The organism is Nocardioides caeni, assembly GCF_004912195.1.
In the GTDB taxonomy this organism is placed as follows: Bacteria; Actinomycetota; Actinomycetes; order Propionibacteriales; family Nocardioidaceae; genus Nocardioides; species Nocardioides caeni.
Genome location: NZ_STGW01000004.1, coordinates 249,972 through 305,300 on the forward strand (window position 1 = coordinate 249,972; position 55,329 = coordinate 305,300).

Annotated in this window: 53 protein-coding genes, 1 tRNA gene and 1 pseudogene (1 of these 55 cut by a window edge); 23 read left to right on the top strand and 32 right to left on the bottom strand. The window is 70.7% G+C overall.

The features are described 5' to 3' along the window. Positions 1–187: 187 nt before the first annotated feature. From E9934_RS08880 to E9934_RS08895, 4 genes are read left to right on the top strand one after another with little or no spacing between them, the layout of a single operon-like run. Positions 188–499, top strand: a complete 312-nt coding sequence (locus E9934_RS08880; protein WP_193556888.1) for a metal-sensitive transcriptional regulator — start codon at positions 188–190, stop codon at positions 497–499. 42 nt (positions 500–541) lie between these two features. Further along, positions 542–748 carry a heavy-metal-associated domain-containing protein gene (locus tag E9934_RS08885; RefSeq protein WP_136562515.1) on the top strand — a complete coding sequence of 69 codons (207 nt, stop codon included), beginning with the start codon at positions 542–544 and terminating at the stop codon, positions 746–748. Further along, the gene (locus E9934_RS08890) at positions 745–1,752 is read left to right on the top strand and encodes a hypothetical protein (RefSeq protein WP_136562516.1); all 1,008 of its coding nucleotides are present in this window, start codon (positions 745–747) and stop codon (positions 1,750–1,752) included. The genes E9934_RS08885 and E9934_RS08890 overlap by 4 nt, the downstream gene beginning before the upstream one ends. A gap of 27 nt (positions 1,753–1,779) precedes the next feature. Then, a complete protein-coding gene (locus E9934_RS08895) occupies positions 1,780–4,110 on the top strand; it encodes a heavy metal translocating P-type ATPase (RefSeq protein ID WP_136562517.1) in 2,331 nt (776 codons plus the stop codon). Positions 4,111–4,661: 551 nt separating this feature from the next. Here E9934_RS08895 and E9934_RS08900 read toward each other — a convergent pair. The 16 genes from E9934_RS08900 to E9934_RS08975 all read right to left on the bottom strand — a co-directional run bounded on the left by E9934_RS08900 (position 4,662) and on the right by E9934_RS08975 (position 21,375). After that, positions 4,662–5,468: an enoyl-CoA hydratase/isomerase family protein gene (locus tag E9934_RS08900; protein WP_136562518.1), complete on the bottom strand. Its 807-nt coding sequence runs from the start codon at positions 5,466–5,468 to the stop codon at positions 4,662–4,664. A 2-nt stretch (positions 5,469–5,470) separates the two neighbouring features. Further along, positions 5,471–6,718, bottom strand: coding sequence for an MFS transporter (locus tag E9934_RS08905; RefSeq protein ID WP_136562519.1), 1,248 nt, complete (start codon positions 6,716–6,718; stop codon positions 5,471–5,473). An 80-nt stretch (positions 6,719–6,798) separates the two neighbouring features. Next, a complete protein-coding gene (locus tag E9934_RS08910) occupies positions 6,799–7,980 on the bottom strand; it encodes a thiolase family protein (protein ID WP_136562520.1) in 1,182 nt (393 codons plus the stop codon). A gap of 18 nt (positions 7,981–7,998) precedes the next feature. After that, on the bottom strand, positions 7,999–8,769 hold the full coding sequence (locus E9934_RS08915; protein WP_136562521.1) for an SDR family NAD(P)-dependent oxidoreductase: 771 nt from the start codon (positions 8,767–8,769) through the stop codon (positions 7,999–8,001). Beyond that, on the bottom strand, positions 8,766–10,256 hold the full coding sequence (locus tag E9934_RS08920) for an aldehyde dehydrogenase family protein (protein WP_136562522.1): 1,491 nt from the start codon (positions 10,254–10,256) through the stop codon (positions 8,766–8,768). The genes E9934_RS08915 and E9934_RS08920 overlap by 4 nt, the downstream gene beginning before the upstream one ends. A gap of 34 nt (positions 10,257–10,290) precedes the next feature. Next, entirely contained in the window at positions 10,291–11,370 is a 1,080-nt protein-coding gene (locus E9934_RS08925) for an acyl-CoA dehydrogenase family protein (RefSeq protein WP_136562523.1), read from the bottom strand. Further along, on the bottom strand, positions 11,367–12,869 hold the full coding sequence (locus E9934_RS08930; protein ID WP_136562524.1) for a class I adenylate-forming enzyme family protein: 1,503 nt from the start codon (positions 12,867–12,869) through the stop codon (positions 11,367–11,369). The genes E9934_RS08925 and E9934_RS08930 overlap by 4 nt, the downstream gene beginning before the upstream one ends. 6 nt (positions 12,870–12,875) lie before the next feature. Beyond that, positions 12,876–13,169 (bottom strand): hypothetical protein, encoded by a 294-nt coding sequence (locus E9934_RS08935; RefSeq protein ID WP_136562525.1) that lies wholly within the window; start codon positions 13,167–13,169, stop codon positions 12,876–12,878. Then, the gene (locus E9934_RS08940; protein WP_136562526.1) at positions 13,166–14,260 is read right to left on the bottom strand and encodes a phosphotransferase family protein; all 1,095 of its coding nucleotides are present in this window, start codon (positions 14,258–14,260) and stop codon (positions 13,166–13,168) included. Before E9934_RS08940 ends, E9934_RS08935 begins: the two co-directional genes overlap by 4 nt. Then, positions 14,257–15,564 (bottom strand): acyl-CoA dehydrogenase family protein, encoded by a 1,308-nt coding sequence (locus E9934_RS08945; RefSeq protein WP_136562527.1) that lies wholly within the window; start codon positions 15,562–15,564, stop codon positions 14,257–14,259. Before E9934_RS08945 ends, E9934_RS08940 begins: the two co-directional genes overlap by 4 nt. Before the next feature lie 73 nt (positions 15,565–15,637). Continuing rightward, positions 15,638–16,786 carry a thiolase family protein gene (locus tag E9934_RS08950; RefSeq protein WP_136562528.1) on the bottom strand — a complete coding sequence of 383 codons (1,149 nt, stop codon included), beginning with the start codon at positions 16,784–16,786 and terminating at the stop codon, positions 15,638–15,640. Continuing rightward, positions 16,783–17,232: a Zn-ribbon domain-containing OB-fold protein gene (locus E9934_RS08955; protein WP_136562529.1), complete on the bottom strand. Its 450-nt coding sequence runs from the start codon at positions 17,230–17,232 to the stop codon at positions 16,783–16,785. Before E9934_RS08955 ends, E9934_RS08950 begins: the two co-directional genes overlap by 4 nt. Before the next feature lies 1 nt (position 17,233). Next, on the bottom strand, positions 17,234–17,668 hold the full coding sequence (locus tag E9934_RS08960; protein WP_136562530.1) for a Zn-ribbon domain-containing OB-fold protein: 435 nt from the start codon (positions 17,666–17,668) through the stop codon (positions 17,234–17,236). Next, on the bottom strand, positions 17,665–18,864 hold the full coding sequence (locus E9934_RS08965; protein WP_136562531.1) for a thiolase C-terminal domain-containing protein: 1,200 nt from the start codon (positions 18,862–18,864) through the stop codon (positions 17,665–17,667). Before E9934_RS08965 ends, E9934_RS08960 begins: the two co-directional genes overlap by 4 nt. Further along, a complete protein-coding gene (locus E9934_RS08970; RefSeq protein WP_193556884.1) occupies positions 18,857–20,056 on the bottom strand; it encodes a CaiB/BaiF CoA transferase family protein in 1,200 nt (399 codons plus the stop codon). The genes E9934_RS08965 and E9934_RS08970 overlap by 8 nt, the downstream gene beginning before the upstream one ends. After that, on the bottom strand, positions 20,056–21,375 hold the full coding sequence (locus E9934_RS08975) for a CaiB/BaiF CoA transferase family protein (protein WP_202977248.1): 1,320 nt from the start codon (positions 21,373–21,375) through the stop codon (positions 20,056–20,058). Before E9934_RS08975 ends, E9934_RS08970 begins: the two co-directional genes overlap by 1 nt. A 224-nt stretch (positions 21,376–21,599) precedes the next feature. Between E9934_RS08975 and E9934_RS08980 the strand changes: the two genes are divergently transcribed. Further along, positions 21,600–22,442 carry a FadR/GntR family transcriptional regulator gene (locus E9934_RS08980; protein ID WP_136562532.1) on the top strand — a complete coding sequence of 281 codons (843 nt, stop codon included), beginning with the start codon at positions 21,600–21,602 and terminating at the stop codon, positions 22,440–22,442. Between the two features lie 28 nt (positions 22,443–22,470). Here E9934_RS08980 and lhgO read toward each other — a convergent pair whose 3' ends face one another. Continuing rightward, entirely contained in the window at positions 22,471–23,673 is a 1,203-nt protein-coding gene (gene lhgO / locus E9934_RS08985) for an L-2-hydroxyglutarate oxidase (RefSeq protein ID WP_136562533.1), read from the bottom strand. A gap of 90 nt (positions 23,674–23,763) precedes the next feature. Between lhgO and E9934_RS08990 the strand changes: the two genes are divergently transcribed. From E9934_RS08990 to E9934_RS09010, 5 genes are all read left to right on the top strand, one after another. Then, positions 23,764–24,939: an iron-containing alcohol dehydrogenase family protein gene (locus E9934_RS08990; RefSeq protein ID WP_158294969.1), complete on the top strand. Its 1,176-nt coding sequence runs from the start codon at positions 23,764–23,766 to the stop codon at positions 24,937–24,939. Further along, positions 24,936–26,402: an aldehyde dehydrogenase family protein gene (locus E9934_RS08995; RefSeq protein WP_202977249.1), complete on the top strand. Its 1,467-nt coding sequence runs from the start codon at positions 24,936–24,938 to the stop codon at positions 26,400–26,402. Before E9934_RS08990 ends, E9934_RS08995 begins: the two co-directional genes overlap by 4 nt. Before the next feature lie 266 nt (positions 26,403–26,668). Continuing rightward, positions 26,669–27,802 carry a sugar ABC transporter substrate-binding protein gene (locus E9934_RS09000; RefSeq protein WP_136562535.1) on the top strand — a complete coding sequence of 378 codons (1,134 nt, stop codon included), beginning with the start codon at positions 26,669–26,671 and terminating at the stop codon, positions 27,800–27,802. 2 nt (positions 27,803–27,804) lie between these two features. Next, entirely contained in the window at positions 27,805–29,313 is a 1,509-nt protein-coding gene (locus E9934_RS09005; RefSeq protein ID WP_136562536.1) for a sugar ABC transporter ATP-binding protein, read from the top strand. Next, on the top strand, positions 29,310–30,389 hold the full coding sequence (locus tag E9934_RS09010) for an ABC transporter permease (RefSeq protein WP_136562537.1): 1,080 nt from the start codon (positions 29,310–29,312) through the stop codon (positions 30,387–30,389). Before E9934_RS09005 ends, E9934_RS09010 begins: the two co-directional genes overlap by 4 nt. A 95-nt stretch (positions 30,390–30,484) precedes the next feature. Here the strand turns inward: E9934_RS09010 and E9934_RS09015 are convergent, their stop codons facing one another. From E9934_RS09015 to E9934_RS09035, 5 genes are read right to left on the bottom strand one after another with little or no spacing between them, the layout of a single operon-like run. Further along, positions 30,485–31,267 carry an SDR family NAD(P)-dependent oxidoreductase gene (locus E9934_RS09015; RefSeq protein ID WP_136562538.1) on the bottom strand — a complete coding sequence of 261 codons (783 nt, stop codon included), beginning with the start codon at positions 31,265–31,267 and terminating at the stop codon, positions 30,485–30,487. 54 nt (positions 31,268–31,321) lie between these two features. Beyond that, on the bottom strand, positions 31,322–32,581 hold the full coding sequence (locus E9934_RS09020; RefSeq protein WP_136562539.1) for an acyl-CoA dehydrogenase family protein: 1,260 nt from the start codon (positions 32,579–32,581) through the stop codon (positions 31,322–31,324). Continuing rightward, a complete protein-coding gene (locus tag E9934_RS09025; RefSeq protein ID WP_338036701.1) occupies positions 32,582–33,715 on the bottom strand; it encodes an NADP-dependent oxidoreductase in 1,134 nt (377 codons plus the stop codon). Further along, complete coding sequence (locus E9934_RS09030; RefSeq protein WP_136562540.1) at positions 33,604–34,836, bottom strand: cytochrome P450; 1,233 nt, start codon at positions 34,834–34,836, stop codon at positions 33,604–33,606. The genes E9934_RS09025 and E9934_RS09030 overlap by 112 nt, the downstream gene beginning before the upstream one ends. After that, complete coding sequence (locus tag E9934_RS09035) at positions 34,829–35,323, bottom strand: nuclear transport factor 2 family protein (RefSeq protein ID WP_136562541.1); 495 nt, start codon at positions 35,321–35,323, stop codon at positions 34,829–34,831. Before E9934_RS09035 ends, E9934_RS09030 begins: the two co-directional genes overlap by 8 nt. Before the next feature lie 237 nt (positions 35,324–35,560). Here E9934_RS09035 and E9934_RS09040 point away from each other — a divergent pair, with 237 nt between their 5' ends. Then, on the top strand, positions 35,561–37,213 hold the full coding sequence (locus E9934_RS09040; RefSeq protein WP_136562542.1) for a diflavin oxidoreductase: 1,653 nt from the start codon (positions 35,561–35,563) through the stop codon (positions 37,211–37,213). Here the strand turns inward: E9934_RS09040 and E9934_RS09045 are convergent. Both E9934_RS09045 and E9934_RS09050 read right to left on the bottom strand, forming a co-directional pair. Next, the gene (locus tag E9934_RS09045; RefSeq protein WP_158294970.1) at positions 37,207–38,541 is read right to left on the bottom strand and encodes an amidohydrolase family protein; all 1,335 of its coding nucleotides are present in this window, start codon (positions 38,539–38,541) and stop codon (positions 37,207–37,209) included. The two genes, E9934_RS09040 and E9934_RS09045, sit on opposite strands and share 7 nt — an antisense overlap. Further along, a complete protein-coding gene (locus E9934_RS09050) occupies positions 38,531–39,559 on the bottom strand; it encodes an enoyl-CoA hydratase/isomerase family protein (RefSeq protein ID WP_136562544.1) in 1,029 nt (342 codons plus the stop codon). The genes E9934_RS09045 and E9934_RS09050 overlap by 11 nt, the downstream gene beginning before the upstream one ends. A gap of 10 nt (positions 39,560–39,569) precedes the next feature. Here E9934_RS09050 and E9934_RS09055 point away from each other — a divergent pair, with 10 nt between their 5' ends. From E9934_RS09055 to E9934_RS09080, 6 genes are all read left to right on the top strand, one after another. Further along, complete coding sequence (locus E9934_RS09055) at positions 39,570–40,880, top strand: CoA transferase (RefSeq protein ID WP_158294971.1); 1,311 nt, start codon at positions 39,570–39,572, stop codon at positions 40,878–40,880. A gap of 138 nt (positions 40,881–41,018) precedes the next feature. Then, positions 41,019–41,468 (top strand): acyl-CoA thioesterase, encoded by a 450-nt coding sequence (locus tag E9934_RS09060; protein WP_136562546.1) that lies wholly within the window; start codon positions 41,019–41,021, stop codon positions 41,466–41,468. After that, complete coding sequence (locus E9934_RS09065) at positions 41,461–42,549, top strand: zinc-dependent alcohol dehydrogenase (RefSeq protein WP_136562547.1); 1,089 nt, start codon at positions 41,461–41,463, stop codon at positions 42,547–42,549. Before E9934_RS09060 ends, E9934_RS09065 begins: the two co-directional genes overlap by 8 nt. Beyond that, positions 42,546–43,298 carry an SDR family NAD(P)-dependent oxidoreductase gene (locus tag E9934_RS09070; RefSeq protein WP_136562548.1) on the top strand — a complete coding sequence of 251 codons (753 nt, stop codon included), beginning with the start codon at positions 42,546–42,548 and terminating at the stop codon, positions 43,296–43,298. Before E9934_RS09065 ends, E9934_RS09070 begins: the two co-directional genes overlap by 4 nt. A 2-nt stretch (positions 43,299–43,300) precedes the next feature. Beyond that, positions 43,301–43,909, top strand: a complete 609-nt coding sequence (locus tag E9934_RS09075; RefSeq protein ID WP_136562549.1) for a creatininase family protein — start codon at positions 43,301–43,303, stop codon at positions 43,907–43,909. 577 nt (positions 43,910–44,486) lie between these two features. Then, complete coding sequence (locus E9934_RS09080) at positions 44,487–44,813, top strand: helix-turn-helix transcriptional regulator (protein WP_136562550.1); 327 nt, start codon at positions 44,487–44,489, stop codon at positions 44,811–44,813. A 371-nt stretch (positions 44,814–45,184) separates the two neighbouring features. On the opposite strand, the gene E9934_RS09085 is transcribed toward E9934_RS09080, so the two are convergent. Both E9934_RS09085 and E9934_RS09090 read right to left on the bottom strand, forming a co-directional pair. Then, complete coding sequence (locus E9934_RS09085) at positions 45,185–45,622, bottom strand: hypothetical protein (RefSeq protein WP_136562551.1); 438 nt, start codon at positions 45,620–45,622, stop codon at positions 45,185–45,187. Further along, positions 45,619–45,876, bottom strand: coding sequence for a hypothetical protein (locus E9934_RS09090; protein WP_136562552.1), 258 nt, complete (start codon positions 45,874–45,876; stop codon positions 45,619–45,621). The genes E9934_RS09085 and E9934_RS09090 overlap by 4 nt, the downstream gene beginning before the upstream one ends. A gap of 506 nt (positions 45,877–46,382) precedes the next feature. On the opposite strand from E9934_RS09090, the gene E9934_RS09095 reads away from it, so the two are divergent. The 3 genes from E9934_RS09095 (at position 46,383) to E9934_RS09105 (ending at position 48,707) form a co-directional block, all read left to right on the top strand. Then, positions 46,383–47,234 (top strand): GIY-YIG nuclease family protein, encoded by an 852-nt coding sequence (locus E9934_RS09095; protein ID WP_136562553.1) that lies wholly within the window; start codon positions 46,383–46,385, stop codon positions 47,232–47,234. Between the two features lie 170 nt (positions 47,235–47,404). Next, positions 47,405–47,956, top strand: coding sequence for a hypothetical protein (locus E9934_RS09100; protein ID WP_136562554.1), 552 nt, complete (start codon positions 47,405–47,407; stop codon positions 47,954–47,956). Between the two features lie 190 nt (positions 47,957–48,146). Then, positions 48,147–48,707 (top strand): hypothetical protein, encoded by a 561-nt coding sequence (locus E9934_RS09105; RefSeq protein WP_136562555.1) that lies wholly within the window; start codon positions 48,147–48,149, stop codon positions 48,705–48,707. Positions 48,708–48,719: 12 nt separating this feature from the next. On the opposite strand, the gene E9934_RS09110 is transcribed toward E9934_RS09105, so the two are convergent. Then, complete coding sequence (locus E9934_RS09110) at positions 48,720–51,131, bottom strand: SIR2 family protein (RefSeq protein WP_136562556.1); 2,412 nt, start codon at positions 51,129–51,131, stop codon at positions 48,720–48,722. 417 nt (positions 51,132–51,548) lie between these two features. Here E9934_RS09110 and E9934_RS09115 point away from each other — a divergent pair, with 417 nt between their 5' ends. The 3 genes and pseudogenes from E9934_RS09115 (at position 51,549) to E9934_RS09120 (ending at position 53,060) form a co-directional block, all read left to right on the top strand. Next, a complete protein-coding gene (locus tag E9934_RS09115; RefSeq protein WP_136562557.1) occupies positions 51,549–51,728 on the top strand; it encodes a helix-turn-helix transcriptional regulator in 180 nt (59 codons plus the stop codon). Between the two features lie 30 nt (positions 51,729–51,758). Continuing rightward, positions 51,759–51,875: pseudogene (locus E9934_RS20615) on the top strand (tyrosine-type recombinase/integrase); the annotation flags it as partial. A gap of 21 nt (positions 51,876–51,896) precedes the next feature. Then, entirely contained in the window at positions 51,897–53,060 is a 1,164-nt protein-coding gene (locus tag E9934_RS09120) for a tyrosine-type recombinase/integrase (RefSeq protein WP_238694853.1), read from the top strand. An 85-nt stretch (positions 53,061–53,145) separates the two neighbouring features. Here the strand turns inward: E9934_RS09120 and E9934_RS09125 are convergent. From E9934_RS09125 to E9934_RS09145, 5 genes are all read right to left on the bottom strand, one after another. Next, positions 53,146–53,221 (bottom strand) — tRNA-Ala (locus E9934_RS09125). A gap of 58 nt (positions 53,222–53,279) precedes the next feature. After that, positions 53,280–53,531, bottom strand: coding sequence for a hypothetical protein (locus E9934_RS09130; protein ID WP_136562559.1), 252 nt, complete (start codon positions 53,529–53,531; stop codon positions 53,280–53,282). Positions 53,532–53,567: 36 nt separating this feature from the next. Continuing rightward, on the bottom strand, positions 53,568–54,467 hold the full coding sequence (sepX, locus tag E9934_RS09135) for a divisome protein SepX/GlpR (RefSeq protein ID WP_136562560.1): 900 nt from the start codon (positions 54,465–54,467) through the stop codon (positions 53,568–53,570). Between the two features lie 81 nt (positions 54,468–54,548). Next, positions 54,549–55,190 (bottom strand): GNAT family N-acetyltransferase, encoded by a 642-nt coding sequence (locus E9934_RS09140; RefSeq protein ID WP_238694854.1) that lies wholly within the window; start codon positions 55,188–55,190, stop codon positions 54,549–54,551. Next, positions 55,187–55,329, bottom strand: the final stretch of a protein-coding gene (locus E9934_RS09145; protein ID WP_136562561.1) for a MogA/MoaB family molybdenum cofactor biosynthesis protein. The gene runs 352 nt beyond the window's last position; the window shows 143 of its 495 coding nt (coding positions 353–495); the start codon falls outside the window, past its right edge; its stop codon occupies positions 55,187–55,189. The genes E9934_RS09140 and E9934_RS09145 overlap by 4 nt, the downstream gene beginning before the upstream one ends.

The following is a 55,329-nucleotide window of genomic DNA, read 5'->3' on the forward strand; positions in this document are numbered from 1 at the left end:
TTGATACCCCCCCACCGTATAGCGCTGGGAAGCGAGGAGGCAAGCCGAGGAACATCCCGCCGAACTTCGTGGTTGCGCCGCATATACCCTAGGGGGGTACTGTATTTCGCAGCGGCAGACGCCGCCATGAGATACCGGAGGGGGGTACCATCGGATGACCGACACATTCACCGCGAAGGACAGCCCGATGGCCGAGACACACCAGGCGCACCAGCACAGCTACATCGCCAACAACAACAAGGACGCCTACCTGAAGAGGCTGCGGCGCATCGAAGGCCAGGCCCGCGGACTCCAGCGGATGGTCGAGGAGGAGCAGTACTGCATCGACATCCTCACCCAGATCTCGGCCATGACGAAGGCCCTCGAGGCCGTCGCGCTCGGGCTGCTCGACGAGCACCTGGCCCACTGCGTCGTCGACGCCGTCAAGGCCGGCGGTGAGGAGAAGCAGATCAAGCTCAAGGAAGCCTCCGACGCCATCGCCCGCCTCGTCCGCTCCTGAACGCCCATCGATCCACCACCTGAAATCCGGAAGGAACCAACCATGAGCCAGACCAGCACCTACACCGTCACCGGTATGACCTGCGGCCACTGCGTCGCCTCGGTCACCGAAGAGGTCCAGGAGATCCCCGGCGTCGAGGACGTCGCGGTCGACCTGCCCACCGGTGCCGTGACCATCACCAGCACCGAGCCCCTCGATGACGCCTCCGTGAAGGCCGCCGTCGAGGAAGCCGGCTACCAGCTCGCATGAGTGCCCCGGTCAAGCTCGGCGGGTTCCTGGCCGCGATCGCCGCGATCTTCGGCCTCGCACTCGTCGTCGGCCGAGTCGTCGGCCCTGTGGACGACGAGCCGGCCGCGGGGCACGACACCGCGCACGACGGGGACCGACGCGCGGCAGAAGAAGGCGAGCACGCCGGCGGCCACGACGACGCGCCGGGCACACCCACCGCACAAGAGATCCCGGGAGGACTCATGGTCTCCCAGAACGGCTACACCCTGACCCTCGCCGAAACCCGCACCCGGGCCGGGCAGGACCGACCGGTGGCGTTCACGATCACCGGCCCCGACGGCGCCCCGGTCACCGCCTACGACGTCGAGCACGAGAGGGACCTCCACCTGATCGCCGTACGCCGCGACTTCACCGGCTTCCAGCACGTCCACCCCGTCCTCGACGAGGACAGCGGGGCCTGGTCGATCGACCTCGACCTCACCCCGGGCACGTGGCGGATCTTCGTCGACTTCAAGGCCACCGGTGCCGACGCGCTCACCCTGGGTGCCGACCTGGCGGTCGCAGGCGACGACCGGCCCGCCGTACCGACCGGTGAGAACCGCACCGCGACCGTCGGCGACTACCAGGTCACCCTCGACGGCGACCTCGCCGCCGGCAAGGACGCGAAGCTCACCGTGAGCGTCACCAGGGCAGGCAAGCCGGTCACCGACCTGCAGCCCTACCTCGGGGCGTACGGCCATCTCGTCGCGCTCCGCGGCGGAGACCTGGCGTACCTCCACGTCCACCCCGACGGGGAACCCGGCGACGGCACCACGCAGCCCGGGCCCGACGTCGTCTTCCACGCCGCCGTCCCCAGCGCCGGGACCTACCACCTCTACCTGGACTTCCAGCACGACGGGGTCGTTCGAACCGCGGCCTTCACCGTGACCGCCGGCGCACCTGCCACCCCGAGCGACGCCCCGAGCGATGCCGGCTCGTCCGACACCAGCACCCCCGCCGAGCACGGCGGCCACTCCGGCCACTGACCGGCCACTTCCACCAGGAGACCACCCATGACAACGCAGCGTCAGTCAGGCCCCCCAGCCGCCGGTTCGATCGAGCTGGCGATCACCGGGATGACCTGCGCCTCCTGCGCCAACCGGATCGAGCGCAAGCTCAACAAGCTCGACGGCGTCAGCGCCACGGTCAACTACGCCACGGAGAAGGCGAAGGTCACCTTCGAGCCCGACGTGGCGCCCGAGGCCCTCGTCGCAGCCGTCGAGCAGGCCGGGTACGGCGCCTCCCTGCCGCGACCGCCGAGGACTGACGCCGCGGGCGCCGACGCCAGCAACGGCGAGGCGGAGGAGTCCGACCCGGTCCGCACCCTGCGGCAGCGGCTCCTGGTCTCCGCGGTTCTCACCGTCCCGGTGATCGCCATGGCCATGATCCCCGCGTGGCAGTTCACCAACTGGCAGTGGCTCTCCCTGACGCTCGCGGCACCCGTCGTGGCCTGGGGCGCCTGGCCCTTCCACACAGCGGCCTGGACCAACCTGCGTCACGGCACCTCGACGATGGACACACTGATCTCGCTCGGCACCCTGGCCGCACTGGGCTGGTCGCTCTACGCCCTGTTCTGGGGCACCGCGGGCACTCCCGGGATGACGCACCCGTTCGAGCTCACCATCCAGCGCAGCGACGGCAGCGGCAACATCTACCTCGAAGCCGCGGCTGGTGTCACGACGTTCATCCTCGCGGGCCGCTACTTCGAGCAGCGCTCCAAGCGCCGCGCCGGTGCAGCTCTGCGGGCTCTGCTCGAGCTCGGCGCGAAGGAGGTCGCCGTCCTCGGACCCGACGGCGTCACCGAAACCAAGATCTCGGTCGAGCAGCTCGCGGTCGGCGACCTGTTCGTCGTACGCCCGGGCGAGAAGATCGCCACCGACGGCGTCATCGAGCGCGGAACGTCGGCCGTGGACGCCTCGATGCTGACCGGTGAATCCGTACCGGTCGAGGTCGGCGAGGGCGACGCCGTCATCGGTGCCACCGTCAACGCCGGCGGGCGCCTCGTGGTCCGCGCGACGAGGGTCGGCGGCGACACCCAGCTCGCGCAGATGGCGCGTTTGGTCGAGGACGCCCAGAATGGCAAGGCGCAGGTCCAGCGACTGGCCGACCGGATCTCCGGCATCTTCGTCCCGATCGTCATCCTCCTCGCCGCGGGCACCCTCGGCTTCTGGCTCGGCACCGGCAACGGTCTCGCGGCCGCCTTCACCGCCGCGGTCGCCGTCTTGATCATCGCCTGCCCGTGCGCCCTCGGGCTGGCCACGCCGACCGCGCTCATGGTCGGCACCGGCCGCGGCGCCCAGCTCGGCATCCTGATCAAGGGTCCCGAGGTCCTGGAGTCGACCAGGAGCGTCGACACCGTCGTCCTGGACAAGACCGGCACCGTCACCACCGGCAAGATGACCCTGCGCGACGTCATCGCCGCCGTCGGCGAGGACGTCGCCGTGGTCCTGCGCTACGCCGGTGCCCTGGAGAACGCCTCCGAGCACCCCATCGCCCGCGCGATCGCCGACGCAGCCCGGGACCAGCAGGGCCCCCTCCCCGAGGTCGAGGATTTCGCCAACATCGAAGGTCTCGGCATCCAGGGAGTCCTCGCCGACGGGGATGCCAGCCACGCCGTGCTCGTGGGCCGTCCCCAACTGCTGGCCGAGTGGTCCCAGCGCCTGACCCCCGAGCTGCAGCGGGCGCTGGAGGACGCCCAGTCGACGGGCGGCACCGCTGTCGCGGTCGGCTGGGACGGCAAGGCACGCGGCGTCGTGGTCGTCGCGGACGCGATCAAGCCGACCTCCGCCACCGCGATCCGCGAGCTGCGCGAACTCGGCCTGCGACCCGTGCTCCTCACCGGCGACAACGCGATCGTCGCCCAGGAGGTCGCCGCCGAGGTGGGCATCAGCAAGGCCGACGTCATCGCCGACGTACTCCCCGCCGACAAGGTCGACGTCATCAAGCGGCTCCAAGCCGAGGGAAAGGTCGTCGCCATGGTCGGCGACGGCGTCAACGACGCCGCCGCGCTGGCGCAGGCCGACCTGGGGCTGGCGATGGGCACCGGTACCGACGTGGCGATCGAGGCCAGCGACCTCACCCTCGTCCGCGGCGACCTGCGCGTGGCGGTCGATGCCATCCGGCTGTCCCGCCGCACCCTGGCCACGATCAAGGGCAACCTGTTCTGGGCCTTCGCCTACAACGTCGCCGCATTGCCCCTGGCCGCCGCCGGCCTGCTCAACCCGATGCTCGCCGGTGCCGCCATGGCGTTCTCCTCGGTGTTCGTGGTCTCCAACAGCCTGCGCCTGCGCGGGTTCAAGGCCCGCTCCGGCGCCGCGGCCGAGGCACCGGGGGCCGCGTCATGAGTGCGCCCAAGGCTCGCCTTGCGGCCAACCCCCTTCAGCGAAGCGCTCGAAGCAAGCCGCTGACGCGCCCTCCTCGCCGACAACGCAGAACCGCCGGGCCCTCACGGGCCCGGCGGTTCGCTTGATGCCTCGGGTTGCAACAACCAACCTCTGGTGGAGCTGAGGGTGGAGCTGAGGGGATTCGAACCCCTGACCTTCTCATTGCGAATGGCTTTCGAAGCCTTAGGGGGCTGGATTCACGCCTGCGCAGGCGTGGAATCAACGCATGAAACCGCACGGATTGCACCCCGGGGGTACGCCGGGGGTAAGCGCGACCGACAAGACCCGGCCGGTCAGAGTTCAAGGCAGGCCACGTCGGTCCTCTCGGTCGCAGACGGAGGGCGCTGACGTCCGGTGATGGTAGACCTGTCCCACCTAGGGACCGTCGCATGAGCAACTGCTGCCAGAAGAATCCAAGAGCTCGGTCTCGGGCGATGCTGCCGCGCAGCGTCCGTCGAGGACGCAGAAAAGCCTTTCCATGGACCGGGACCGCACCATCTTGTGAGCGAGAATCAGACACCGCGGAAGCGCGGCGGCCGTCCCTCGAGATGAGACCGCACTCCCTCGCGATGATCCTCCGTCTCCCAGAGGACATCGGTGAGGGCGTCGGAGTACTCGTCGAGGGTCCGCCAGTCCACCTCGAGGCCCTTGCGGACGATGCGCTTGATGGCGCGCTGGGCCAGCGGCGGACCGCTCGCCAGCCGCAGCAGCAGGTCGTCCGCCCGCGCCATCAGGTCTCCGTCCGGCACCACGCTCGAGACGAGGTTGAGGTCGGCCGCCCTGCCGGCATCGACCAGGTCGCCCGTCAGCAGCAACTCCATGGCGGCCGAGAGCCCGATGATCCTCGGCAGCAGGTACGTCCCGCCCACCGTCCCGACGATCCCACGTCGGACGAAGAAGGAGCCGAAGGTCGCCCCCTGGGCCGCGATCCTGATGTCGCACAGCAGCGCGAGGTCCAGGCCCATCCCGACCGCTGCTCCGTTGACGGCCGCGACCGTGGGGACCTCGATGGCCATGAACGACTCGACCACGGCGTTCAGGCCGTCGTTCCGCAGCCGGTCGATGCGCCTGCGGCGCTGCCACTCCTCGGTCGAGTCGGACCCGAAGATGTCGGAGAAGTCGTCACCCGCGCAGAACCCCTTTCCCGCTCCGGTGACCAGCAGGGCACGAACGGCGTGGTCGCCGGCGACGGTGTGCAGAGCATCGACGAGCTCGTCGTACGTCTGCCAGCGCAGCGCGTTGCGGACTGCCGGCCGCTGCAGCACGAGGCGGGCGACTCCTCGCTCGTCCACGGTCAGCTCGATGTCGTCGTAGGACATGGTCAGCTCCTTGTGCTCGGTCCCAACCGTTCGGCGGGCCGCGCGTGCGCCCGGTCGGGCAGGGCACGCCGGTGGCGGAACATCTGGAGGAGACCGAGCAGCCACAGCGGGTATTGCACCGCCATGGCCAGGTCGTAGGACGCGGCGCCACCCTTCGCCGTCACGTCGAGCACGACCCCCACGAGGACGATGGCACCGAGGCTGGCGATGAACCCACCTTGGTTGACCAGCGCGTTGGCGATGCCCAGCCGCTCGGCCGGCATCCCGATGCGACCGAACTCGAACCCGATCAGCGCCGCTGGTCCGGCCACGCCCACCACGACCATCAGCAGGGCCAGCAGCCACACCGGTGCGTCACCGGGCCAGACCAGCACGATCGACCAGCCGGTCGCCACGGCGACAGTGCAGGCCACCACGTGCTGGAGGGCGAGGTGCGGGCGGCGCGCGATCCACCAGCCCGTCATCGGTCCCGCGACGACAATGCTGAGCAGCATCACCGTGAGCAGGGCGCCGGCCTGCGCCTCCGTGGTGCCGTGGCCCACGACGAAGAACGGGAATCCCCACAACAACCCGACCATCGAGGCACTGAAGTGATGGGTGAAGTGCACCCAGAAGCCCAGCCGCACCGACGGCCTCGCCCACGCGATCGCGACGCCTCGTCGGGCGCCGGCCCAGGAGAGGGACGCGCCGCGGCTCGAGCGCAGACCTGGCGCGTCGCCGACGGCAATGAGGAGCGCGAGGATGACGACCACGCCGAAAGCAGCGGAGGCGAGGTAGAACCACGCCCAACCGAGGAGGTCCAGTGCCCACACGGCCGGGCCCGCCGCCAGGAGGGCGCCGACCTGGCCCACCGGCCCCGTCAGCTGGGTCATCAAGGGAATCCGGCGCAGTGGGAACCAGGCGACGATCAGCCGCAGGACGCACACGAAGACCACCCCGTCGCCCAGACCGACCAGGGCGCGTGCCACGAGGGCCGTCACGTAGCCGTCGGCGATGGCGAACGCCACCTGGCCAAGGCTCATCGAGACCGTTCCGAGAAGCAGGACCTGCCGGGCGCCATACCGGTCGACCAGCAGCCCCACGGGGACCTGGATGACGGCGTAGACCAGGAGCTGGAGCACGACGAAGGACGAGAGCCGGGCTGCGTCGAGGTCGAAGCGGTCGGCGGCCTCGAGCCCGGCCACCGCCAGCGAGGACCGGTGGAAGACGCCGACGGCGTAGGCCAGCAGGGCCACTCCCCACACCAGCATCGCCGGTCGGTTCGTGTGGCGGTACGGCGCCGTGCCCCCGACCACGCTGGAGGATCGGTCGTCCGCCGCTGGCAACGACGTCAGTCCAGCCGGCGGAACAACGCGGCGAGGGCCTGACCACCGCCGATGCACATCGTGACGATCCCCAGCTCGCCGCCGGTACGCCGCAGGTGCTTCACCACGCGCAGCGTCAGGATCGCCCCGGTGGCACCGACCGGGTGGCCGAGGGCGATCGCTCCGCCGAGGGGGTTGACCCGTTCAGGGTCGAGCTTGGCGTCCCGCACGCAGGCCACCGCCTGGGAGGCGAAGGCCTCGTTGAGCTCGACGACGTCGATGTCCGACGGTGTCAGGCCGGTGCGGTCGAAGAGCTTCTCCAGCGCCAGGACCGGGGCGTAGCCCATCAGCCCCGGCTCCATCGCCGCGGTGGCGACGGCGTCGAGCGCGACCAGACCGCGGTGTCCCCGGTCGCGGGCCACGTCCTCGGTCGCCAGGACGACCGCAGCCGCACCGTCGTTGATGCCGGAGGCGTTGCCGGCAGTCACCGTGCCCCCGGACGAGAACACCGGGCTCAGGGACGCGAGGCCGGCCAGCGTCGTGTCGGGCCGCGGGTGCTCGTCGTCGACGACGACGGTCGTGCCCCTCCGGCCCGCGACGGCCACCGGGGTGATCTCCTCCGCGAAGGCCGCGCGGGCGGCGGCCGAGGCGGCCCGCTGCTGCGAGCGGAGGGCGAACTCGTCCTGCTCCTCGCGGGACACGACGTACCTCTTGGCGACGGCGTCCGCGGTCACGCCCATGTGCGTGCCACCGAAGGGGTCGGTCAGCATCGCCACGGTGCCGTCCACCAGGGTCCGGTCACCGAGCCGGTTCCCCGACCGGGCCGAGAAGTCGTAGAAGGGCATGCGGCTCATCGACTCGTCGCCCCCGGCGACGGTGATGTCGAGGTCGTTGGCGCGCATCTCCTGGGCGGCCGACCAGACGGCCTGCAGACCGCTGCCGCAGAGGCGGTTGACGGTGAAGGCGGGGACCGCGTCCGGGATCCCCGCACCGATCGCGACCCGGCGGGCGTTGTAGGCGTCGGCGCCGACCTGGCCGATGCAGCCCATCACCACCTCGCCGGGCTCGGCGAGGCCGACGCCCGAGCGCGTCAGCGCCGCAGCCACGGCCGTCGCGCCGAGCTCGTGGGCCGGCACGTCCTTGAACTGCCCGCCGAAGCTGCCGATCGGCGTCCTCGCGCCGTCGATCACCACGATCCGTTGCGTCATCGTGCTCTCCCGGCGCCGTCAGTAGACCGCGAGGCGGCCGCCGTCGACGGGGATGATCGCACCCGTCGTGTAGCTGCTCGCGTCGCTGGCGAGGTGGACGACCATCCCGACCAGCTCCTCGGGACGCCCCAGGCGATCGGCCGGAAGGCCGCCGACGACCTTTCCGACGAACTCCTCGTCCCAACCCTCGGCCATGTCGGTGGCGAAGGCCCCCGGCATGACGCAGTTGACCCGGACCGCGGGCGCGTACTCCTGGGCGAACGCCTGGGTCAGGGCGTTGAGGCCGGCCTTCGCCGCCGAGTACGTCGCCTCCGCCGCGCTCGGGCGGACCGCGCCGATGCTGGAGATGTTGACGATCGAGCCCCTCCCGTGGGCGGCCATCCGCGATCCCGCGACCGCCATCAGGCGGAACGGGCCCTTGAGGTTGACCTCGAGCGTCTTGTCGAAGAGTGCCTCCGACTGCTCCTCCAGCGAGGGACCGAGCGGCGCGATCCCCGCGTTGTTGACGAGGATGCCGAGCGGACCGAGCTCCTGCTCGATGATGGCGACGGCCGGGCCGATCGCGTCCCACTGGCCCACGTGGAGCGGGAGGGCGAGGGTGCGGGCGCCGGTGCTGTCGGCGATCTCGCGAGCGACCTGCTCGCAAGCGTCGGCCTTGCGACTCGAGACGGCCACACTGGCACCCGCCTCGGCCAGCCCCTGGGCGATGGCGCGCCCGAGGCCACGGGTCGCGCCCGTGACGAGCGCGACCTTCCCGAGCAACGGCTCGGCGAGCGACGGGGCGCTCATGCGCTGATCCAGACGGACTTGACGTGGGTGAGCTCGTGGATCATCTCCTCGCCGAGGGTCCGGCCGTAGCCGGACTGCTTGACGCCGCCGTAGGAGACCGTGGGGTAGCCCGCCTGGTAGGTGTTCACCCACACCGTGCCGACGTCCAGCCCGTCGATCATCCGCTGGCTGCGCCGCAGGTCGTTGGTGAACACGCCTGCGGCGAGGCCGAACTCGACGTCGTTGCCGATGCGCAGCGCGTCGGCCTCGTCGTCGAACGGGATCACGGACATCACGGGCCCGAAGATCTCCTCCTGCGCGATCCGCATGTCGTTGCGGACGCCGGTGAAGATGACCGGCTCGTGGAAGAAGCCACCATCGCCGGCCAGCCCGCCGTCGAGCGCCACGTCGACGCCCTCGGCCTTGCCGATCTCGACGTACGACGCCACGCGGTCCAGCTGCGCCCGGGACACCAGCGGTCCCAGCGTCGAGGCGGGGTCGAAGGCGTTGCCGAGCCGCACCGACCGGCTGGCCTCGACCATCGAGGCCACGAACTCGTCGTGGATCGAGCGCTGGACGAGGACCCGCGAGCCGGCGGTGCAGACCTGCCCCTGGCCGCTCCAGACGGAGGCCGTCGCGGCCGCGGCCGTCGCAGCGATGTCGACGTCGTCGAAGACGATGAAGGGGCTCTTGCCACCGAGCTCGAGGGACACCGGCGTGAGGGTGGTCGCGGCGGCGCGCTGGATGGCGCGACCGGTCGCGGCGGACCCGGTGAACATCACGAAGTCCGTCCCGGGGTGGGTCACCAGGGCCTCGCCGACCTCGGCGCCGGTGCCCTGCAGGACGTTGAAGACACCCGGCGGGATGCCGGCCTCGACAGCGAGCTCGGCCATGAGCACCGCACTCATCGGGGTGTTCTCGGCCGCCTTGAGGACCAGGGAGTTGCCGGCCGCCATGATCGCTGCGGCGAAGGCGACGACCGCGGTCGGTCCGTTCCACGGCACGACCAGCGCGACCACGCCGCGCGGGACCCGCCGGTGCTGGGCGGTGAGCCCGGCCGGCACGGGCGGGATGGTGCCGAGGATCTTCGAGGGCCAGCCGGCGAAGTAGGCCGTCGCGTTGACGCCGAAGTCCTCCAGGAACCGCGTGTAGGACCGCAGCAGTCCCGCGTCGACGGCGTCGAGGTCACCGAACACGGTGCGGTGCTCGTCGATCAACCGGGAGAACCGGTGGAGCCGCTGCTCCTTCTCGAGCGGGCCCAGGTTGCGCCACCGACCGTCGTCGAAGGCGGCGCGCGCGCTGCCGACCACCCGGTCGACGTCGGCCTGCGCACCCCGGGCGGCGGTTGCCACCTCGAGACCGGTGGACGGGTCGATCACCGGCATCGTGCGTCCGTCGACGGACTCGACGACCGCGCCGTCCACGACGTGGCCGAAGAGCTTGCCGCTGAGGTAGCCCGTGGTCTCGGGCGCGAGGTAGCTCAGCGTGGATGGGGCTTCGATGGTCATCGGGATCCTTCTCGTGGTGGATGGGTCGTCGTGGTCAGAGGCCGCGGGCGACGAGGAGTGCCTCGCGGGCGGCGCGGACGTCGTGGAAGGCGCCCCGGTCGGTGAGCGCCCGGCGCACGTAGCGGTGGGCGTCGTGCTCCCAGGTGAAGCCGATGCCCCCGTGCAGGTGCACCATCTCCTCGGCGCACGTGACGAAGCCGTCGGAGCCCGCGACCGTGGCGATCGCGGCGGCGGACGGTACGTCGGCGGGTGACTCGTCCAGTGCCCACACCAGGTGGGCGAGGGCCGAGCGGATGTCGTCGACGACGAGCGCGAGGTCGGCGCACTGGTGCTTGAGCGCCTGGAAGGAGCCCAGCACGCGTCCGAACTGCACCCGCGTCCGCAGGTAGTCGAGGGTCGTGTCGAGGCAGGCCTCGGCGCCACCGAGCTGGTCGCTGACCAGCGCCAGGGCCCGCCAGTGGGCGAGGTCCTCGAGGACCTCCCGGGGGCGGACGCCGAGGAGCCGCGCCGGCGCCCGCTCGAGGTCGACGCGCGCGAAGGTCCGGGTCAGGTCGACGGCACGCTGCTCCTGCCAGGACTGGGCGTCGGAAGCGGCGAGGGCGAAGAGACCCACACCGTCGACGACGGGAGCCAGCACGAGCGTGAGGTCGGCGAGTCCGCCGTCGATCACCCGCGACAGGCTGCCGTCGAGCAGCCAACCGCGGCCCTCCTCCTCGGCGGCCGTGACAGCGCTCAGCGAGACCTCCCAGGGGGCCAGGGTCGCGACCACCTGCCCCGTCACCAGCCCTTCCAGCAGCTCGAGCCGCGCACCGTGGTCGGCGACCAGCCGCAGCGCGGTCTGGGCGAGCACGGCCGAGCTCATCAGGGGCAGCGGGCTCAGGGATCGGCCGGCCTCGACCAGGACTGCGGCGAGCATCGCCGCACCGCCCTCGAGACCGCCGTCGTCCTCGGGCTCGAGGATCGCCGCGACACCGAGGTCGTTGCAGGCCCGACGCCACTGGTCCCGCTCGTAGCGGGGGGAGCCGTCGTCGTCGAGCGAGATCCGGTGCCGGGCGAAGAAGTCCGCGGCGACGGCGCGCACGTCGGCGATCTCGGGAGCCTCCGTGGCGATCATGACGGCACCCCGACACGCGACAGCTCCTCGCGCACGACGCGACGGAGCAGCTTGCCGGTCTCGTTGAAGGGGAGTTCGTCGCGCAGGTGGACCGCGGACGGCACGCGGGTGGAGCGCAGCCGTTCACGCACCCATCCGGTGAGTTCGGCGGACGGGTCGGCGGCACCGCGCTCGAGCACGATGACCGCCTCGACGCGCTCGCCCCACTCCTCGTCGGGGACCCCGACGACGGCTGCGGCGGCGACGGCCGGGTGGCTCACGAGCACGTCCTCCACCTCCTCGGGCGAGATGTTCTCCCCGCCCCTCACGATGATGTCGTCGGCGCGCCCGCGCAGGAAGAGGAAGCCGTCGGTGTCGACGTGCCCCTGGTCGCGGGTGGCGTACCAACCGTCGTCGGCGACGGCCGTGTGGGAGGTGTACTCCCCGGCGACCTGCTCGCCGCGGACGAAGACCTCGCCGATCTCCCCCGGCCCGAGCACACGGCCGTCGTGGTCACGGATCTCGAGCTCGATGCTGGGGACGGGCCGGCCGACCGATCCGAGCCGCGCCCGGACCACCGGGTCGCTGCTGGCGATGGCGTCGCGGTGGTCCTGCGGGCCGAGGATGGTGACCGTCGAGCTGGTCTCGGTGAGGCCGTAGGCGTTGACGAGGTCGACGTGCGGCAGCATCCCGACCGCTCGCTCCACCACGGGCACCGGCATCCGCCCGCCGCCGTACGACAGGTGGCGCAGGGCGGGGAGGGTCTCCCCGCGCTCCTCGAGGACGTCGAGGATCCGCGCCAGCATCGTCGGCACCACCATGGCGTGGGTGACCTGCTCGCGGGCCGCGGTGTCGACCCAGGCCTCGGGGCTGAAGCTCGGGAGCTGCACGATGCGCCGCCCGGCGAAGACGGATCCGAGCACCGAGCTGATGCCGGCGATGTGGTAGTTCGGCACCGAGACCATGATGGCCTCCTCCGGCCCGGCGTGGCCGAACTCCACCGTCGAGGTGACGTAGGAGAAGAGGTGCCGGTGGCGGAGGATCGCGATCTTGGGCGTCCCGGTGGTGCCGCTCGTGAACAGCAGCACGGCGGGCGACTCCGGGTCAGCGAGGTCGTCCGGCAGCTCCGTGCCGGCGGGCGGGGCGCCGAGCAGGGCGGTCGTCGGCAGCAGGGCGTCCGCCGCACCGACGGCGACGCGGCTCGAGACCCCCGGTCCCTGGTAGACCGCGACGGGGCTGAGCCGGCCGACGGCCTCGGTCAGCCGCTCGTCGGCGAGCCGGTAGTTCAGGGGCGCCAGCGGGACACCCGCGGCAGCAGCACCGAAGAGCGCGACCGGGAACGCGGCCGTGTTGAGGTCGAGCAGCGCAGCGTTGTCGGCGCCCTGCTCCCGCAGCTGCGCGCCGAGCGCGCGGGAGCGGTCGAGGAGCTCGCCGTAGGTCAGCTGCTCGTCGCCCGCCGTGACCGCGACCCGGTCGGCGCCCAGCTCGACGGCCATCGTCAGCAGCATCAGGATGCTCATGGCGCGTCAGTCCGAGGCGGGCAGGGACTTGGCGGCCTTGACCTCCAGCACGACGCCGTCGACCGACAGCGACCCGGCGCCTGCCTGGACGCACATCACCTCGAGGCCCGAGGCCTCGTGGAGGTAGCGCTTGCCCAGCAGCGTGCCGCCGTCGAGGCCCGGCGCGACGTCGCCGCTCGGCTCGCCGGCGAGGTCCTCCACCACCGGCGCGCCGCCGCAGCTGAGCGCGACGTCGGCGGCACGGACCACGACGACGTTCGTGGAGCACACGGTGCTCTTGAGTCGCTTCCCGACCTTCATGAATCCAACCTTTCGTGGGGCTGGGCCGCGCCCAGCAGTTCGAGTGCGCGAGTGGCGAGGGGGACGACGGGTCCTCCCCGCTCCCCCATCCGGGGGTCGGTCGACTCGCCGCGGACCCAGCGCATGTAGAGCTGCTGCATGATCACGGCGGTCTTCCAGCAGCCGAGGGCCTCGTACCAGAGGAGGTCGGCGCGGGTCAGGTCGAGGCCGCGCCGCTCGGCGTACCGGGCGACGACCTCGTCCTTGGTGGGCAGACCGAGCCGGTCCAGCCCCGGGATCGCGATGGCGGCCGCGGCGTCCGTGTCGGGCCAGTAGTTCAGCAGCGTCCCGAGGTCGGCCAGCGGATCACCGAGGGTGGCCATGTCCCAGTCGAAGACCGACACCACCCGGGCCGGGTCGTCCGGCAGGAACTGGCAGTTGTCGATCTTGAAGTCGTTGTGGATGATCGAGCCCGATCCGCGCTGCGGCAGCTGGGCCATCAGCTCCTCGCCGACGCGGGCCACGACCTCCTTGCCCGGCTCGGCCACGGCCTCCCAGCGGCTCGTCCAGCCGCGCACCTGGCGCTCGAGGTAGCCGTCGGGACGACCGAGGTCGGCGAGACCGACCGCGGCCGGGTCGACGTCGTGCAGGTCCGCAAGGGCGTCGGTGACGGCGAGGCCGATGGCCCGGCCGGCGTCAGCGCGGTGCGCCATCGTGGAGGGGATCTCGCCCCAGACCACGACACCCGAGCGGTACTCGGTCACCAGGAACGGCGCTCCGATGACCGACACGTCCTCGCAGAACGCGAGCGCGCGGGGCGCCCGGTCGAAGGCCGCGTTGAGCCGGGACAGGACGCGGTACTCACGTGACATGTCGTGGGCACCGGGTGCGACCTTGCCCAGCGGCGGCCGTCGTACGACGAGACGGGTCTCGCCGATCGTGACCTGGTAGGTGAGGTTCGCCGAGCCCCGCGGGAACTGCAGGACGGAGAACTCGCCCTCCAGGCCGGGGACGTTCGCCCGGAGGTAGGCCTCGAGCGCCGCCCAGTCCAGCTCCTCGCCCGCGCGGACCGGTGCGGTCTCAGTGGTGGGCTCGGCGCCGGTGGCGGTCACTCGGCACCCACCAGGTCGTCGGCCGACGCGAGGCGGTCGGCGAGGTGACGCTCCGCGGCCTCGCGCAGGGCGATCTTGTGCCGGGTCGGGAACAGGCCCGGGGCCGGCTCGGCGTTCTTGAGCAGCTGCTTGGCGACCTGCATCTGGTGCAGCTCGGTCGCGCCGTCGGCCAGCGCCATGTGGTGCGCCTCCGAGGACCAGGTGCCGAGCGGGAGCTCCTTGGAGATGCCGAGCGAGCCGTGGAGCTGGATCGCGCGGGCCGTGACGTTGCTGAGGACCTTCGGCATCGCGGCCTTGACGGCGGAGATGTCGGCGATGACCGACTTGTAGTCCTGGTACTTGTCGATCTTCCACGCCGTCTGGAGCACGAGCAGGCGGAACTGCTGGTACTCGATCCACGAGTCGGCGATCATCGCCTGCACGAGCTGGCGGTCGGCGAGGGTGCCGGTGCCGCTCTTCCGGGACTTCGCCCGCTCGAGCATCATGTCGATGGACTCGCGAACCAGGCCGACGGTGCGCATGGCGTGGTGGATCCGGCCGCCGCCGAGGCGGGTCTGGGCGACGGCGAAGCCCTCGCCGCGTGCACCCAGGATGTGGTCCTTGGGGATCCGGACGTCGTGGTAGCGGACGTAGGCGTGGGTGCCCTCGTCCTCCTCGTGGCCGTGGACGCCCACGTTGCGGACGATCTCGATGCCCGGGGTGTCGGCCGGGACCACGAACATCGAGGCCCGCTTGTGCCGCGGCGCGTCGGGGTCGGTGACGGCCATGACGATGAAGAACGCCGAGAAGCGCGCGTGCGACGAGAACCACTTCTCGCCCGAGATCACCCAGCTGTCGCCGTCGTCGACGGCGCGGGTGACGAAGGCGGTCGGGTCGGACCCACCCTGCGGCTCGGTCATCGAGTAGCAGGAGGCGATCTCGTTCTCGATGAGCGGCTGGAGGTAGCGCTCCTTCAGCTCAGGCGTTCCGTAGTGGGCGAGGATCTCGCCGTTGCCGGAGTCGGGCGCCTGGTTGCCGAAGACGACCGGACCCGAGTGGGTGTGGCCGAGGACCTCGTTGAGCAGGGCCAGCTTGAGCTGGCCGTAGCCGGGGCCACCGAGCTCGGGGCCGAGGTGGCAGGCCCAGAGACGGCGCTCACGCACCTTCGCCTGCAGCGGCCGGATGAGGGCATTGCGCACCGGGTCGGTGACGTCCCACGCGTGCTCGATGACCTGGTCGACCGGCTCGATCTCGGTGCGGACGAGCTCGTCGGCCCACTCGAGGTCCTCTTGGTAGGCGGCGTCGGTCTCGAAACCCCAGGTCATGTCGTGTCTCCTTCGGTGGTGCCGGCCGGGCCGGCGTCGGGTGCCGTGGCTACGGCGGTGGATCGTGGCGTGCTCAGCGGGCGAGCACGGTGCAGGCGCTGATGCCCGGTGCGCCGTAGACGTGGGTGAACCCGGTGCGCGGGTCGCCGGGCACCTGGCGCTCGCCCGCGTCGCCCCGGAGCTGCAGGACGGTCTCGTAGACCTGGCGCAGGCCGGTCGCCCCGATCGGCTCGCCGTTGGCGATCACGCCGCCGTCGGTGTTGATCGGCAGCCGACCGTCAGGTCGGGTCTGGCCCTCGAGGATGAGCTTCTCCTGCTCGCCGTGGGCGCACAGGCCGGTCTCCGCCATGTGCATCACCTCGGCGCCGGACTCGGTGTCCTGGATCTGCGCGACGTCGATGTCCTCGGGGCCGATCCCGGCGGACTCGAAGGCCGCCGCGGCGGCGTCGGCGGTCGGCCCCGAGAGGGTCTCCGGGGTCGTCCACGGGCTGAAGACCTCGAAGGAGCCGAAGCGCCGCGAGCGGAACTCCGCCGCCCGGAGGTAGACCGGCGTCGAGTTGTAGCGGTGGGCGACCTCGGCCCGCGCGAGCACCAGCGCGATCCCCCCCTCGCCGGGCGAGCAGAACATGTACTGCGTCAGCGGGTGGTTGACCATCGGCGCGTCGAGGATCTCCTGCACGCTGAGCGGCTTGCGGCGCCACGCGTTGGGGTTGAGCGCCCCGAGGGCGAAGGACTTCTCGGCAACGGCGGCCAGGGTCTCCTGCCCGATCCCGTGCTCGGCCATGTAGCGCACGATCTTCTGCGCGAAGAACTGCGTCGTCACCATCATCCCGGTCTCGCCGTACCAGTCGCCGATGCCGAGGCTGGCCGGATCGGTGTTGAAGGCGCCGCGCGGGTGCTTGTCGAAGCCGACCACCATGCCGACGTCGTACTGCCCGGACATGAGGGCGCTGCGCGCAGAGATCAGCGCGGACCCGCCGGTGCCGCAACCGTTGTGGACGTTGATGAACGGCGCCCCGGTCAGGCCCAGGTCGGAGACCAGGGAGTCGGCGTCGCCCGCGGAGTGGCTGCCGCCATAGGCGAACTGGATGTCGGACCACTCGATGCCGGCGTCGGCCAGGGCCTGCCGGGCGGCGAAGGCGCCCTGCGCGCGGCCGCTGACACCCTCGGTCCGGCCGAAGGGGTGGATGCCGATGCCGACGATCGCCACGTCGTTGCTCATGCGCTGACCTCCCGAGGGGTGAAGGCGAAGGTGTCGACCCGCACGTCGCCGTCGGCGAAGACCGGGAGGCCGACGAGCTCCATCGGCATGCCCAGGGCGAGCGCGTCGGGGTCGTTGACCGTCAGTCGTGCCTCGACACAGACGTCGCCCAGGTCGACGTACCCGACGCCGTAGGGCTCGAACGGCTCGAAGGACCGGAAGGGCGTCTTGGGCTGGAAGTACTGCACGGTGAAGGACCACAGCGTGCCGGTGGTGGGGAGCGCGATGCGCTCCATCTCGGCGCCACCGCACCGCGGGCAGCCGCCCTGGTGGGGGAAGGTCGTCGTCGCGCAGCGCGGGCACCGGGCCCCGGCCAGCACGGGCGAGCTGGTCTCGGTCGGGTCGACGAACAGCGCGTCGTCGACCCAGCGGCGCCCGATCGAGTCAGCCGTCGGTTCGGCAGTCATGTCAGGCACGGTCACTTTCCTCCTCGGGCCGCCACTGCGGCAGGCGGACGCCCTCGACGTCCTCGAACTCGACGACCATCGGCTGTCCGACGGTCAGGGGCGGGCGGCCGGGCAGGTGGCCCAGCAACCGCACGGTGGGCGCGTCGTCCAGCTCGACCAGGACGACGGTGTACGGCGTCGGGTGCGCCGGGTGGACCTGGTGCTCCACCACGGTCCAGCTGTAGAGGGTCGCGCGCGGCTCGACGGTGCGCCACGTGCGGCTCAGCTCGCCGCAGTGCGGGCAGCACTCCCGGGGCAGGTGGAGGTCGGTGCCGCACCCCCCGCAGTGCCGGACGGCCAGCTCGCCACGGGCGGCAGCCTCGAAGAAGCCACCGGTGTCGACGTCGTCGACCACGGGCACCACCGGGCGCACGGCCACGTCCTCTGCCCCGATCATCGGTCCACCCCCAGGATCAGTGCGCTCGCGCCGGGAGGCGGCGCGGACGTCACCAGGCACAGCTCGGCGCCGGTCACCTGGTTCGTGGACGTCCCACGCATCTGGCGCACTCCCTCGACCACGTGGTTCATGCCGTGGATGTAGGCCTCCGAGAGGTGGCCACCGCTGGTGTTGATCGGGAGACGACCGCCGAGGGTGAGGTCGGCCTCGCCCAGGTGGGCGGCCTGGCCACGGGGCACGAACCCGTAGTCCTCGAGCTGGATCAGCGTGGTGATGGTGAAGCAGTCGTAGACCTGGGCGACGTCGATGTCGGCGGCGCTCACCCCGGCCCGGCCGAAGAGCGTCGGTGCGGTCGCCGCGGACGGCCACGAGGGGGTCGAGGGACGCAGCAGCGCGGGGAACATCAGCCCGGGCTGGACGCCCGGACCGGTGCCCTGGGCGGCCGAGACGATCGGCACGGCGCCGCCCGCGAGGTCGCGGGCCCGCTCCGTCGAGGTGACCACGACCGCGCAGGCGCCGTCGGTCTCCAGGCAGTAGTCGAAGAGCCGCAACGGGTCGGACAGCATGCGCGAGGCGAAGTAGTCCTCACGGGTCATGGTGCGGTCGTGGAACTGGGCCGCCGGGTTGTTGTTGGCGTGAGCACGTCCCGCGAGGGCGATGGAGGCCAGGCCCTCGGAGAGCTTGTCCACCGACATGCCGTGCTCGTGGGCGTAGCGGCGGGCGACGACGGCGAAGAACTGGCCGGCGGTCTGCATGCCGAAGGGCAGGAAGAACTCGTCGTAGCTGCCGTCGCCGCCGACTGCGCCGCGCTCACCGACGAGGCCGTAGCGGTTGCCCGACCGGCCGTTGAGCGCTCGGAAGACCACCACGGTCGACGCGAGGCCCGCGCTCACGGCAGCCGCCGCCTGGGCGACCATCGCGGCCGGCCCCGATCCCCCGGGGCCGGCCTCCCCCCAGTACGTGAGGTCCCGCGCACCGAGGGAGTCGGCGAGGGCGGGGCCGGACACCAGGTCCATGTCGCAGCGCACGATGCCGTCCACGTCGCGCGGGTCGACGCCGGCGTCGGCCAGGGCCGCGCGGGTCGCCTGCACGGCGAGCGTGAGCGGCGAGCGGCCCGAGCTGCGGGAGAAGTCCGTCGCGCCGACGCCCACGATCGACGTCGCGCCGGGTGTCCAGCGGGAGGTGTCCTCAGGCATGGGACTCCCCCGACTCCGTCTCGTGCTCGCCCAGGCGCGGCGGCGCGCCCGGCACCGTCTCGAAGGCGGTGAAGCGGTAGGGCAGGCCCGGGTACGGGTGGAGCGACCCGTCGGGTGCGGGCATGTCGAGGAAGAACCCGCGCTCCTGGAGGTGCTCGTCGTGCACCAGGTCCTCGAAGGCGTTGAGGCGCCCGATGGGCAGGCCCCGCCGCTGGCCCTCGTGGTAGACGGTCTCGGAGTCCTGGATGAGGAAGAAGACCTCGATCAGCTCCTGGACATGGCCGAAGGCGCGCTGCCGGTGGGCGACCTCCTGGTAGGCGGGGTCGACGAGGTCGGCGGCCATGCCGAGGTCGTCCATCCAGGTCAGGAGCGAGTTCCAGGCCTTCTGCTCCGACAGGATCAGCGCGAAGTAGACGTGCTTGCCGTCCGCGCACTCGAACAGGGCCGGCTGGGTCGGCTCCGGCTGGGCGTGGCGGCAGGTCTGCCTCTTCACCAGCGCCTTCGGGTAGAACCAGTACGGATTCGCGAGCTCGCCGCTCACCGCGTTGGCCTCGTGGACCGAGACGTCGACCAGCTGCCCCCGGCCGGTCTGCCGACGCTCGATCAGGGCGAGGAGCAGGGCGCACCAGGCGAAGCTGGCGCCGAGCTGGAAGCCTTGGTTGCCGCCCGGCCGGATCGGCGGGATGGAGTGGTCGTCGTACCCGCAGCTGTTGAGCATGCCACCGGCCGCGAGGGCGACGAGGTCGCTGGTCCGGTAGTCCTTCCACGGCCCGGTGAGCCCGAACGGCGTGATGCTGACGACCACCAGGTCGGGACGGGCGGACCGCAGTCCCTCCAGGTCGATCCCGAAGGCGCCGAGCCACTCCGGGTCCTCCACGATCAGGACGTCCGCGCTCGACAGCACTGCGGCGAGCTCCGCGCGCGCCTCCTCGGAGGCCGCGTCGAGCACGACGCTGTCCTTGCTCGAATTGTAGGCCCAGAACTCCAGGCTGTGGTCGGCGTCGTCGTGTCCGGCCACGAACGGCCCGGTGCGCCGGCTCGCGACACCGCCGGGCGGCTCGACCTTGACGACGTGCGCGCCGAGGTCGGCGAGCAGCTTGCCCGTCTGCTCGCCCGCCGGGCTCTGCGCGAGCTCGACGACGGTCAGCTCCTGGACCGGGGACGTGCCCACGGTCACCTGTGCGGCGCCCATCAGATGACTCCCTCCTCGGCGAGCCGGGCCAGGGTGTCCGCGTCGCGGCCCAGCAGCTCGCCGAACACGTAGGCGTTGTCCTCGCCCAGCAGGGGCGCGGAGCGCCAGTTGTCCGGGCTGGACTCGGACATCTGGGCAGGGAAGCCCTCAAACTGCGCCGCGCCGATGACGGGGTGGTCGAGCTCGAAGAACGTGCCACGCGCGGCGATCTGTGCGTCGACCTCGCTCAGGTCACGCGAGTTCTGCACGGCTCCGGCGATGACGCCGATGGCCTGCAGGTCGTGCATCGTCTGGTGCTTGTCGCGATCCGCGGTCCAGCTCGCGACGTGCCCGTCGAGCTCGTCGTGGTGCGCGACCCGGCCGGCGGCCGTCGCGAAGCGCGGGTCCTGTGCCCAGGCGGGGTGGTCCATGACGGCGCAGAGTGCCTTCCACTCCTCATCGGTGAAGACCGCGATCGCGACCCACTCGTCCTCGCCCCGAGCCGGGTAGACGCCGTGGGGGGCGCACTCGGGGTGCTCGAGGCGGTTGCCCCGCGGGAAGTCCTCGCGCCGGCTGGGCCGGTCGTTGACGAGCGTGTCGAGCAGGTCCGCACCGAGCAGCCCGACGCCGGCCTCGACTGCGGAGACGTCGACCTCGGTGCCCTCCCCGGTGAGCATGCGGTGGTAGATCGCGAGCAGCAGACCCGCGGAGTTGTAGTACGCCGCCTGGTTGTCCATGTAGGACAAGCCCCAGCCGGACGGCTCCCGACCCGGCAGGCCGCTGTTGAACGAGAGTCCGCTGACGGCCTGGACCACTGGCCCGTAGCTGCGGTAGTGCGCCTGCGGTCCGGTGTGTCCGTAGCCGCTCATCCGCGCGAAGATCACGTCGTCGCGGATCTTCCGCAGCTCCGGGTAGGTCAGGCCCCAGCGCTCCATCACGCCGGGCGCGAAGTTCTCGGTGACGATGCCGCAGTGCTCGATGAGGTCCAGCACCAGCTCCCGGCCGCGCGGGTCGGCCATGTCGACCGTGATCCCGAGCTTGTTGCGGGAGTAGTTGTTGAACAGCCCGCCCTTGTCGGGGTCGGGGTTCGGGTCCTCGTCGCCGTAGGAGCGGACCTCGCCCTTGTAGATGGGCAGGCGGCGCGGGGTGTCGAGGCGCTTGCGGTTCTCGATCTTGATCACCTCGGCGCCGAAGTCGGCGAGCAGGCGGGTGGCGACGGCGCCTACGCCCATCCAGCAGAAGTCCGCGACCTTGACGCCCGAGAGCGGGCCGGTCCGGAGCCGGGGACGGCGCGAGTCGCCGGCGTCCGGAGCAATGGGGTCGTGCGTGGTCTGCGTCACGCTCGCATCGTATTCATCATGAGGAACTGGGTCAACCCCTTCATGTCCCCCACTCCTGCGACCTCGACGGTCGACGCGCGGATGTGCTCGGCATCCGTTGCGATAGCGCATGAGGAATGCCACAGTGACCCTGCCCGCGGGAGACCCGTGGCCCTCCGGTCCGGCAGCCACACCGACAGCCACCGACCGCCCACCGGCACCCAGCCCCCGACCAGGAAGCCGACATGAGCGCCGAGCCCATCGCCGAGTCGTCCGACGGACCGCTCGCCGTGCCGCAGGACCGGCACGGCCTGCCCATCATCTACGCCCCCCGCGGCTACCGCTGGCAGACCGACGCCGCCCCGCGCACCCGCGAGCCCAAGGCCGCCGAGGTCACCGCCTCGCGGATCGTGGACGACATCATCGAGGGACGGGTGCACGTCGGCGAGAAGCTGCCGACCGAGCCCGAGATGCTGGAGCGCTACGAGGTGAGCCGGGAGACGCTGCGCGAGGCACTTCGTCTCCTGGAGATCCAGGGCATCATCGACATCAAGCGTGGCCCCGGGGGAGGTCCGTTCGTCGCCCCCCTCAACTCGGGCTACCTGGCGCGGACGTCGTCGCTCTACTTCCACCTCGCCGGCGCGACGCACGCTGAGCTCTTCCAGACCTGGGCGATCCTCGAGCCGACCCTGGCCGAGCTCGTCGCCCAGCAGCCCGACCGCAAGGGCAAGCGGAAGGCCTTCGCCCCCTACATCGACTACGACCCGCAGGCGCACCAGTCCGACGAGCTGTTCACCGACTTCAACAACTTCCACTCGCTCATCGCCGAGCTCAGCGGCAACCGCGTGTTGACGCTGGTCACGCAGTCGGTCACGCACGTCGTCGTCGAGAACGTGCTGAGCGCCGTCGACCCGGTCGCGGAGGCCTCCATGCTGAGCCACTCCCACGAGGACATCGCGATCGCGATCGTCGACGGTCGGGCCACCAAGGCGCGCAAGCTGATGGCCGAGCACATCCACGAGGTGCGCGACACCTACCTCAGCCGCTCCCCCGACCAGGGCATGACAACCGTCGAGTGGCGCCTCTGACCCGCAACCGCGCGCTGAGGCCCGGCCCTCAGCGTGCTGCGAGCACGCGGTCGACGAGCTCCCGCGCGATCGCGAAGGACGCCGTCGCCGCGGGAGAGGGCGCGTTGCGCACGTGGGTGATCGGCCCGTCGGTCGACAGTGCGAAGTCGTCGACCATCGCGCCGTCCCTGCCGAGCGCCTGGGCCCGGACGCCGGCGTGCACCGTGCCGTCGAGGTCGTCCACGGTGAGTCCGGGAGCGTAGCGCGCAGCCTGGCGGACGAAGGCCCGCCGACTGGCAGCCAGCGTCATCTCCTGGACGCCGGTGCGCCAGAACCGGCGCGCGAGACGCCAGCTCCCGGGCCAGGTCGCGGTCTCCCAGACGTCGCGTCCGCGCACGCGCGACACGCGGTAGCCGTCGCGGGCGCCGACCATCATCGCCGTCGGCCCCAGGGACACCGACCCGTCGATGTGCCGGGTGATGTGGACTCCCAGGAAGGGAAGCGTCGGGTCGGGCACCGGGTAGATCATCCCGCGCACGACGGGCTCCTCCGTCCGCCGCAGCTGGAGGTAGCCGCCGCGGAAGGGCACGATGCGGGGGCCCTCCGCCGCACCCGAGGCACGCGCAAGGCGGTCCGACCACAGGCCGGCGCACGTGATCACCCGGTCGGCCTCGACCTCGCCGTCCGGTAGCTCGATGCGGCAGGTGCTGCCGTGCTGACGGACGGCGCGGACCCAGGTGTCGAAGCGGAACTCCACCCCGTGGCCCTCGAGCTCGCGACGGACAGCACGAGCGACCTCGGCGTAGTCGATGATGCCGGTGGCCGGCGAGTGCAGCGCGGCGATGCCGGCGGCGCGCGGCTCGATCTCGCGGATCCGCTCCCCACCGACGCGGAGCAGGCTCTCCACCTCGTTGGCCCGGCCGCGCCGCTCGAGCTCGTCGAGACGGGGCAGCTCGTGGTCCTCGAGTGCGACGATCAGCTTGCCGCAGCGCTCGACCGGGATGTGGTGCTCGGCCGCGTAGTCGTACATCAGGCGAGATCCCTCGACGCAGAGCCGCGCCTTGAGCGACCCCGGTTCGTAGTAGACGCCGCTGTGGATGACGCCCGAGTTGTGGCTGGTCTGGTGCGCGGCCACGTCGGCCTCACCCTCGACCACGAGCAGCGATGCACCCGGATGCCGAAGCAACCACTCCCTGGCGACCGCAAGACCGACGATGCCGGCCCCCACCACCACGAGGTCGTACTTCTTCATCTCCCACACTCCTTGCTATTCCTAATGAGGAATATCTATCATCTGCGATGCGGGTCACACAATCCCAACCCGTCAGGAAACGGAGTGCCCATGATCGCGATCGACGAATTCCTCTTCCCCCGACGCCTCGTCGCAGCACCCGGGGCGGCCAGTCGCCTCGGGCGACTGATGCTCGGCGACCAGGTCCCCCTCGGGGCGGTGATGGTGATCGCCGACTCGATCGTGCACGAGCTCGGTCTCGACCGTGGCCTCGTGACCGACCTGGAGGACAACGGCTACCAGCCTCTCGTGTTCGCGGAGATCACCGGCGAGCCGGACGACCTCGTCCTCAAGCGGGCCGTCGCCGCCGCGCGCTCGGCCGGCGCGGTCGCGTTCATCGGGATCGGCGGCGGCAGTGCCCTCGACGTCGCCAAGCTCGTGGCGCATGCGGTCGGCGGGGACGTCGAGCCCGACGAACTGCGCGGCCCGGTGGCGCCGATCGCAGACTTCCCCTTCCTCGCCCTGGTCCCGACGACCGTCGGCACCGGCGCGGAGGCAACCCGAGTCGCCATGTTCGCCGTGGGCGGCGCCAAGCGGGCCGTGCTCAGCCCGCAGTTCGTCCCCGCCGTGGCCGTCCTCGACGCGGACCTCGTCGCCGGTCTCCCTGCACCGGTGGTTGCGGCAACGGCGCTGGACGCCCTCTCGCACGCGCTCGAGTCGGCCATGTCCACGACCAGCAACGACCTCACCTGGCAGTTCTCCGTGCAGGCCGCGAGGACTGTCCTCGACCGGCTCCCCCCGGCGTTGGCGGGTGACGCCGAGGCACGTGGCGACCTGCTCTATGCGTCCTTCCTCGCCGGCGTCGCTCTCAACGCGGGCGTCGTGCTCGGGCACAGCATGAGCTACGTCCTGGCCGCACGCCACGGGCTGGCGCACGGCGTGGGCTGCTCGCTCGCACTTCCCTACTGCCTGGCCTACAACCAGACGATGGACGCCCCTCGCGCCGCCCGGCTCGCCGCCGAGGTGCTGCAGGACGAGGCGTCCGGTCTCCTGGACCTCGCGACCCGCGTCGCCCGCCTCTCGGCGGACGCGGGCCTGCCCACCGACCTGCTCGGCTTCGGCTCAGGCACGGAGGAGCCGGCGCAGCTCGCAGCGCGTGTCGTCTCCGACTACCCCCGGCCCACCAACCCCGTGCCCCTCGAGACGGGGCGCCTGACCACCTTGATCACCCACCTGCGCTCCGGCGACCTCGCCGGCGCCTGGACCGCGATGGGGGCCACCCCGTGACCCGACCGACCGATGCCGCCCCGACCCGTTACCGAGCCCTGGTCGGCGGTGAGTGGATCGACGCCGGCGACGACTGGCTGGACGTCCGCGACCCGTCCTCCTGGGGCAACGTGATCGCGCAGGTCCCGAGCCTCTCCGCCGAGACCGTCCGCGGGGCCTTCAAGTCCGCACGCGAGGGAGCCGAGGAGTGGGCCGCGACCGGCGCCCTCGACCGCGGCGCCGTGCTCTTCCGCGCCGCGGCCCTCCTGCGGGAGCGGGCGCCCGAGCTCACCGCCCTCCTCACCCGGGAGAACGGCAAGACCACCGCCGAGGCGACCGTCGAGGTCGCGAAGTCCGCGGAGTTCTTCGAGTTCTACGCGGGGATGGCCCGCCTGCCCTACGGCGAGCTGATCCACGACGCGCGCCCCCGCACCACGACGAGCGTCCGTCGCGAGCCCGTCGGCGTGGTGCTGGTGATCACCCCCTGGAACGACCCCCTGCTGACCCCGGCGCGCAAGCTGGCGCCCGCGCTCTTCGCCGGCAACGCCGTCGTCCTCAAGCCGGCGAGCGACACCCCGGCGATCGCGCTCGAGCTCGTCCGCGCGCTCGTCGACGCCGGCGTGCCCCCGCGCGCTGTCACCACCGTCACCGGCCGCGCGTCGGTGATCGCCGACGCGCTGATCGAGTCCGAGGAGATCGACGCCGTCACCTTCACCGGCTCGACCGAGGTGGGGCTCGACCTCCAGCGCTCGCTGGCGGGCCGCAACCTGCGGGTTCAGACGGAGATGGGCGGCAAGAACGCCGCCATCGTGCTGGCGGATGCCGACCTGGAGCTGGCCGCCGACACCATCGCGGCTGCCGGGTTCGCCCAGGCCGGGCAGCGTTGCACGGCGACCAGCCGGGTGCTCGTCGAGGCGTCCGTGCACGACGCCCTCCTCCAACTCCTCGAGGAGCGGGCCGCGCGCCTGGTGCCCGGTCCCGGCGGCGCCGACGGCACCACCCTCTGCCCGGCGATCAACCCCGGGGCGCGCGACGAGATCCTCCGTCACGTCGAGGGCGCCCGGTCAGAGGGTGCGCACGTCGTCACGGGCACGGACGTCGCCCAACTGCCGGACGACGGCTGCTACGTCGCGCCCACCGTCGTCGCCGACGTGACCTCCGACATGGCGATCTGGACGCAGGAGGTCTTCGGTCCCGTCGTCGCGGTCATGCCCGTCGACGGGCTGGCACGGGCCATCGACGCAGCGAACGCCTCGGAGTACGGCCTCTCCGCCGCGCTCTTCACCCGCGACCTCGGTGCCGCCGACACCTTCCTCGACCGGATCCGGACCGGCCAGGCGGCCGTGAACCTGCCGACCTCAGGCTGGGATGTCCACCACCCGTTCGGCGGCTTCAAGCTGTCGGGATCGGCTCACAAGGAACAGGGCCTGGAGGCCCTGCACTTCTACCAGCGCGTCAAGACCTGCGCCGTCCGCGCGATCTGACGGAGCCGCACCCGCGGACCGACCCGACAGGCCGGGCGCGCGCCGGGGACCACGCCCCCGTGCCGCCGCCCGGCCTGCTGGCGCGCCCTGACGTGGCGCATTCCTCCCCACAAATTTCCTCTATTTGTCATGAGAAACTCTTGACGAACCCCGCTCCTGTGCGGTGAACTTCACACGCCACATCACCGTGTCGCACGTCACATCAACCGCCGCTCAGTGCTCGTGATCGGGACCGCACCGCAGGGTCGGCAGGTACAGGAGGAATCATGAACATCTCTCGCCCTCGCCGGCTGGCCATGGCCGCCGCCGGCGTCGTCGGCGCCGCGGCGCTCGCCGCGTGCAGCTCGGGCTCCGAGGCGAGCCTCGGGGACGGGGAGGTCACCCAGGAGGTGCGCGACATCGTCGCGACGTCGACCGAGGTGCCGACCTCCATCGTGCAGACCGAGCCGCTCTCCTCGGTCCCCGAGAAGAAGTCCGTCGCCTTCATCGTCTGCGCCGACCCCACCTGCGAGATCCTGGGCGGCTTCCTCGAGGACGCGGTGTCGACCTTCGGCTGGGAGTTCACCGCGATCAACGCGCCCGCCACCGACTTCGGATCGGCCGTGCAGCAGGCCATCGACCTCGACGTCGACTACATCGCCGGCACCGGCAGTGACATCGCCACCTTCAAGACGGCCTTCGACGCCGCCGAGGAGGCCGGCATCCCCTACTTCAGCTGCTACTCCAGCGACGTGCCGGCCGGTCCCGAGAACAACCTCTACGCCAACTGCTACGACGTCACCGCCAACGACGCCTACGGCAAGGCCCTCACGTCCTGGATGATCCAGGACGGCGACGGCTCGGCGTCGATCGGCGTCGTCTCGATCCCGGAGTTCCCGACGCTCGCCGCCTCCGCCGCAGCGGTGCACCGCTACGCCGACGAGCTGTGCGAGGCCTGCGCGGTCAAGGACCTCGAGCTCACGGTCGACGACCTGGTGTCGGGCGGCTCGCCGAACGCGATCGTCTCCTTCCTGCAGTCCAACCCGGACATCGAGTACCTCTACCTGACCTTCGGCAACTTCGAGGTCGGCCTCGGCCAGGCCCTCAAGAGCGCCGGCCTCGACGGCGTCAAGGTCGTCGGCGTGCAGCCCCAGCAGCCCCAGGTGAAGTCCATGATCAGCGGCGACACCGACGCGTGGCTGGCCACGCCGCAGGAGAACGCCATGTGGACGCTGGCCGACCAGATGGCGCGGGTCGCGACGGGCGACTGGAACGTCGAGCAGGAGCGCGCCGCCACCATTCCGCCGGTCTACATCCTCGACAGCGTCGAGGACGCCGAGGCCATCGAGGACCTCGCTGACGGCTGGCCCGGTCCGGACGGCTTCAAGGACCAGTACAAGGCTCTCTGGGGCGTTGGCTGACCATGAACGCGCTCGACATCCGAGGACTCTCGAAGACGTTCTCCGGTCATGTCGTTCTCCACGGCGTGGACCTCACCGTACGACGCGGTGAGGTCCACGCCCTCGTGGGTCAGAACGGCTCCGGCAAGTCGACCCTGATCAAGGTCCTCGCGGGCTACCACGCCCCCGACGCCGGGGCCACGGCCCAGGTCCTCGGCCGGGAACTGACGCTCGGCTCGGCCGCCGCGGCCGACCGGCTCAACATCCGGTTCGTCCACCAGGATCTCGGTCTGGCCAACGACCTGACCCTGACCGAGAACATCATGCTGGGGCGCCGCTACCCGCGACGTGCCGGGATCGCGATCGACTGGCCGAAGGCGCGGCGCATCGCCCACGAGTGCATCAGCCGCACCGGGCCCGCGATCGACGTCAACCGCACGGTCGCCGAGTTCGGCATCGCCGAGCGGACCCGCATCGCGATCGCTCGCGCCCTGCCGGACAACGACGACCCAGCCCTCATCGTGCTCGACGAGCCGACCGCGGCACTGCCGGCCCAGGACGTCGAGAAGCTCTTCGACACGATCCGCGGCCTGACGGCGGCGGGCAACGCGGTGCTCCTCGTGTCCCACCACCTCGACGAGATCCTGGGCGTGTCCGACACCGTGACGGTCCTGCGCGACGGCGCACGGGTCGCGACGGTGCCGACCGCCGAGGTCGACAAGCACAGCCTCACCGAGCTCATCATCGGTCGTGCCCTCAGCCGTGACGTCGAGCGTGCGCCGAGGGCGGTCGACGACAGTCGACCCATCGCCACGATCGAGGGCCTGAGCGGTACGTCCCTGCTCGACATCGACATCGACCTGCGGCCCGGCGAGATCGTCGGCATCGCCGGTCTGACCGGCTCCGGCCGCGAGGAGGTCGCGGCGCTGGTGACCGGCAGGACCCACCGCGACGGCGGCACCGTCCGCATCGGCAGTCGCTCCGTCCCCTCGGGCGACCCGCGCGCGGCCCTGGCTGCCGGTATGGCGTGGATCGTCGGCGAGCGGGCCCGCTACGCGGTCTTCCCCGCCATGGACCTGCGCTCCAACATCACGATCGGTGACGTGGGTCGTCACCAGCGCGGCGGTCGCCTGCGCCACCACGACGAGCGGGCAGAGGCACGCGACTGGATCCACGAGCTCGGCATCGTCGCCAGCGGCACCGACGCCGACATCGCCACGCTGTCCGGTGGCAACCAGCAGAAGGCGCTCGTGGCGCGGGCGCTCCGGCTGAAGCCCGCCGTCCTGGTCCTCGACGACCCGACGGCCGGTATCGACATCGGGGCGCGCCAGCAGGTCCACGGCATCATCGCCGGCCGCGCCGACGAGAGCATGGCGGTCCTCATCACCTCGACCGACAGCGAGGAGCTGGCCCGGCTCTGCGACCGGGTGCTCGTGCTGGCCCGCGGTCGCGTCGTGGCCGAGCTCGCCCGCGGCGTGGACCTCGACGCCGCCACCATCGACCACACCCAAGTCTCAGGAGTACCAGCATGAGAACCAACGCACCCGCCCCCGAGGCACCGTCGACCCGCAACCTGAAGTCGGCCTCTGCCTCGCAGCGCCAGCCCCTGAGCATCACGATCGGGCGCTACAGCGCCCTCATCCTGTGGGTGGGCTTCACCGTGCTCTTCGGGATCCTGAGGCCGGACACCTTCCTCACCTCGGTCACCTGGCGCCTCACGATCAGCGAGGGCGTCGTGACCGCCGTCGTCGCACTGGCCTTCCTCATCCCGCTCGTCGCGGGCGTCTACGACCTCTCGGTCGGCGCGACGATGGGGACCGGCCTGGTGCTGATGAACTGGGTCGGCATCAACCATCCCGGGGTGCCGCTGTGGCTCGCCGCGCTCGGTGTGCTGCTCGCCTGCGCCTTCGTCGGGCTGTGCTCATCCATCATCATCGTGCGCTTCCGGGTCGACTCGCTCATCGCGACCCTGGGCGTCAGCCAGGTGCTCCTCGCGTTCCAGCTCTTCATGTCCGAGAACCGCCAGATGACCGGTGCGTTCGACGACGGGTGGCTCGACCTGGGCACCCGCCAGGTCATGGGAGTGCCGATCGTCGCGCTCTACCTCCTCGTCCTCGCGCTGCTGCTCTGGTTCGTCCTCGAGCACACACCCGTCGGTCGTCACCTCCGCGCGGTGGGCAGCAACCCCGAAGCCGCCCGGCTCGCGGGACTCGGTGTGGAGCGACTGATCACCGGGTCGCTGATGTGCTCCGCCATGGTCGGCGGCCTGGCCGGCATCATCTTCTCGATGAAGGTCGGCACCTACAGCTCCAGCATCGGCCCGGGCCTGCTGTTCCCCGCGCTCGCGGCCGTGTTCTTCGGCGCCTCTCAGTTCGCGCGCCGTCCCAACGTCTGGGGCACCCTCATCGCGTACTTCGCGCTGGCGTTCGGCGTGAAGGGCCTGCAGCTGACGTTCGGTCCGGGCACCTTCTGGATCCAGCCGCTCTTCCAGGGCGCGACGCTGCTGATCGCCGTCGCCATGGCCAGCCGCGTCGTCGGCCAGACGCGGCGCAGCCGCCGGCTCCAGAAGGACGCCGAGCAGGGCACCGCGACCCCGACGGGATCCTGACACCGCACGCGACATCCTCCGCAACAGCAATCCGGCCGGCCCCCGAGGGGGCCGGCCGGATCTGCGTTCGGGTGGTGGGCGGAGCGCCTGTCGGCTCAGTACGGCGAGGTGCCGCCGTCGACGTTGAGGAGCGCACCGGTGATGCCACCGCCGGCGGGCCCGGAGAGCAGCACTGCCATCGCCCCGATCTCCTCGACCGTGTTCAGTCGCTTGATCATGGACTCGGCGGCATAGGTGCCCTTGTACTCGTCGTAGGTCATCCCGTTCTGCTCGGCCCACTGCGGGCCGACCTCGCGCATCAGGTCGGTCTCGACCGCGCCGGGGCAGATCGCGTTGCAGGTGATGCCCTGCTCGCCGTACTCGGCCGCGACGGCCTTGGTCAGCCCGTTCATCGCGTGCTTGGCGGCGGTGTAGTGGGCGACGGTCTGCTTGTTGCCGACCTTGCCCTCGACCGACGAGATGTTGATGATCCGTCCGTAGCCCTGCTCGCGCATCGGGCGCAGCGCGGCGCGCGTGGCCCAGAAGGCCGAGTGCACGATGAAGGTGAAGGCCTTCTCCCACGCCTCGTCGGTCAGCTCGTGCACCAGCGCGAAGCCGTCGCTGCCGCCGGCGTTGTTGACCAGGACGTCCAGGCGTCCGAAGTGCTCGACCGTCGCGTCGACCCAGCCGGCGACCTGGTCGCGGTCCTGGGCGTCGCCCGCGAGGAAGAGGGTCCGGTCGGCCTGGCCGATCTCGGCGAGCGCCTTCTCCCCCTTCTCGGCCGAGCGGCCCGTGAGCGCGACCTGCGCGCCTTCGGCGAGGAGCGCCTCGACGATGCCCCTCCCGATGCCTCGGCTACCGGCGGTCACCAGTGCGACCTTTCCTTGCAAGCTGCCCATCGTTTCTCCTTCGGTGTGGTCGACGGGCCGGCAGGCGTGCCGCCTCGTCGGGGTTCAGCGGGGGATGTCCTTCCACGGGGTGTTCTTGTCACCCCGTGGCTCGGCCGGCAGGCCGAGGAGCCGCTCGGCGATCAGGTTGCGCTGGATCTCGTCGGAGCCGCCGGCGATGCGGTAGCCGGGTGCGCCGAGGACGTGCTCGGTCCAGGCGAAGGTGTCGGGCGTGCCGTCGTCGACGACGAGGGACGGCCCGAGGGCGTCGTGGGCGAAGTCCGACACCTGGCGCAGGCGGTTGACCCACTGCAGCTTGCGCATCGACCCGACGACGTCGGTCGAGGCCCGGTCCGTGGCCGCGCCGTCGCGGGCGAGCGCGACCTCCGCCAGGGTGTGCGAGACGACGAGGTCCGCGAGGCGCTGGCGCAGCTCGGGGTCGTCGAGGGCGCCCGTCGAGCGCGCGAGCGCGATGGCGTCGTCGAGCCCGCCGCCGGTCTCGGTGTTCTCACCGCTCGACGTGCGCTCGAACCCGAGCGTGGTCAGCCCGACCTTCCAGCCCTCGCCCACCTCTCCGACGCGGAGGGTGTCGGGGACGCGCACCTCGGTGAGGAAGACCTCGTTGAAGCTGGAGCCGCCGGACATCTGCCGCAGCGGGCGGACTTCGACGCCCTCGGCGTCGAGGGGGATCATGAACGCGGTGATGCCGCGATGCTTGGGCGCGTCCGGGTCGGTGCGGGCCAGGAGCTCCCCCCATTGGGCGAACTGCGCTCCCGAGGTCCAGACCTTCTGCCCCGTGACCACCCAGTGGTCGCCGTCGCGCCGGGCGCGGGTCGCCAGACCGGCGAGGTCGCTGCCCGCTCCCGGCTCGGAGAAGAGCTGGCAGGCCAGCAGGTCGCCGCGCAGCATCGGCGCGACGAGTGCCCGCAGCTCGGCAGTGCGGTCGAACGCCCGCAGGGTCGGGGCGATGAGGTGCAGGGTGACCGAGACGAGCTCGTGGGCGGCGGGTACGTCGTACTCGGCCTCGAGCCGGGCAAAGGCCTGCTCGAAAGCCGGCGGCAGGCCGGCACCGCCGAGGTCGAGCGGCCAGTCGATCGCCCCGAAGCCCGCCTCGTGCTTGCGACGCACCCAGTCGGTGAGGCGAGCGATCAGCGCCGCCTCCTCGTCGTGGGCGAGGTCGTGGAAGACGGCGAGCGACGACCTCTCCCCGACCGTGCCTGCCGTGCCGGCGGTCCCCCGCCGCGGCAGACCCTGGCGGGACAGCCAGTCGCGAGCCCGCTCGACGAACTCCTCGAGCGTCTCGGTGCGGGCGGGGGTGAGCGTCATTCAGTCCTCCAGGGAGACGAGGGCCTTGCCGGTCACGGCACGCCCGTCGAGCAGGGTGAGGAAGCCGGAGAAGGCCTCGTCGATGCCGTGGCCGACGTAGGTCTCGGGGCTGACGACGGCGCCGCTGCGGACCAGGCCCGTCATCTCGTCCAGGAACTCCTGCCGACGGCCGTCGTGGTCGCCGACGATGAAGCCCTCCATGCGCAGCCGGCGCCAGATCATCAGCAGCAGGTTGCGCGGCCCCGGCACGGGCTCCGTCGCGTTGTAGACGGCGATGGCACCACACAGGGCGATCCGGCCGTTGTCGCGCATGGCGCGGATGGCCGCCTCGAGGTGTTCGGCGCCGACGTTGTCGAAGTAGACGTCCAGCCCCGGTCGGTCCACCTCGGCCAGTGCCCCCGCGAGCAGGTCGCGCACCGAGCCGTCGTGGTAGTCGAAGGCGGTGTCGAACCCGAAGTCCGCCACGACCCGCTTCGCCTTGTCCTGGCTGCCGCAGCTGCCGATCGTCGTGCAGCCTCGGGCCTTGGCGAGCTGGCCCGCAATGGCACCGACTCCGCCCGCGGCGGACGACACGAACACCGTCTCGCCGTCACGGAGCCCGGCGATCGCGTGGAGGCCCACCCAGGCGGTGAAGCCGGTCTGCCCCAGCGCGCCGAGGTGATCGGTGGCCTTGAGGCCCTCCACGTCGACGACCTCGAGGTCCTGCGGTGCGAGGGCGGCGTACTCCCGCCACCCCTGCTGGTGCACGACGACCGAGCCGACCGGCACCGCGGGGTCGTCGGAACGCTCGACCACGCCGGTGGCGTGGCCCGTCATCGCCTCGCCGAGGGCGTAGGGCTCGACGTAGCTCGCGGCCTCCGACATCCGGCCCCGCATGTAGGGCTCCACGGACATCGCGGTGTTGCGGACCAGCAGCTGGTCGGCGCCGAGCACGAGGTCGCAGGTCACGACGTCGACGTCGTCGGGCACCGGGGTGCCCACGGGCCGACGGACAAGGTGGACCTCGCGGTTCCTGATGGTCGTCACTCCGCGACGTCCCACTCGAGCCAGAGGTCCTCGAGGCCGAGCTGCGGACCGGTCTCGCGCAGCTCGTCGACCTGGACGGCGCGGTAGTGCGGGATGCGCTTGTGCCACTCCTCCAGGGCGATGTTCATCTCCCGGCGCGCCAGGTGGGTGCCGAGGCACTTGTGGGGGCCGGCGGCGAAGGCGAGGTGGCCGGTCGCGTCGGTCCGGTTGAAGTCGACCCGCGCGGGGTCGGCGTACTTGGTCTCGTCGCGGGTTGCCGACGGCACGGTGAGCATCGCCATCTCCCCGGCCGCCATGGGGCAGCCGTGGAACTCGGTGTCCTGGACGACCTTGCGGCCGTCCATGACGATCGAGTAGACGCGCACCATCTCCTCGACCGCGACCGGGATGAGGCCCGGGTCGTCGAGGATCTGCTGGCGGTCCTCGGGGTGCTCGGCGAGGTGCAGCATCGTGTAGCCGAGCTGGCTCTTGACGGTGTCGAGGCCGGCGAGGACGAGCACGCCGCAGATGTTGAGGAACTCCTCGTCCGTGATCGGCTCGTCGCCGATGTGCGAGCGGCTGAGGTCGGTGAAGAAGTCGTCCTCGCGCGGGTTGGCCTTGCGGTCCGCGAGGAGGTCGACGAAGTAGCCCCGGATGCTCGCCTGGGCCTGCGCCATCGCGTCGGCCGCGCCCTCTGCCTCGGCGCCCAGGCCGCCGAAGACGGTCTCCACCCAGCCCACGAATTGCTTGGAGTCCTCGTGGGGCAGTCCGAGGATCTCGAGGAAGACCTTGGTGGGGAACTCCTTGGCGAACTCCTCCACGAAGTTGACCCGGCCCTTGGCCACCATCGGCTCGATGAACGAGATGGCGTGCTCGCGGATCTGCTCCTCGCGATCACGGATGGCACGCGGCGAGAACGGTGCGTTCAGCACGCGCCGGTAGAGCTTGTGCTTCGGCGGGTTCTCCATGGTCGGGATCCAGTGCCAGTCGGGCTCGGGAACCGTCGGGATCGTGGCCTCGCTGCTGAAGACCTCGTGGTCGTGGAAGGCGTCGCGCACCGTCTGGTCGTCGAGCAGCATCCAGAAGCCACCGCCGTAGGTGTTCCACACGATCGGCGACAGCGCCCGGAGCCGGTCGAGCTCGGAGTGGTAGCTGTGGATCGGCATCGGCTGGTTGAAGTCGAAGTGGACCACGGGACAGCCGCCCTTGGTCTGTCCGTCGAGGACCTCGACGGCGTGCTGGTCAGACATGGGTGGCCTCCGTGCGGTGGTCGGGGACGAGGGAACCGAGGGTGACGGGCCGGTGCTCGATGGTGCCGACGACCAGACGCAGCGAGCGGATGCGCCAGGCGCCGTCGACGCACTGCAGCTCCATGTCGTAGCGGCTGTTCATCATCATCGTGACGCCGGGCTCGTCGAAGGACACCTGGTGCGAGGTCAGGTAGGCGACCGCTGTGGCGTGGTCGCCGGCCACCTCGACGCGCATGGGCCGCAACGAGTGCTGCTGCCAGCGCAGGTGGGCGGTGGCGCCGGGCACCCAGCGGGCGATGGCCGGTCCGCCGACCAGGTCACCGTCGACGTCGTACGACGCGGTCGCGTCGGGATGGAAGAGCTGCTCGAGGGTCGTCCCGTCCCGCTCGTCGCAGGCCAGGCCGTAGGCCGTCATCACCTCGGTCACGCGCAGCCGCTCCACGGCCGCACGGGCAAGGTCCTCGGTCTCGAGGTCGCGCTCCAGCATTCTCTGTCTCCTGTCGTGCCCGGCACGTTGTCCTGGGCGCCGGCCGTGCCGTCGAGGTCCCGTGACCCCGATCACGACGGGCGTGACCCCGATTACACTGACCGGCAGCGGCGAAGTCAATGCTTCCGAGGAATTTTCCTCATGAGGTTTTCGTCTGCCGCGCTTGACAGCGACGGGCAAAGATCCTCATGATGTTTCATCGTGACTCGGCTCACACCGCTGACCCAAGGAGACCCGATGACCTCCCCCGCAGACCGTCCCGCCGTCCACGTCCTCTTCGGCAGCCAGACCGGCAATGCCGAGATCATCGCGATGGACACCGCGGACGCGTTCGGCGCCGCCGGCCTGACCGCGAAGCTGCTCGCCATGGACGAGATCGGCTGTGCGGACCTCGTCGCGATGACCCACGTGGTCGTCGTGAGCTCGACGTACGACGACGGCGACATGCCCGACAACGCGCAGGACCTGTGGGACGAGCTCGACAGCGACTCCCCCGACCTGGCCCACGTCCGGTTCGCCGTGCTCGCCCTGGGCGACTCCTCCTACGACGACTTCTGCGCGGCGGGCCGGCACTTCGACGAGAGGTTCGCCGAGCTGGGGGCGCACCGCGTCCTCGAGCGGGTCGACTGCGACCTCGACTACGAGCAGCCGTCGCGGCAGTGGATCACGGCCGTCGTCGAGACGTTCACGGCCCTGGGCGACGACGCCACCGTCGAGACCCGGGCAGTCGACGTCGCCCCGGCCGCTCGCGACGAGCGCTGGACCCGGCGCACGCCCTTCCTGGCCGATCTCACCGCCTCGGTGCGCCTGTCCGGCGAAGGGTCGCGCAAGGCGGTGGTCCACTACGAGGTCGACCTCGCCGACAGCGGCATCGCCTACGAGCCCGGCGACTCGCTGGGCCTGGTGCCGGTCAACCCCCCGGCGCTCGTCACCGGTGTGCTCGAAGCGCTCGGGGTCGGCGCCGACGACGCAACACCGACGGGTGAGGGATCGTGGAGCGAGGTGCTCACCCACCAGCGCGAGCTCCGCCTCCCCGGCCGGGAGCTTCTCGCCTGGGCCGCCGAGGCCTCGGCCGATCCCGAGGTGACGCACCTGCTGTCCACCGGCGACCGGGAGGCGGTCGACGCCTGGCTCTGGGGTCGGGACGTCCTCGACCTGGTCGGCATGGTCCCCGCCGGGGCCCGTGACGCCGGCACCGTGCTCGGCCTGTTGGCGTCGATCCAGCACCGGTCCTACTCGATCAGCTCCGCTCCGTCGTCCAGCCCCGGCACCGCCGAGCTGCTGGTGTCCTGCGTGGGCTACCACCGCGACGGGCGCGATCGGGTCGGCGCGGGGTCCAGCACGCTGCAGTCCGCCGCGCCCGATCTCACGGCGGGGGGAACGGCGACGGTCAAGGTCGCCGTCTTCCTCGCCCCCAACCCCAGCTTCCGCCTCCCCGATGCGGACCGTCCGGTGATCATGGTCGGACCGGGCGTCGGGGTCGCACCCTTCCGGTCGTTCCTGCTGGAGCGCGCGGCACGGGGCACCGCCGGTCGCAACTGGCTCTTCTTCGGCGACCAGCACGAGGCGTGCGACTTCCACTACCGCGAGGAGCTGGAGGGCTGGACCGCCAGCGGCCTGCTCACCGAGCTGACCACAGCCTTCTCCCGCGACCAGGACCACAAGGTCTACGTCCAGGACAGGCTGGTTGCCCGTGGCGAGGACGTCTTCCGGTGGCTCGAGGACGGCGCACACTTCTACGTGTGCGGCGACGGTTCCCAGATGTCGCACGCGGTCGAGGCGGCACTCGTCGAGGTCGTCGCCAAGCACGGCGACCGCTCCGAGGCCGAGGCGTGGGACTACGTGGCCGACCTCAAGCGGCAGCGGCGCTACTCCCAGGACGTCTACTGAGCCACGAGCCGGCCGCCGATGACGGTGGCCCGCACCGGAGCCGTCGTTCCGCCTCCGGCCACCCTCGCCAGCACCTCGTCGAGCGGGCCGTCGAGCAGGCACAGGTCGGCGGGCGCGCCGACCCCGACGCGGCGCTCCGGACCGGCTGGGAGGGCCGGAGCCGTCAGGTAGGAGCCGAGCGCGGACCGCGCGTCCCAGGTCTCGTCCGCCAGCCAGGGTGAGCCGGCCTCGGGCAGGCCGCCGGAGGACAGGGCTATCGAGGTCCACGGGTTCGGGTCGCCGTACGGCGCGTCGCTGCTGAGGACCACGTCGACCCCCCGTGCCCGCAGACCGCCCATGCGCCACAGCCACGGACGGTCCTCGGGGTCGACCGCCTCCAGCAGCGCGCGACCGCGCCGGGCAGGAATCGACGGCTGGGTGACCACCACGACCCCGAGCTCCGCGAGCCGGTCGGCCGTCGCGTCGTCACACACCGCGGCGTGCTCGACGCGGTCGCCCGGCACGACGCCGACCTCTCCGAGCACGGCGACGGCCAAGGCCAGCGCCGTCCGCGAGACGGCGTGCAGGGCCACGGCGCGGCCCTCGTCCCGTGCCGCCAGGACGCCGGTCCGGAGGCGCTCCCAGGTGTCGTCGTCGTGGTCGGTCACCACGACCTTGCGGGGCAGGTCGGTGGCGACGGCGCCGAGCGACCAGACCCGCTGGGGCACCGACGATCGGACGAACTCCAGCGTGGCGGCGTCCAGGTCCGGAGTCGCGTCGGTCAGGCCGGTGACCCCCCAGCCCGCGAGCTCGCGCCCCAGGTGCGCGAGCTGCGCCACGAGCGTCAGCCGCTCGGCGGCGCCAGCCACCCGGCCGCGCTCGCGCCAGAGCCGGCCGGTCCGCCGCTCCTCATCGGTCAGGTGCTCGGTGAGCTCCGCCGTCGCGGCGGAGTTGAGGACCCACAGGGCACCCGAGCGGTGCTGTGCCCGGACCGGCCGGGAGGGCCACACGGCGTCGAGGTCGGCCCTCGTCACGTCGTCGTCGCCCAGCCCGACCACGCGCAGCCAACCCCGGTCAGCTGCGTCAGCGGCGTCGGATCCCTCGATCGGGGTCGGGAGCGGGCCGCCGGCCAGGTCCAGTGACACCCGGGTGGCCGCGGCGGCCAGGACGTGGACGTGGTGGTCCTGCAGACCCGGCAGGAGCGCCCCGCCACGGGCCTCGAGGATCCGGTCGCCCGGGTCGGTGGTCAGCCCGGGGGCGAGGGCGACGATCCGCCCGTCGGCCGCCCGGCAGTCGAGACGTACGCCGTCGACGAGCGCTCCGCGGATAAGCAGCGGATCAGTCGACACCGTCGACCAGCCCCCACTCGAGGGCGAGCTCGACACCGATGCGGCGTCCCGACAACGCCCACCAGAGGACCCGGTGGCGTCCGATGCGACGGGTCAGGCTCACCGTGCCCCCGGCTCCGGGCACCAGGCCCATCGCCAGCTCGGGGAGCCCGAGGACGGTGCTCTCCGCGGCGCGCACGTCGCCGGCGAAGGCAGCGATCTCGATGCCCGAGCCGATGCAGTGGCCGTGCAGGTGCACGGTCACCCGGTCCCGGAGCCGGTCGGTCGCCAGCCCGGGGTGCGCGACCACCCGCAGCCGGTGGGCCGCCGCCGGGTCCGGGGCCGACCCGAACTCGTCGAGGTCGCCGCCCGCGCAGAAGTCGCGGCCCTCGCCGCGCAGCGACACCGTCGCCTCGGGCGCCAGCGCAGCGACCTCGAGTGCTTCCAGCAACGCGTCGCGCATGCGGGCGTCGTAGGCGTTGCGACGTGCAGAGCGGGTCAGGGTGACCTCCAGCAGGTCGCCCTCCCGCCGGAGGGCGACCCGGGACAGGTCGAGGTCCGACGGCCGCTGGATGGGCGGGTTCTCCTCCCGCCACCGGCGGAACTCCGCGCCGGCCAGCAGGGAGGAGTACGTCGCCGACTCGGCCACGACGCCGTCGCGGGCGGGGAGCACGGCGGTGAGCCTCAGCAGCCGAGCCAGGGCCCAGGTCGCGTGCGGGCTCCGCGCACTCGTCGCGTGCAGGGCGGCGAGATCCGCCTCGACGTCGTCGCTCACGACGACACCGCGGAGGTCGCTCGCGCGCGAGCCCCGTGGGGCCAGGGCGACGTCGAGCAGGTCGAGCAGCCCCGGGACCGGTCGCTCGTCGCCGAGCAGGCCGACCACCACCGCGCCAGCGGGAGCCACGTCGGCCACCGAGCCGTCGCTGAGCGTTCGATCGACGTCCGGCGCGGCGGCGTCGACCACCACGAGGGGGGATGCATCGAGCGGGCCGGGCACCATGGGCCCGGACTCCGCCAGCAGCGCCGGGAGGTCGAGCATGATGGGGAGTATGCCACCGCCGCCGCCGACACCCCGCGCCTCCGAGGTCGGCCGGCAGCTCCTGACCGCGCTCGGGTACGGCGGCCTCCCGGTCTCGCTCCCCGACCGCACGCCGCTCGAGGACTGGGCGGAGTCCGGGCTGATGGACCTCACCCGGGACACCGCCGGTCGTCCGCTCCGGCCGCGAGGCGTGCCGGCGACGGTGGCGCGCGGTGCCGCCGCGGCGCTGGTCGCGGTGGCCTCCGAGCGGTTCGGTCGCTCGCCCGCCGGCGGTGAGCTGGACGGCGCCCACCTCCTCGCGGAGCGCGCGGCGCTGGCCGTCGCCGACGGTGACCCCGGCAACCGACATCTCCGACGGCCGTCCGCGGCCGTGTCCCACGGGGGGCGCGCCCGCTTCGTCCCGGCGTACGACGGCTGGTGGGTGCTGCACCTGGCCCGGGAGTCCGACGTGGAGCTCGTCCCGGCCCTGGTCGAGGCCGAGCTGCCCGGGCATGCCGGGACCGAGGACGCCGAGACCGTCGAGGAGGCATGGGCCGCGGTCGAGCAGTGGTCCGCCGGACGGCCTGTGGCGGAGGTGGTCGAGCGGGCGGTGCTGCTCGGGCTGCCGGCGGCGGCGCCCGGGGAGACGCCGGCAGGGACGGTGCCCTGGTCGGCGGACTCCCGCTCCGCGCTCGGGCGGCCGACCCGGCCCGGCGCGCCGGCCAGGGTGGTCGCCCTGGGGGCACTGTGGGCGGGGCCGCTGGCTGCCCAGCTGCTCGGCGAGGCCGGCTTCGAGGTGGTGCACGTCGAGAGCGTCGGACGCCCCGACGCGTCCCGGTGGGGCGATCCCGGGCTGCACGAGTTGCTGCACCGCGGGAGCGAGCAGGTGCGCGTGGACTTCGGCACGAGCGCGGGGCGAGCCGAACTGCACGCGCTCGTCTCGTCCGCCGACGTCGTCGTCGAGGCGAGCCGGCCGCGGGCGCTGGAGGGCCTCGGGGTGGCGCCGCGCCACGTGCTCGGCGACGGGCGTGCCCGGACGTGGCTCCAGCTGACCGGGCACGGTCCGGACCAGGCGCTGCGGGTGGGGTTCGGGGACGACGCGGCGGTCGCCGGCGGCCTGGTGGCGGAGCACCCTGACGGCACGCCTGCGTTCTGCGGTGACGCGCTCGCTGATCCCCTGGGCGGGCTGGCCGGGGCGCTCGCCGTGGCAGCGCTGCACCGCCCCGACCGCACGACCCGGGTGGCGGTGTCGCTCGCGGGGGTCGCGGCCTACTGCCGGTCGGCTGGCGACGTCACGTGGCCGGCGGTGCTCCCGGCGGCGGGCCGTCCCCGCCACCGTTGACCGACGCCACCTAAATATCATGAGAAATACCCCGGAATTCGTTGACACCGGCCGCCGCCCGCCGCTGTAATCGGGCAACGGCCCCATCGCGCCCAGGCCCGAGCGCGCCGACGCAGGGCCGAGCGACGAGGAGTTCCGATGACCAGCACCGCCACCCCTGCCGACGCCGACGTGGCGTCGGTCGCGATCACGACGCACTACTACCAGTTCGACCAGCAGGGCGTCGTCTTCAACATGTGGTACCTCTCGTTCCTCGAGGATGCGCGCAACGCCTGGTTCGCCCACACCGGCTACCCCCTCACCCAACTGCTCGCCGACGGCTTCGACATCCAGGTGGTCCACGTCGACCTCGGCTGGCGGGCTGCTGTGCGCTACGGGGACGAGGTGCGGGTCGAGGTCCGCACCGAACGCGTCGGCACCACCAGCCTCACCCTCCGTTTCGACGTCGTCGCCCGGGGCGAGGTCTGCGCGACCGGCACGTCGACCTACGTCATCGTCGACTCCAGCGTCGGGGGGCGGGCCACCCCCGTCCCTGCGGCGATGCGGGCAGCGCTCACGGCGGCGCCCGGGCGCGACGGCGATGTTTGAGGGCTACGGCCTGGCGACCGCCCGGAGCGTGCGGTCCCTCCGCTTCAACGGCCCGGGGACGGCCCTGACCCTCGAGGAGCTCGCGGCACCCACACGGGGGTCCGGCGAGTGCCTGGTCAGGGTCGGCTCGGTCGGCCTCTGCGGCTCCGACGCCCACATCGTGTCGGGCCACACCCCGACCGGCCACCTTCCGATCACGCTCGGCCACGAGATCGCCGGCACCGTCGTCGAGTCCTCCGCCGGTGCGCACGTCGCCGTCGGCGACCGGGTGTTCGTCAACCCGATCCTCGGCTGCGGGACCTGCCGCGCCTGCGCGGACCAGGAGACCAACCTCTGCCCCCGGCGCCGGATGCTCGGCATCCAGGTCGACGGGGGCCTGACCCAGCTGCTCGCCGTCCCGGTCGGCAACGTCGTGCCGCTGCCGCCCGGGACCGACCTCCTCTCCGCCGCGCTGATCGAGTCCGCGGGCACCGCCCACCACGCCCTGCGGGTCGCGGCCGTGCGAGCCGACGACCTGGTCGTCGTCGTGGGGGTGGGCGGACTCGGCATGCAGGTGCTGCGCCTGGCCCGCTCGCGGGGCGCCCGGGTCCTCGCGCTGGACCTGGACCCCGCGTCGCGGGAACGGGCCCAGGAGGCCGGTGCCGCGGCTGCGCTCGACCCGTCCACCGAGGACGTGGCGGCCCAGCTGGCGGCGCTCGGCGCGGGCGACGGGTGTGACGTGGTGATCGACTGCGTGGGCGCCGCTGCCACCACCGAGGGGGCTCTCGACCTGCTGCGGCCGGGCGGGCGCTGCGTGGTGATCGGCATCGGCGTCGACGCACCGAGGCTCCCCCCGCCCGGTGTGTTCGTACGGCGCTCGCTCACCCTCTCCGCCGTCTACGCCTACAGCGCCGCCGACATCGCCGCCGTGGTGCGCGCTACCGGCGACGGCACCCTGCCCCTGCGGCCCTCCGTGAGCCGGGTGGTGGGACTCGACGAGGTCGAGGACGCCCTGGCCGACCTCGAGGCGCGCCGCGGGTCGCCGGTACGCATCGTCGTCGACCCCTGGCTCGGCACCTCCCACTCCTGGAGCTCGACATGACCACCGACCTGCTCGCCGGACGCCGCATCCTCGTGACCGGAGGCAGCCGCGGCCTCGGCCTGGCCATGGCCCGGGCCGCCGGGGAGGCGGGCGCCGAGCTGGTCCTCGCCGCCCGCAGCCGCACGCAGCTCGACGTCGCCGTGACCGGCCTGGCCGCGGACGGCATCGCCGCCCGCGCCGTGGCGACCGACCTCTCCGATGCCGCACAGGTCGCGGACCTGGTCGCGTCGGTGTCCGAGGGCGGACTCCACGGCGTCATCCACGCCGCCGGCATCCAGCACCGCGAAGCGGCCGCCGACTTCACCGACGACGACCTGCGCCGTGTCCTCGACGTCAACCTCGAGTCGCCGTTCCGGCTGACCCGGGAGCTCGTGCGCCACGACGCCTGCGACACGCTGCGCAGCGTGGTGCTGGTCGGCTCGCTCGGCAGCTCCATCGCGATCCCACGGGCCGTGGCCTATGCCGCCTCCAAGGCCGGCCTCCTGGGGCTCGCCCGCACGCTCGCCGCGGAGTGGGCGCCGCGCGGAATCCGGGTCAACGTGCTCTCCCCGGGCTACTTCCACACCGAGCTCACCGCCGACCTGCTCGACGATCCCGTGCAGCACGCACGGGTCGTCGGGCGGATCCCGATGGGACGCCTCGGGCAGCCCGCCGAGCTCGGGGGCGGCGCGGTCTTCCTGCTCTCCGACTGGGCCAGCTACGTGACCGGGCAGCAGCTCATCGTCGACGGCGGCTGGCTCGGCGCCTGACGATGGAGATCGCCCTCGGCGCCACCACCACGTCCCGCGTGCGCTGCGGCGCGGCGGTTCTCGTTCCGGTCGGGTCGACGGGTCAGCACGACCCTCGCCTGCCGCTGGACACCGACACCGAGCTCGCGGTCGCGGTCGCCGAGGCGGCGGCGAAGCTGCTGCGACGCCGACGCATCGACGTGGTCGTGGCCCCCGCCGTGGCCTACGGAGCGCCCGGTCGCCATCCGCAGGCCGACGGGTCGCTCACCACCAGCACTCCTGTGCTGCAGGCCCTCTTGGTCGACCTAGCCCGTTCGGCCCGATCGTGGGCCGAACGCGTGGTGTTCCTGACCGGACACGACGGGAACGTAGGAGCCGTCGAACGCGCCGTCGCGCAGCTGCGCTCCGAGGGGATGCTGGCGTCGTCCGCCGTAAGGCTGCTCGAGAACCCCGCTGCCCCTGCGGACAACCGGATGAAGACCTCCGTGATGCTGCACCTGCGACCGTGGCGCTTCCGGTCCGGCCGCGATCGGGCGGCGAGCTCCGAAGAAGGCAGGGAGCTGCTCGACCTCGTCGCGTGGCACGTGGCGCAGGAGATCTTGGGCTCACACGGAGTCGGCACGCCGCTCTGAAGCGAGGGGGGCGACCGCAACGCGACATCTGCGACGGAACCCGCTCGTGAGGATCTGAGCAGTTGTTGATCTGGCAGACGCCCACTCCCTTTGCGGGGAGTTGGGCATCTCTGCCTGCGCGTCGGACGCGCTCGTGCCCTAGTCGACCCGCATCCGCGTGGTGCTCCCGAGGAGCCTGGGCGACGAAGACATGCATGCTGCGGACACCGTCGGAGCTCAACCACGCCTGGCAAGATTCGAAATCTCAGATGCCGCGCCTGTCGAGGCTGCGCCACGCGAAGTGATTTCATCCGCCCGCCGACCTCTACGAACTCACCCGCACCATCGTGTGCTGACGTCGCCGACCGCATCCCCGATTCTCATCCCCGCTACGTTCGACCGAAGACCGAAGTGCCACACACCTCTTGCATTCTCGGCGCGGAAACGTCCGGCGTAATCCCTGGCACCGCCGGAGCTACCGCGTCCCCCTATGCCCGAGAAAGTTCACGTCGCGTCCGTGATCGCTCGAGCAGTTGACGATGCTTTAGGAGACCAGGAGGGGTGCAACCAGCACCCACGGGACCGAAACGGGCACGCGATGAGCAACGACGAGCAGCATCCCGATCAACCCGCCCTGTGGGACGAACCCACACCGGAATCGGCGCCGACGCGGAGGCGCACCCGACCACGCCAGGAGGCCGCTCCCCCAGCGCCGCCGAGCGCTGTTGCCGACCCCCAACCCGGCCCCGCCGGTGAACGCCTCTGGACCGCCGCCGACGTGGCGACCTACCTCGGCGTACCCGTCAAGACCGTCTACGCGTGGCGCAGCCGAGGACGCGGGCCCAAGGGATTCCGCATCGGCAAGCACCTCCGTTGGCGGGTGGTTACGGTCTTCGGATGGTCGCTGGAACAGGAGCGCAAGTAGTGATCGTCGAGAAGGCCTGTCCCCGATGCGGCCGACCGTTCTTCGTCTCCGACCGGCCGAAAGCCGGACGCCCGCGTCGATGGTGCAGCGGCACCTGCCGGCGGCTCGCCTCTGAGGAGCGGCGAGCCGCGCAAGCGGGGCACCCGGTCATCACGTCCGTCACCGAACCGGTGAGCCTGGAGCAGCACGTGAGGGCCGTCCTCGACTCCCCCAGTGCCTGTCGACGCATCCTGCGTGAGATCCATGACCGCAGTGCTCGCGGCGAGCTCGTAAACGCGAAATGGAGCTCAGTCGCTGACGAACTTGCCCGCCTCCGTCAGCCTCCCAGGGGCAACCGTTGGATTCGTTAGCCGGATTGTGCCGGACATCCTTCAGGTCCGGCGAGGAGCGGAGGATCGGTCAGGGCGCTGCGGCGTACGACCTTCAGCGGCTTTGAACGCCGTCTCTCGGTAGACCTTCAGCTGCTCGAGGAGGTGCTTGGCAGCCTCGTGTGGCACGGGCGGACCGTCCAACTGAAGAAGCCAATCGATGAGCTTCCTGTCGTCGACGAACCGCACGCCATCGATCACCTTGCCGTCCGGGACCGTCCCTCTCACCGCTCCCCACAGCACCACCGCGGCCTGCACCCTCACGGGCTGTTGGCGCGCGCGATGCTTCGCTCCGCACTCCGCCGTAAGCATGGACCTGGCAAGGGCCTGTGCCCTGACCGCCGCCTTCTTCGCGGACGCAGTCATCTCCGCGACCGCGTTCACATCGACCGAGCTGCGCCACTTGGAGTCCAGGACCACGACGCCGCCCGACCGCGTCACGACCACGTGATCGAGGTCCCGTCCTGCAGCGTGATGCTGTCGACCCAACCCCAGACGAGCCGCCGCCGCTTGGCCTTTCTCAGCTCCGAACGCGTGTTGTCCTCACCCCAAGCACCACGAAGCTGCCAGATCGCCGTGACTTCGTACGCCAGGAAGGCCGAGTTGATGAGGTGAAGAGCAGCAGCGAGCAGGCCGGCATGAAGGAGACCGATGACGTACCACCGCGCCGACAGATCACTGTTGCCGAACGGCACCGAGATGAGCGCTGCACATGCCGCAAACCCACGATCAGGAACGCGATGATACCGAGATTGCGGCGCACCCAACGCCACCGCAGCCGCTTCAACTCACGCCGTGGGAATGGCTGGCACGAACGCATGTCACCCCCTCCGCCTCTGCTATCGGCCCCGAACCACGACCGTCTCGGTTGTAATCAACGAGATTCGTCGCTGCCCGTCAGCGGTGTGACCCATTCGCGGCGAAATGACGCGGGCGCGCCTCGCTCACCTCCGAGCCGTCATTCTTGGTTCATGGGCACCGAAGAGCGTCAGTCACCTCCCCTTGTCGACCAGCTCGCCGATCGAACGGCGCGGACCGCGGAGCGACTTCCTGCCGTGGTTGAGGAACTCGAGACTGACGCCGGCGCGTTTGGAAGCAACAGCCAAGCCCGTCTGGACTTGAATCGTCTGCGCGCACTCAACCGCGACGTATCGCCACAAGGCCGCGTGCGCCGCCGCGGGCGGCCTGACTAACCTCGTCGTTGCGCGACATCGAACAACCGGAGACGCTGGTGTTGACTTTTAACGACCTGCTGACGCTGGAGGGGGTCGACCCTCTGCCGGTGCGGCTTGTACGGCATCAAGATGGTCGCTTCCGAGCGGGGCGCCTCTACGAGGCATGGCGCAGTGACCGGGCCGCCTTCGAGTTCTACCAATCAACTCAATCACGCGACGTGTTTCCGGAGCAGTCCATGCTCGCCAGCTTCATCGTCACCGAGGCCCGCAAGACGGTGTTCGTGGGGCTGTACAGCGTCGGCAGCCGCGGTGCATGTCCCCCCGGTACCAGGGATCGCCTCCTCGACATAGACGTGTCAGGTGAGAATCAATACGACCTAGCGTTGCTCGAAGACATGGCGGATTACCGCGACCGAGTCGTTATCGATTGGGGTCCCGGCACGCGCTCCTGGGTTCAGCGTGCGGTGAACCAGCCCAAGCCTATCCTCGAGATCGCTGAGCAGTACGAACCGCGATTTCCTGGCTTCCGAAACTTCACGCGCCTCATCGACGAGATTCCAACGCTGCCCATGGGGTGGCAACAGGTTCTCCGTAGCGTCAAGGGCATCTATCTCTTGGTCGACGTGGAAACCGGTAAGCAGTACGTCGGCTCAGCCAAAGGAGCCGACAGCCTCCTGGGCCGATGGCTGACCTACGCCACCGACGGCCATGGAGGCAACCTCGCACTGAAGGCGGCCGGGAGGAAGGGGCGGCGGACGTATCAGGTTTCGGTGCTGGAGGTGGTAGATGAGAACACCCCCGACGAGACGATTGAGCAGACCGAGTCCTTCTGGAAGTCGAAGTTGCTCAGCCGGCAGTTCGGCCTCAACCTCGGCTGAGGGCCACTCGTACTCGTCGATTCGAGGGGCACACCTACTCAGCGCTCGGCCCGCCACGAACCCTGCAAGCCGATGATCCGTCGCACGCGGCGGATCGACGCACGTCGCCGATCGGCGGTCACTCGGCGCGCCGATCTCTTCGACCGGCCTGTGAACGAGATGCTTGGATCATGAGACCGGAGTGGGTTGCTGCGTGGGCTGCTGTCGCGACGGCCGTCATCTACGTCGGCCTTGGCGGCCTGGCAGCGTTGCAAATTCGCGAGATGCGCAAGGTCCGCCAACTCAGCTCACGGCCCTATGTGGTTGTCGATTTCGAACTGCGTCGGTCGTTGGTCTACGTCCTAATCACGAACATCGGTCAAACGCCAGCAATCGACGTCGACATTGCCTGGGACAAGCCGCTCCAGACGGTCGGGGTGCTGGCTGAGCCCAAGGACGCATCCGTTTTTAAGGCCCCGATTCCCATGCTCGCGCCCGGACGAGAAATCCGTGTCGCCTACGGGATCTCAAGCAAGGTGCTCAACGAGCCAGGCCTTCCACTTCGCTACACCGCGACGGTGACTTACGCGGACTCGGGCCCGCGGCCTACACGGCACTCAGAGCCGAACGTCCTCGACCTAGAGCTCTATCGGGACGCCGCCGTCGGTCCCAAGGGAATCACGGAGCTGGTGGAGGAGCTCGAGCGAATTCGCAGGGCCATTGCAGGTGGTCGACCGAACTAGCGCCATATGCTTCCTCGGGAGGTCGCACGCTGCACGCGGCGGTCCGTCTCGGCCGCTTTGTGGCGGCTTGACGCAGGTCCAGCAGCGCGAGGAGGCGCGCGACCCTATCCGCCGTGGTTGCCCCTGATGCTGACGTGTCGGTACCTACTGGCATCGTCGGACCTGTCAGATCGTCGTTGGGAGATGAATCGTGGTCGCACCCGAGGTGGCACAGCTGGCAGCCCAGCTTGCGGAGCTTGTTGCGCGGAACGCGGCTGGAGCTGTCGCCAGCCGGATCAGCGCAATCCGCGCGCGCAAGCTAGATCAAGAGGCAATGAATGAACTTATTGAGCTTGTGAATGACCTGATCGCAGACAAGAACGAACTGATCGGAGTGGCGACGGCGTTTGAACAGGAACTCGTGGCGCAGCGGGTCTCTGACAGCGACATCAGCTACATCACTTCGGAACTGCTCCCTGTGGTTGAGCAACTCGTTGGCCTGGCCAGTGATGACACGGAAGCTCGCGAGGCGCTCGATGCCATCAAGGGTCTGGTCACACCCGAAACGCTGACGATCCTGCAACTGGTCGGGTTTAACTTCAGACGAGCGATCGGCGAGCCGCTGACAACGTTGGTGGAGCGCCTGATCTTGAGCAAGATTCCAACGCCGGACCGAGCCGCCGAGCTCCAGGCTCTGCAACTTCGGCAGCAGACCGCCTATTTTGAAGCACTTCTTGACCCAGAGGTCCGGCAGCTGCTGACTCAGGACTGAGTGCGCGACTGACTACTTGGTCTTGCTCTCAAGACGAAGCAACTGTTCGTAATGCTGACGGTCGTTGGTGAACTCTGGATCAGGAATCTCAGCCTCAGCAACCCTCAGGGCGTCGATGCCCTCAGTCAGCACCATCGCATTGCCATTCATTCGCAGAAGGCTGAGCCCGACTTCGCAAAGAAGTCGATAGTTGTGTCGGTCGTCGGGCCGGCGCTGTAGGAGTTTGGAGGCTTGCGACCGCGCCTCGAACAGGAGAGCAACGCGGTCGCCGACCATCAGGCCCTCTGCCTTTTGAGCGCGCATAACGACGAGGCGCACTCGGTAGCGGTCCACGATGTCGTCCTGGCCCAGATCCCGCAGCGCTAGGTCGATCGCCTGCTTGGCCCCACCGGCGTCATCGGCGTCCAGATACTTACGGATCAGGCGTCGATGTGGCGTGCGCTCGGCAGGAACCACACGCACGAGCTCAGTGAGAAGGCGAATCTGGTCATCATGGTTAGGGAGGCGGTCGATTCCCATCTCGCTCGTTGCCAACGCATTGGCTGTTTCTAGTTCGAGCCAAACCGACGGGTTCAGTCCATGAATCAAGTTGTCCAGCAGGTCCAACTGCTCCTGCGGATCGCCGAACTTATAGGTCGCAATGACGTTAGCGATCACGTCGTGACGAGCCGACCACCCGTAAATCCCTCGGTCCTCGTTGATGTCGTGCTCGGAGACCACGCCATCAAGTTGCGACAACTGGTTCGCCAATTGCCCCCCGTCGACTCCGAGCAGGCGGACGATCAACTGTCTGTGCACCTTGCCGCCCATGGCCTGAATTGCGCAGACATAGCGGTAGATATCCTGCGCTTCTATGGGCAGGTCCTTGTACTCGGCGAGCAGTATGTCGTCCAGTTCTTCGAATCCGAAGATGTTCTTGAGGCAAACGTACAACTCAGCGCTGCATCGGTCTCGCAAGTGTCTGATTCGCTGCGGTCGAGTAAGGCCAAGGAAGGAATCCTCGACCAGTTGCCGGATCGCGTTCTGTTGATCGACCAGGTTTACGAACCGCTCGATGTCGACCGGCGTTAGGCGCGACATCGTCTCGACCGAGGATCGCTGCAGCAGAGTGGGTGACTTTCGTCGCGACTTCCATTGGGCACTGTTGGCGGTGATGATCAGTCTGAGGTGCGACCGATCGAGCCTTCCAAGCGCATCCGCCAGGCGGTTGACAGCGACAAGTTGCTCGGTCGCGTCGTCGATGAGGAGAAATCCTTGTCGACTGTTCGCGCGTAGCCGCTCCTCGACCTTCAGCCATGCATCGACATTCAGAGGGAACGAGTTGACGTGCTCCCAACAGATGAAATCCTTGCTGCTTCTTTCTGCAATCAGTCGACGGGCCAGAGTGGTCTTGCCTACGCCAGCACCGCCAATCAGCACCGTCGCCAAGTTCCGGGTTGGATTCTGAGATTCGAGCACGCGCGGCTCGACAGCGCGTTCGATAGTGAAGCCGGCGGCGATGTCTGCGAATGTCGCAGCACCGCCGTTGAAGAGCTTCCGCGCGTTGGGGGCGAGTCCGAGCGCGTGCGCGCAATCGGTGGTCGACGCCCTCAAAGCCAGTGGCAACTCTCTCGCATCAAGGTCGGCGGCCTCCGCTTCTTTGGACTGTCGCGACGCGGGTGTGTGGACCTGTCCAATGGCGTGCAAAAGCGTCTCGAGAGATCCCGACGTTACATCGATCCCGTACTGCTCAAAAATCACCGCCCGGTCCGGATCCGCGTCGTACACCAACAGGTAAACCCGTCCGGGAGTTCCTTCTGCTTGGTTAAGCTGCGCAGCACGCTTCGCCAAGTCCTTCAGGTGTGCGTCCCCGAGAGACTGGCCAATGATCAAGGTGTCGCACGTCAGCATCTCGGCAGAAAGCGAGGTGAATAGCAGCTGATGGTACTCCTGAACCTGGTCGTAGTCCCGTTCAGTGATCACCATGCGATGCTTGTGGCCAATCCCAACATCCTGCGTTAGGCAACCGTGGATCTTGTAGAGAACTGCTCCTCCAAGGCCTTTTTGCCAGTCGTAGTTTGATCGAACTACCGCCAGGGATCGGCCTGATAGGCGATACGCGCGTTCGACCAATAGGTCGAAGTTCGTCGAGTAGACCGATCGCCAATCAAACTCAGGGAGAAGGAGTATGCCGCCTGTGGGTTCCAGGTTGCGAAGTCGCGCCTGTAGGGCTTTAACGAGGTCGGCGCGGGAAGTCCGATGTTCGAAGATTGTGGCGATTTCGGCAAGGTTTTCGCCGATGGGTACGGGCGAAAGCTGTCGTGCAAGGTGCGTGGCAAGTTCTGCACCTGTCGGAGCCCCCGACGGGACACTCGCTCCAGCGCCCAGCAGCAAGACGGTCTGCTCGGGTCGGATCTTCTTTGCGAGCGCCTCGACGCTGTCCACTTGGCACCACCGCTATCTCGTCGAACCGACCCTGCCCCGAACGCCACGAACGGAACCCTCGAACGCACCGTAGTGGTTCCTCATCGGGCGTGAGGCGATTTCATCGGTCGGATTCGACAGACGATCCGTGCCTGCCCGAGTTAGGCAGTCTTCAACCGAAGCGCGGGCTGCATGCTGCCCAGGGCTGGTGCGTCATGCTGGGCGGATTGCAGCAGCCGCTCTGGGATGCCACATGCCGCCGCGGTCCCGGCCCCACCGTCTTTCGCCGCCGATCCTCGACCGGTGTCAACACCCGCGCGTCGGTCGTTTGCACGACATTCATAGGCACGCATTGATCGCTCCCAGCCCATCTCATCCCTAGGTGACTGTCAGGTGTCTCGGGCGGCCGTGGCCGCTCCCGGAGTCAGAGGTGATCAGATGGAAGCAGTGGAGGAGATCCTCACCAGCAGCGAGGTGGCGCGGTGGATCCGGGTGTCGGAGTCGACGCTGTGTCGATGGAGGCAGCGGGGCGAGGGACCACGGGTGACGTGGATGACCGCGACATGTCCGCGCTACCGGCGCCAAGACGTCGAACAATGGCTCGCCCGAGCCTCCTGAATCCGGCAGGCCACGGCACGGCAGACCGCGATGATCGAGAAGACGCCGAGCGGCCGGTTCCGGGCACGCCTGAAGAGTGGGCGGCAGTTCATCGCCAGCCGCACGTTCGACACCAAGCGTGAAGCCACTGACTGGCTGTTCCGGGAGAGAGCAGCGCTTGCTGGCGGAATGGACCCTCGTGCGGGGCGCCGCCAAGTTCGCGCGCTGCTCGAGGAGTGGCTGGTCGTCCGTGAGTTCACAGTTGCCGCGAAGACCTATCGCAGCGATCAGGCGCTGCAGCGCCTGATGCCGACGAGCATGCAGGCAATGCACGTTGCGGCTGTTTCCGAGCGCGAGGTGGCACGGTCCTTCGAGGCGTTGATCCAGCGGGGGCTCAGCGAGCGGTCGGTCGTCCGCTACCGCGCGAGCCTGTCGACGTTCTTCGCCTGGTGCGTGCGTGAGAAGGCCGTGGTCCGCAACCCGGTGACCGCGACGAAGGTGCCGCGGTCCTCGGAGGAGCCGACCGAGATGCGGCCGTGGACCGAGGCCGAGCTCGAGGCGACGTACGACCGCTGGCGAGCGCGGGACCCGCAGCTGGCCGACGTGCTGCTCGTTCTGGGATGGACCGGCATGCGGTGGGGCGAGGCACGGTCCGTCCTCGTCGAGGACGTCGTCACGGTCCCGACGCCGGGGCTGCTGGTACGACGCTCGCAGTCCGAGGGTGGCGCGGTGAAGGCCACCAAGGGGCGGCACGGCCGCCGCGTCCCGGTCGCCGATCGCATCCTGCCGATAATCGAGCGGATGGTCGCCGACAAGGCACCGACCGACCTGTTGATCACCACCGGAGGCGGCGCCCAGCTCCATCGCAACGCGGTGCTGCGGACGGTGAAGTGGGAGGACACTGCCGGCGGCCGCCGCATCCACGATCTGCGCCACACCGCGGCCTGCCTGTGGCTGGCCCGTGGCGTCGACCCCGGCACCGTCCAGGCCTGGATGGGCCACGAGTCGATCGCCACCACCAACCGCTACCTGCACTTCCTCGGCACCTCGGCCGACCAGGCCGGTCTCGACCGGCTCAACGATCCCGCGCGAGGACCTGTCGTCTCACCGGGCAGTGCCCCGAGCTCCACCGCGACCGCCCCGCCAGCAACGGGCGTCCCCACCCGCGGGGACACCCGTGGGGACACGGCCCTGGAGAACCGGCCGGACGCCAGCGACGGCTTGGAACCGTGGGGGGACGGATGCGGGGACGGGGTCGGGGACCGGCTCAGTCGGAGCACTCAGCAGGGCCTGCGTGCCCCCGTTCCGGGCTGGGGGTACGCCGGGGGTAAGCGAGGCGGCGTTTCGTGGTGATCCCGGCCCGCGCGGGGTCGGGCTCACCAGTACCCGAAACGCAAGAACCGGCAGGTCGGAGGCGACCTGCCGGTTCTTTGTCTGCTGGTGGAGCTGAGGGGATTCGAACCCCTGACCTTCTCATTGCGAACGAGACGCGCTACCAACTGCGCCACAGCCCCAAGCGTGGAGAAACGCTAGCACCCGCCGCCGCGAGGAGCCGAATCGGGTCAGGGTGCGTCAGTTGCGGTCCTCATCGGCATGACCCGCTGGCCGCGGCGCGTCCGAACCCTCGATCTCGTCGCCCTCGGCGTCGGGGTCGTCCACGGTGATCGGGCCGGGCGGCGTGCCCTCGGGGAGCGCCACACCGGGGTCGGGGTGCTGGGTGTCGGGCGAGACGGCGGTGGCGGAGTCGGCGTAGGCCTGCTCCTCCTCGCGCGCCTCCTCCTCGCTGGGCTGCTCGGCGTAGGGGCTGTCGTCCTGGCTGCTCATGCCGGGGCTGTACCCGGCAATGGCGCTGATCAGCCGTCAGGAGCCGGTGGCGCGGCGCTGCTCGTCGTCGCCCTGGCCCTCGGCCGCCTCGACGGCACGCTGCGCGTCGGCCTCGCGGGCGAGGCGGGAGTCGGCCTCGTTGCGGCCCGAGCTCCACACGCCGGTGGAGTCGAGGTCGATGGTGCGGACCGTGCGGCCGGCAGCCGCCTTGGCGACGTACGTCGGCAGCGGTACGTCGACCGGCGCCCAGCCGCCCCCGACGGACTCGGGGCCCGACTCGTCGAGCAGAGCGGCCGCGACGACGGGGATCTCGTCGGTGTCGTCGCCGGCGAGGTTGTCGTCGGAGAGGACCGGCACCGTGCCGGTGTCCTCCTCGTCGAGGAGCTGGTCGGCGAGCGTGGTCCGGCGACGACGGCTGCGCTGCGCACGCTGGGCGCGCTCGCGGCGGACCATCAGCCGGCACAGGACGAGCCACGCGACCATCAGGCCGGCCGGGACGGCGGTCCACGCCTGCGCGATGACGCTGCCGATGCCGAGACCGGCGACGGCGATGATCGCCAGGAGGAGGATGTTGAAGACGCGCCGGCGACGGTCGGCGGCGCGGCGGGCCGCGGCCTGCTGCTGGCGACGACGGCGGCGCTCGGCGGCGTCGAGGCCGGCCTCGTCGCGTCGCGGCTCCGGGCGGGCGACCGCCACGACGACCTCGGACTCGACCTCGACCTCGACCTCGGAGGTGACCTCAGTGGTCGAACCCGAGACCAGGACGGTCTCGCGGCCCGACACCGCGTCACGGCGGGCCAGCACCCGCAGGCGGTCGGAGAAGCCGTCGACCGACCGGCTGATGGCGTCCTCCTCGTGCTGCCGGAGGGCCTTGGGGACGAGGTACACGGCCCACGCCACCGCCAGTGCGACGAAGATCAGTGCGCTCAGGTCCACACCGGAAGGTTAGGAGCGCTAGCGCACGGTGGGGCGCATGTCCATCGGTGTGTCACAGATTGATTCCTGTGACTGATGGGGTCACGCCGGGTCGTGCTCCTCGAGCCGCACCAGCACGCCTCGTGGCGCCTCCTCCTTGGTGACGGCGAAGATCCGGTGGTCGCGCCACTCGCCGTCGATGTGGAGGAAGTTCGGGGCATAGCCGACCTCGCGGATGCCGAGCTTCTCGACCACGCGCAGGGAGTTGGTGTTCTCGGGGCGGATACAGATCTCGATGCGGTGCAGGCCGGCGACGAAGAAGCAGTGGTCGATGACCATCGCGACGGCGCGGGGGATGACACCGCGGCCGGCGAACTCGTGGTCGATCCAGTAGCCGACCGACGCGAACTGCGCCGAGCCCCGCACGATGTTGTTGACGCTCACCTGGCCGGCGAACCGGCCGTCGACCTCCACGACGAAGGGGTACGTCGTCCCCTGCCGTGCCGCGAGCTGCAGCCGCCGGACCAGGGCCCGGAAGGACATCGGCCGCGGGTCCGCACCGGGCGGGGCAGTGGCGTCCCAGCGGGCCAGCCACAGCGCGTTGCGGCGCCGGGCCGAGCGCCAGGCCGACGCGTCACGACGACTGATCGGCCGCAGCCGCACGACCGGGTCCGTGCCGGAGATGAGCTCGTTGGGCCAGGCCCGACCCGGCGCCGCGACACGCATCCGCTCGCGACTGCTCAATGGTCGCTCCCGACGATCTGCTCGACCGCATGCACCAGCACCGGCGCGAGGACCGCGAGCGCGTCCTTCACGCCGCCGCGCGAGCCGGGCAGGTTGACGACCAGCGCGGTGCCGGCGACCCCGGCCAGACCCCGGGACA

What these genes read in the sequence shown, in the direction of transcription:
- E9934_RS08880 (WP_193556888.1), top strand. Translation starts at nt 188, where the DNA reads ATGGCCGAGACACACCAGGCGCACCAGCACAGCTACATCGCCAACAAC.
- E9934_RS08885 (WP_136562515.1), top strand. Translation starts at nt 542, where the DNA reads ATGAGCCAGACCAGCACCTACACCGTCACCGGTATGACCTGCGGCCAC.
- E9934_RS08890 (WP_136562516.1), top strand. Translation starts at nt 745, where the DNA reads ATGAGTGCCCCGGTCAAGCTCGGCGGGTTCCTGGCCGCGATCGCCGCG.
- E9934_RS08895 (WP_136562517.1), top strand. Translation starts at nt 1,780, where the DNA reads ATGACAACGCAGCGTCAGTCAGGCCCCCCAGCCGCCGGTTCGATCGAG.
- E9934_RS08900 (WP_136562518.1), bottom strand. Translation starts at nt 5,468, where the DNA reads ATGTCCTACGACGACATCGAGCTGACCGTGGACGAGCGAGGAGTCGCC.
- E9934_RS08905 (WP_136562519.1), bottom strand. Translation starts at nt 6,718, where the DNA reads ATGCTGGTGTGGGGAGTGGCCCTGCTGGCCTACGCCGTCGGCGTCTTC.
- E9934_RS08910 (WP_136562520.1), bottom strand. Translation starts at nt 7,980, where the DNA reads ATGACGCAACGGATCGTGGTGATCGACGGCGCGAGGACGCCGATCGGC.
- E9934_RS08915 (WP_136562521.1), bottom strand. Translation starts at nt 8,769, where the DNA reads ATGAGCGCCCCGTCGCTCGCCGAGCCGTTGCTCGGGAAGGTCGCGCTC.
- E9934_RS08920 (WP_136562522.1), bottom strand. Translation starts at nt 10,256, where the DNA reads ATGACCATCGAAGCCCCATCCACGCTGAGCTACCTCGCGCCCGAGACC.
- E9934_RS08925 (WP_136562523.1), bottom strand. Translation starts at nt 11,370, where the DNA reads ATGATCGCCACGGAGGCTCCCGAGATCGCCGACGTGCGCGCCGTCGCC.
- E9934_RS08930 (WP_136562524.1), bottom strand. Translation starts at nt 12,869, where the DNA reads ATGAGCATCCTGATGCTGCTGACGATGGCCGTCGAGCTGGGCGCCGAC.
- E9934_RS08935 (WP_136562525.1), bottom strand. Translation starts at nt 13,169, where the DNA reads ATGAAGGTCGGGAAGCGACTCAAGAGCACCGTGTGCTCCACGAACGTC.
- E9934_RS08945 (WP_136562527.1), bottom strand. Translation starts at nt 15,564, where the DNA reads ATGACCTGGGGTTTCGAGACCGACGCCGCCTACCAAGAGGACCTCGAG.
- E9934_RS08950 (WP_136562528.1), bottom strand. Translation starts at nt 16,786, where the DNA reads ATGAGCAACGACGTGGCGATCGTCGGCATCGGCATCCACCCCTTCGGC.
- E9934_RS08955 (WP_136562529.1), bottom strand. Translation starts at nt 17,232, where the DNA reads ATGACTGCCGAACCGACGGCTGACTCGATCGGGCGCCGCTGGGTCGAC.
- E9934_RS08960 (WP_136562530.1), bottom strand. Translation starts at nt 17,668, where the DNA reads ATGATCGGGGCAGAGGACGTGGCCGTGCGCCCGGTGGTGCCCGTGGTC.
- E9934_RS08965 (WP_136562531.1), bottom strand. Translation starts at nt 18,864, where the DNA reads ATGCCTGAGGACACCTCCCGCTGGACACCCGGCGCGACGTCGATCGTG.
- E9934_RS08970 (WP_193556884.1), bottom strand. Translation starts at nt 20,056, where the DNA reads ATGGGCGCCGCACAGGTGACCGTGGGCACGTCCCCGGTCCAGGAGCTG.
- E9934_RS08980 (WP_136562532.1), top strand. Translation starts at nt 21,600, where the DNA reads ATGAGCGCCGAGCCCATCGCCGAGTCGTCCGACGGACCGCTCGCCGTG.
- lhgO (WP_136562533.1), bottom strand. Translation starts at nt 23,673, where the DNA reads ATGAAGAAGTACGACCTCGTGGTGGTGGGGGCCGGCATCGTCGGTCTT.
- E9934_RS08990 (WP_158294969.1), top strand. Translation starts at nt 23,764, where the DNA reads ATGATCGCGATCGACGAATTCCTCTTCCCCCGACGCCTCGTCGCAGCA.
- E9934_RS09000 (WP_136562535.1), top strand. Translation starts at nt 26,669, where the DNA reads ATGAACATCTCTCGCCCTCGCCGGCTGGCCATGGCCGCCGCCGGCGTC.
- E9934_RS09005 (WP_136562536.1), top strand. Translation starts at nt 27,805, where the DNA reads ATGAACGCGCTCGACATCCGAGGACTCTCGAAGACGTTCTCCGGTCAT.
- E9934_RS09010 (WP_136562537.1), top strand. Translation starts at nt 29,310, where the DNA reads ATGAGAACCAACGCACCCGCCCCCGAGGCACCGTCGACCCGCAACCTG.
- E9934_RS09015 (WP_136562538.1), bottom strand. Translation starts at nt 31,267, where the DNA reads ATGGGCAGCTTGCAAGGAAAGGTCGCACTGGTGACCGCCGGTAGCCGA.
- E9934_RS09020 (WP_136562539.1), bottom strand. Translation starts at nt 32,581, where the DNA reads ATGACGCTCACCCCCGCCCGCACCGAGACGCTCGAGGAGTTCGTCGAG.
- E9934_RS09030 (WP_136562540.1), bottom strand. Translation starts at nt 34,836, where the DNA reads ATGTCTGACCAGCACGCCGTCGAGGTCCTCGACGGACAGACCAAGGGC.
- E9934_RS09035 (WP_136562541.1), bottom strand. Translation starts at nt 35,323, where the DNA reads ATGCTGGAGCGCGACCTCGAGACCGAGGACCTTGCCCGTGCGGCCGTG.
- E9934_RS09040 (WP_136562542.1), top strand. Translation starts at nt 35,561, where the DNA reads ATGACCTCCCCCGCAGACCGTCCCGCCGTCCACGTCCTCTTCGGCAGC.
- E9934_RS09050 (WP_136562544.1), bottom strand. Translation starts at nt 39,559, where the DNA reads ATGCTCGACCTCCCGGCGCTGCTGGCGGAGTCCGGGCCCATGGTGCCC.
- E9934_RS09055 (WP_158294971.1), top strand. Translation starts at nt 39,570, where the DNA reads ATGCCACCGCCGCCGCCGACACCCCGCGCCTCCGAGGTCGGCCGGCAG.
- E9934_RS09060 (WP_136562546.1), top strand. Translation starts at nt 41,019, where the DNA reads ATGACCAGCACCGCCACCCCTGCCGACGCCGACGTGGCGTCGGTCGCG.
- E9934_RS09065 (WP_136562547.1), top strand. Translation starts at nt 41,461, where the DNA reads ATGTTTGAGGGCTACGGCCTGGCGACCGCCCGGAGCGTGCGGTCCCTC.
- E9934_RS09070 (WP_136562548.1), top strand. Translation starts at nt 42,546, where the DNA reads ATGACCACCGACCTGCTCGCCGGACGCCGCATCCTCGTGACCGGAGGC.
- E9934_RS09075 (WP_136562549.1), top strand. Translation starts at nt 43,301, where the DNA reads ATGGAGATCGCCCTCGGCGCCACCACCACGTCCCGCGTGCGCTGCGGC.
- E9934_RS09080 (WP_136562550.1), top strand. Translation starts at nt 44,487, where the DNA reads ATGAGCAACGACGAGCAGCATCCCGATCAACCCGCCCTGTGGGACGAA.
- E9934_RS09100 (WP_136562554.1), top strand. Translation starts at nt 47,405, where the DNA reads ATGAGACCGGAGTGGGTTGCTGCGTGGGCTGCTGTCGCGACGGCCGTC.
- E9934_RS09115 (WP_136562557.1), top strand. Translation starts at nt 51,549, where the DNA reads ATGGAAGCAGTGGAGGAGATCCTCACCAGCAGCGAGGTGGCGCGGTGG.
- E9934_RS09120 (WP_238694853.1), top strand. Translation starts at nt 51,897, where the DNA reads ATGGACCCTCGTGCGGGGCGCCGCCAAGTTCGCGCGCTGCTCGAGGAG.
- E9934_RS09130 (WP_136562559.1), bottom strand. Translation starts at nt 53,531, where the DNA reads ATGAGCAGCCAGGACGACAGCCCCTACGCCGAGCAGCCCAGCGAGGAG.